This window comes from Streptomyces sp. x-19 (assembly GCF_046549115.1).
GTDB lineage: Bacteria > Actinomycetota > Actinomycetes > Streptomycetales > Streptomycetaceae > Streptomyces > Streptomyces albulus_C.
This window is the reverse complement of sequence record NZ_JAJPWK010000004.1, coordinates 451,989-506,929: the sequence shown is the minus strand read 5'-3', so window position 1 is coordinate 506,929 and position 54,941 is coordinate 451,989. Positions and strand designations below refer to the sequence as shown.

Annotated in this window: 52 protein-coding genes and 3 pseudogenes (2 of these 55 cut by a window edge); 25 read left to right on the top strand and 30 right to left on the bottom strand. The window is 71.6% G+C overall.

The window, feature by feature from the left end; all coding sequences use genetic code 11:
• Positions 1-443 carry the end of a hypothetical protein gene (locus tag ACLJT4_RS14825; RefSeq protein ID WP_411122770.1) on the top strand. Its footprint begins 988 nt before the window's first position, so 443 of the gene's 1,431 nt are visible here — the last part of the coding sequence; its start codon lies beyond the left edge, outside the window; it ends in the stop codon at positions 441-443.
• A gap of 176 nt (positions 444-619) precedes the next feature.
• Here ACLJT4_RS14825 and ACLJT4_RS14820 read toward each other — a convergent pair whose 3' ends face one another.
• Both ACLJT4_RS14820 and ACLJT4_RS14815 read right to left on the bottom strand, forming a co-directional pair.
• Positions 620-2,287 (bottom strand): APC family permease, encoded by a 1,668-nt coding sequence (locus ACLJT4_RS14820; protein WP_411122769.1) that lies wholly within the window; start codon positions 2,285-2,287, stop codon positions 620-622.
• 494 nt (positions 2,288-2,781) lie between these two features.
• Entirely contained in the window at positions 2,782-3,882 is a 1,101-nt protein-coding gene (locus ACLJT4_RS14815) for a hypothetical protein (RefSeq protein ID WP_411122768.1), read from the bottom strand.
• 417 nt (positions 3,883-4,299) lie between these two features.
• On the opposite strand from ACLJT4_RS14815, the gene crcB (ACLJT4_RS14810) reads away from it, so the two are divergent.
• The 4 genes from crcB (ACLJT4_RS14810) (at position 4,300) to ACLJT4_RS14795 (ending at position 6,361) form a co-directional block, all read left to right on the top strand.
• Entirely contained in the window at positions 4,300-4,791 is a 492-nt protein-coding gene (gene crcB, locus ACLJT4_RS14810) for a fluoride efflux transporter CrcB (RefSeq protein ID WP_411122767.1), read from the top strand.
• Complete coding sequence (locus tag ACLJT4_RS14805) at positions 4,788-5,138, top strand: DUF190 domain-containing protein (RefSeq protein ID WP_411122766.1); 351 nt, start codon at positions 4,788-4,790, stop codon at positions 5,136-5,138. The genes crcB (ACLJT4_RS14810) and ACLJT4_RS14805 overlap by 4 nt, the downstream gene beginning before the upstream one ends.
• Positions 5,135-5,509, top strand: a complete 375-nt coding sequence (gene crcB / locus ACLJT4_RS14800) for a fluoride efflux transporter CrcB (protein WP_411122765.1) — start codon at positions 5,135-5,137, stop codon at positions 5,507-5,509. The genes ACLJT4_RS14805 and crcB (ACLJT4_RS14800) overlap by 4 nt, the downstream gene beginning before the upstream one ends.
• Before the next feature lie 75 nt (positions 5,510-5,584).
• Positions 5,585-6,361: a class I SAM-dependent methyltransferase gene (locus ACLJT4_RS14795; protein ID WP_411122764.1), complete on the top strand. Its 777-nt coding sequence runs from the start codon at positions 5,585-5,587 to the stop codon at positions 6,359-6,361.
• Here the strand turns inward: ACLJT4_RS14795 and ACLJT4_RS14790 are convergent.
• Positions 6,342-6,914 (bottom strand): GNAT family N-acetyltransferase, encoded by a 573-nt coding sequence (locus ACLJT4_RS14790; RefSeq protein WP_411122763.1) that lies wholly within the window; start codon positions 6,912-6,914, stop codon positions 6,342-6,344. The two genes, ACLJT4_RS14795 and ACLJT4_RS14790, sit on opposite strands and share 20 nt — an antisense overlap.
• A gap of 872 nt (positions 6,915-7,786) precedes the next feature.
• On the opposite strand from ACLJT4_RS14790, the gene ACLJT4_RS14785 reads away from it, so the two are divergent.
• From ACLJT4_RS14785 to ACLJT4_RS14775, 3 genes are all read left to right on the top strand, one after another.
• Entirely contained in the window at positions 7,787-9,220 is a 1,434-nt protein-coding gene (locus ACLJT4_RS14785) for an AMP-binding protein (RefSeq protein WP_411122816.1), read from the top strand.
• An 85-nt stretch (positions 9,221-9,305) separates the two neighbouring features.
• Positions 9,306-9,929, top strand: a complete 624-nt coding sequence (locus tag ACLJT4_RS14780) for a molybdopterin-dependent oxidoreductase (RefSeq protein ID WP_411122762.1) — start codon at positions 9,306-9,308, stop codon at positions 9,927-9,929.
• A gap of 116 nt (positions 9,930-10,045) precedes the next feature.
• Positions 10,046-10,738, top strand: a complete 693-nt coding sequence (locus ACLJT4_RS14775; protein ID WP_016576185.1) for a M24 family metallopeptidase — start codon at positions 10,046-10,048, stop codon at positions 10,736-10,738.
• Positions 10,739-10,793: 55 nt separating this feature from the next.
• Here the strand turns inward: ACLJT4_RS14775 and ACLJT4_RS14770 are convergent, their stop codons facing one another.
• Positions 10,794-11,033 (bottom strand): hypothetical protein, encoded by a 240-nt coding sequence (locus ACLJT4_RS14770; protein WP_037634704.1) that lies wholly within the window; start codon positions 11,031-11,033, stop codon positions 10,794-10,796.
• Positions 11,030-11,341: a hypothetical protein gene (locus ACLJT4_RS14765; RefSeq protein WP_275466649.1), complete on the bottom strand. Its 312-nt coding sequence runs from the start codon at positions 11,339-11,341 to the stop codon at positions 11,030-11,032. The genes ACLJT4_RS14770 and ACLJT4_RS14765 overlap by 4 nt, the downstream gene beginning before the upstream one ends.
• Positions 11,342-11,600: 259 nt before the next feature.
• On the opposite strand from ACLJT4_RS14765, the pseudogene ACLJT4_RS14760 reads away from it, so the two are divergent.
• Together ACLJT4_RS14760 and ACLJT4_RS14755 are read left to right on the top strand one after the other, a co-directional pair.
• Positions 11,601-12,012, top strand: a pseudogene (locus ACLJT4_RS14760) (hypothetical protein); the annotation flags it as partial.
• A gap of 76 nt (positions 12,013-12,088) precedes the next feature.
• Complete coding sequence (locus ACLJT4_RS14755) at positions 12,089-12,658, top strand: DUF664 domain-containing protein (RefSeq protein ID WP_411122761.1); 570 nt, start codon at positions 12,089-12,091, stop codon at positions 12,656-12,658.
• Positions 12,659-12,744: 86 nt separating this feature from the next.
• On the opposite strand, the gene ACLJT4_RS14750 is transcribed toward ACLJT4_RS14755, so the two are convergent.
• Positions 12,745-13,452, bottom strand: coding sequence for a maleylpyruvate isomerase family mycothiol-dependent enzyme (locus ACLJT4_RS14750; RefSeq protein ID WP_411122760.1), 708 nt, complete (start codon positions 13,450-13,452; stop codon positions 12,745-12,747).
• A gap of 452 nt (positions 13,453-13,904) precedes the next feature.
• Between ACLJT4_RS14750 and ACLJT4_RS14745 the strand changes: the two genes are divergently transcribed.
• Complete coding sequence (locus tag ACLJT4_RS14745; protein ID WP_411122759.1) at positions 13,905-14,642, top strand: L,D-transpeptidase family protein; 738 nt, start codon at positions 13,905-13,907, stop codon at positions 14,640-14,642.
• Between the two features lie 111 nt (positions 14,643-14,753).
• Here the strand turns inward: ACLJT4_RS14745 and ACLJT4_RS14740 are convergent, their stop codons facing one another.
• Positions 14,754-15,257, bottom strand: a complete 504-nt coding sequence (locus ACLJT4_RS14740; RefSeq protein ID WP_411122758.1) for a hypothetical protein — start codon at positions 15,255-15,257, stop codon at positions 14,754-14,756.
• 214 nt (positions 15,258-15,471) lie between these two features.
• Between ACLJT4_RS14740 and ACLJT4_RS14735 the strand changes: the two genes are divergently transcribed.
• Positions 15,472-16,272, top strand: coding sequence for an SDR family oxidoreductase (locus ACLJT4_RS14735; protein WP_411122757.1), 801 nt, complete (start codon positions 15,472-15,474; stop codon positions 16,270-16,272).
• A gap of 22 nt (positions 16,273-16,294) precedes the next feature.
• On the opposite strand, the gene ACLJT4_RS14730 is transcribed toward ACLJT4_RS14735, so the two are convergent.
• From ACLJT4_RS14730 to ACLJT4_RS14715, 4 genes are all read right to left on the bottom strand, one after another.
• Positions 16,295-16,807, bottom strand: a complete 513-nt coding sequence (locus ACLJT4_RS14730; RefSeq protein WP_411122756.1) for a mycothiol transferase — start codon at positions 16,805-16,807, stop codon at positions 16,295-16,297.
• Between the two features lie 176 nt (positions 16,808-16,983).
• Positions 16,984-17,478, bottom strand: a complete 495-nt coding sequence (locus tag ACLJT4_RS14725) for a hypothetical protein (protein WP_411122755.1) — start codon at positions 17,476-17,478, stop codon at positions 16,984-16,986.
• A 269-nt stretch (positions 17,479-17,747) separates the two neighbouring features.
• Positions 17,748-18,500, bottom strand: a complete 753-nt coding sequence (locus ACLJT4_RS14720) for a class I SAM-dependent methyltransferase (protein ID WP_411122754.1) — start codon at positions 18,498-18,500, stop codon at positions 17,748-17,750.
• Positions 18,501-18,527: 27 nt separating this feature from the next.
• Positions 18,528-19,337 (bottom strand): serine protease, encoded by an 810-nt coding sequence (locus ACLJT4_RS14715; protein ID WP_411122753.1) that lies wholly within the window; start codon positions 19,335-19,337, stop codon positions 18,528-18,530.
• Positions 19,338-19,650: 313 nt separating this feature from the next.
• Here ACLJT4_RS14715 and ACLJT4_RS14710 point away from each other — a divergent pair, with 313 nt between their 5' ends.
• The gene (locus tag ACLJT4_RS14710) at positions 19,651-21,612 is read left to right on the top strand and encodes an amino acid transporter (RefSeq protein ID WP_411122752.1); all 1,962 of its coding nucleotides are present in this window, start codon (positions 19,651-19,653) and stop codon (positions 21,610-21,612) included.
• 371 nt (positions 21,613-21,983) lie between these two features.
• Positions 21,984-22,627: pseudogene (locus ACLJT4_RS14705) on the top strand (IS5 family transposase); the annotation flags it as partial.
• Here ACLJT4_RS14705 and ACLJT4_RS14700 read toward each other — a convergent pair.
• The gene (locus ACLJT4_RS14700; protein ID WP_411122751.1) at positions 22,555-23,346 is read right to left on the bottom strand and encodes a class I SAM-dependent methyltransferase; all 792 of its coding nucleotides are present in this window, start codon (positions 23,344-23,346) and stop codon (positions 22,555-22,557) included. The pseudogene ACLJT4_RS14705 and the gene ACLJT4_RS14700 sit on opposite strands and share 73 nt — an antisense overlap.
• Before the next feature lie 39 nt (positions 23,347-23,385).
• Complete coding sequence (locus ACLJT4_RS14695; protein WP_411122750.1) at positions 23,386-23,949, bottom strand: hypothetical protein; 564 nt, start codon at positions 23,947-23,949, stop codon at positions 23,386-23,388.
• A 141-nt stretch (positions 23,950-24,090) separates the two neighbouring features.
• On the opposite strand from ACLJT4_RS14695, the pseudogene ACLJT4_RS14690 reads away from it, so the two are divergent.
• Both ACLJT4_RS14690 and ACLJT4_RS14685 read left to right on the top strand, forming a co-directional pair.
• Positions 24,091-24,980: pseudogene (locus tag ACLJT4_RS14690) on the top strand (transposase).
• A gap of 207 nt (positions 24,981-25,187) precedes the next feature.
• Positions 25,188-26,180: an aldo/keto reductase gene (locus ACLJT4_RS14685; RefSeq protein WP_411122749.1), complete on the top strand. Its 993-nt coding sequence runs from the start codon at positions 25,188-25,190 to the stop codon at positions 26,178-26,180.
• A 286-nt stretch (positions 26,181-26,466) separates the two neighbouring features.
• Here the strand turns inward: ACLJT4_RS14685 and kdpB are convergent, their stop codons facing one another.
• On the bottom strand, positions 26,467-28,758 hold the full coding sequence (kdpB, locus tag ACLJT4_RS14680) for a potassium-transporting ATPase subunit KdpB (protein WP_411122748.1): 2,292 nt from the start codon (positions 28,756-28,758) through the stop codon (positions 26,467-26,469).
• Positions 28,759-29,140: 382 nt separating this feature from the next.
• Between kdpB and ACLJT4_RS14675 the strand changes: the two genes are divergently transcribed.
• Positions 29,141-31,003, top strand: coding sequence for a glycoside hydrolase family 15 protein (locus tag ACLJT4_RS14675; protein ID WP_411122747.1), 1,863 nt, complete (start codon positions 29,141-29,143; stop codon positions 31,001-31,003).
• Between the two features lie 298 nt (positions 31,004-31,301).
• On the opposite strand, the gene ACLJT4_RS14670 is transcribed toward ACLJT4_RS14675, so the two are convergent.
• The 3 genes from ACLJT4_RS14670 to ACLJT4_RS14660 form a co-directional block, all read right to left on the bottom strand.
• A complete protein-coding gene (locus ACLJT4_RS14670) occupies positions 31,302-32,036 on the bottom strand; it encodes a hypothetical protein (protein WP_411122746.1) in 735 nt (244 codons plus the stop codon).
• A 175-nt stretch (positions 32,037-32,211) separates the two neighbouring features.
• A complete protein-coding gene (locus ACLJT4_RS14665; protein WP_411122745.1) occupies positions 32,212-32,421 on the bottom strand; it encodes a hypothetical protein in 210 nt (69 codons plus the stop codon).
• 116 nt (positions 32,422-32,537) lie between these two features.
• A complete protein-coding gene (locus ACLJT4_RS14660; protein ID WP_411122744.1) occupies positions 32,538-33,449 on the bottom strand; it encodes an alpha/beta fold hydrolase in 912 nt (303 codons plus the stop codon).
• A gap of 202 nt (positions 33,450-33,651) precedes the next feature.
• On the opposite strand from ACLJT4_RS14660, the gene ACLJT4_RS14655 reads away from it, so the two are divergent.
• Entirely contained in the window at positions 33,652-34,389 is a 738-nt protein-coding gene (locus ACLJT4_RS14655; protein WP_411122743.1) for a TetR/AcrR family transcriptional regulator, read from the top strand.
• A 50-nt stretch (positions 34,390-34,439) separates the two neighbouring features.
• On the opposite strand, the gene ACLJT4_RS14650 is transcribed toward ACLJT4_RS14655, so the two are convergent.
• The 5 genes from ACLJT4_RS14650 to ACLJT4_RS14630 all read right to left on the bottom strand — a co-directional run bounded on the left by ACLJT4_RS14650 (position 34,440) and on the right by ACLJT4_RS14630 (position 39,091).
• Positions 34,440-35,312: a polysaccharide deacetylase family protein gene (locus tag ACLJT4_RS14650; protein WP_411122742.1), complete on the bottom strand. Its 873-nt coding sequence runs from the start codon at positions 35,310-35,312 to the stop codon at positions 34,440-34,442.
• Between the two features lie 130 nt (positions 35,313-35,442).
• The gene (locus tag ACLJT4_RS14645; protein ID WP_411122741.1) at positions 35,443-36,075 is read right to left on the bottom strand and encodes a GNAT family N-acetyltransferase; all 633 of its coding nucleotides are present in this window, start codon (positions 36,073-36,075) and stop codon (positions 35,443-35,445) included.
• 143 nt (positions 36,076-36,218) lie between these two features.
• Positions 36,219-37,448, bottom strand: coding sequence for a cytochrome P450 (locus ACLJT4_RS14640; protein WP_411122740.1), 1,230 nt, complete (start codon positions 37,446-37,448; stop codon positions 36,219-36,221).
• Between the two features lie 64 nt (positions 37,449-37,512).
• On the bottom strand, positions 37,513-38,880 hold the full coding sequence (locus ACLJT4_RS14635) for an NAD(P)/FAD-dependent oxidoreductase (RefSeq protein WP_411122739.1): 1,368 nt from the start codon (positions 38,878-38,880) through the stop codon (positions 37,513-37,515).
• Positions 38,870-39,091 (bottom strand): ferredoxin, encoded by a 222-nt coding sequence (locus ACLJT4_RS14630; RefSeq protein WP_411122738.1) that lies wholly within the window; start codon positions 39,089-39,091, stop codon positions 38,870-38,872. The genes ACLJT4_RS14635 and ACLJT4_RS14630 overlap by 11 nt, the downstream gene beginning before the upstream one ends.
• A gap of 591 nt (positions 39,092-39,682) precedes the next feature.
• Between ACLJT4_RS14630 and ACLJT4_RS14625 the strand changes: the two genes are divergently transcribed.
• Together ACLJT4_RS14625 and ACLJT4_RS14620 are read left to right on the top strand one after the other, a co-directional pair.
• Positions 39,683-40,888: an acyltransferase family protein gene (locus ACLJT4_RS14625; protein ID WP_411122737.1), complete on the top strand. Its 1,206-nt coding sequence runs from the start codon at positions 39,683-39,685 to the stop codon at positions 40,886-40,888.
• Between the two features lie 145 nt (positions 40,889-41,033).
• Positions 41,034-41,306: a hypothetical protein gene (locus ACLJT4_RS14620; RefSeq protein ID WP_016575710.1), complete on the top strand. Its 273-nt coding sequence runs from the start codon at positions 41,034-41,036 to the stop codon at positions 41,304-41,306.
• 55 nt (positions 41,307-41,361) lie between these two features.
• Here ACLJT4_RS14620 and ACLJT4_RS14615 read toward each other — a convergent pair whose 3' ends face one another.
• Positions 41,362-42,594 (bottom strand): FAD-dependent oxidoreductase, encoded by a 1,233-nt coding sequence (locus ACLJT4_RS14615; protein ID WP_411122736.1) that lies wholly within the window; start codon positions 42,592-42,594, stop codon positions 41,362-41,364.
• Positions 42,595-42,674: 80 nt separating this feature from the next.
• The gene (locus ACLJT4_RS14610; protein ID WP_411122735.1) at positions 42,675-43,940 is read right to left on the bottom strand and encodes a serine hydrolase domain-containing protein; all 1,266 of its coding nucleotides are present in this window, start codon (positions 43,938-43,940) and stop codon (positions 42,675-42,677) included.
• Between the two features lie 184 nt (positions 43,941-44,124).
• Between ACLJT4_RS14610 and ACLJT4_RS14605 the strand changes: the two genes are divergently transcribed.
• Positions 44,125-44,583: a hypothetical protein gene (locus ACLJT4_RS14605; RefSeq protein WP_411122734.1), complete on the top strand. Its 459-nt coding sequence runs from the start codon at positions 44,125-44,127 to the stop codon at positions 44,581-44,583.
• A gap of 167 nt (positions 44,584-44,750) precedes the next feature.
• Here the strand turns inward: ACLJT4_RS14605 and ACLJT4_RS14600 are convergent, their stop codons facing one another.
• The 4 genes from ACLJT4_RS14600 to ACLJT4_RS14585 all read right to left on the bottom strand — a co-directional run bounded on the left by ACLJT4_RS14600 (position 44,751) and on the right by ACLJT4_RS14585 (position 50,063).
• Complete coding sequence (locus tag ACLJT4_RS14600; protein ID WP_411122733.1) at positions 44,751-45,971, bottom strand: hypothetical protein; 1,221 nt, start codon at positions 45,969-45,971, stop codon at positions 44,751-44,753.
• Between the two features lie 350 nt (positions 45,972-46,321).
• Complete coding sequence (locus ACLJT4_RS14595) at positions 46,322-48,481, bottom strand: xanthine dehydrogenase family protein molybdopterin-binding subunit (protein WP_411122732.1); 2,160 nt, start codon at positions 48,479-48,481, stop codon at positions 46,322-46,324.
• The gene (locus ACLJT4_RS14590; protein ID WP_411122731.1) at positions 48,478-49,488 is read right to left on the bottom strand and encodes an FAD binding domain-containing protein; all 1,011 of its coding nucleotides are present in this window, start codon (positions 49,486-49,488) and stop codon (positions 48,478-48,480) included. The genes ACLJT4_RS14595 and ACLJT4_RS14590 overlap by 4 nt, the downstream gene beginning before the upstream one ends.
• Positions 49,485-50,063 (bottom strand): (2Fe-2S)-binding protein, encoded by a 579-nt coding sequence (locus ACLJT4_RS14585; protein ID WP_411122730.1) that lies wholly within the window; start codon positions 50,061-50,063, stop codon positions 49,485-49,487. The genes ACLJT4_RS14590 and ACLJT4_RS14585 overlap by 4 nt, the downstream gene beginning before the upstream one ends.
• Positions 50,064-50,434: 371 nt before the next feature.
• On the opposite strand from ACLJT4_RS14585, the gene ACLJT4_RS14580 reads away from it, so the two are divergent.
• The 3 genes from ACLJT4_RS14580 to ACLJT4_RS14570 all read left to right on the top strand — a co-directional run bounded on the left by ACLJT4_RS14580 (position 50,435) and on the right by ACLJT4_RS14570 (position 52,660).
• Positions 50,435-51,013 carry a TetR/AcrR family transcriptional regulator gene (locus ACLJT4_RS14580; protein WP_411122729.1) on the top strand — a complete coding sequence of 193 codons (579 nt, stop codon included), beginning with the start codon at positions 50,435-50,437 and terminating at the stop codon, positions 51,011-51,013.
• A 142-nt stretch (positions 51,014-51,155) separates the two neighbouring features.
• Positions 51,156-51,629, top strand: a complete 474-nt coding sequence (locus ACLJT4_RS14575) for a carboxymuconolactone decarboxylase family protein (protein ID WP_411122728.1) — start codon at positions 51,156-51,158, stop codon at positions 51,627-51,629.
• Positions 51,630-51,733: 104 nt separating this feature from the next.
• Positions 51,734-52,660, top strand: coding sequence for an RNA polymerase sigma-70 factor (locus ACLJT4_RS14570; RefSeq protein ID WP_411122727.1), 927 nt, complete (start codon positions 51,734-51,736; stop codon positions 52,658-52,660).
• Here ACLJT4_RS14570 and ACLJT4_RS14565 read toward each other — a convergent pair.
• The gene (locus ACLJT4_RS14565; protein ID WP_411122726.1) at positions 52,657-53,139 is read right to left on the bottom strand and encodes a pyridoxamine 5'-phosphate oxidase family protein; all 483 of its coding nucleotides are present in this window, start codon (positions 53,137-53,139) and stop codon (positions 52,657-52,659) included. The genes ACLJT4_RS14570 and ACLJT4_RS14565 overlap by 4 nt on opposite strands.
• A gap of 129 nt (positions 53,140-53,268) precedes the next feature.
• Positions 53,269-54,681 carry a globin domain-containing protein gene (locus ACLJT4_RS14560; RefSeq protein ID WP_411122725.1) on the bottom strand — a complete coding sequence of 471 codons (1,413 nt, stop codon included), beginning with the start codon at positions 54,679-54,681 and terminating at the stop codon, positions 53,269-53,271.
• Positions 54,682-54,852: 171 nt separating this feature from the next.
• Between ACLJT4_RS14560 and ACLJT4_RS14555 the strand changes: the two genes are divergently transcribed.
• Positions 54,853-54,941 carry the start of a response regulator gene (locus ACLJT4_RS14555; RefSeq protein ID WP_411122724.1) on the top strand. It continues 637 nt past the right edge of the window, so 89 of the gene's 726 nt are visible here — the first part of the coding sequence; the start codon lies at positions 54,853-54,855; its stop codon lies beyond the right edge, outside the window.

The window sequence follows — 54,941 nt, the reverse complement described above, 5'->3', positions numbered from 1 at the left end:
GGGAAGGCGCCGAGGTCGCCCTGGAGTACGCCGTCATCGAGCGCGGCGCGTACCAGGGGGCGGAGCACACGTACGCCGGCGTCATGGTTGCCCCGCTGCTGCCGCGGCGCAGTCACGACCTCGGTCCGTGGCAGCCTGCCGACGGCGCGGCCCGGGACGCCGCCAGGCGCGAGAGGGTCCGCAAGGAGGAGCAGGCGCAGCGTGAGCGGGACGCGCGGTGGGCAGCGCGACTGAAGGAGAAGGAACGGGGCTACGGGGGGCGGGGAACGGTTCGGCGCCCCGGTAGCGGGACGCGCGGTCAGCGGCGCGGCGGGTCCAACCACGGGGGCGGCGGGGGCGGTTGCGGAAGCGGCCCCGGCTGCGGAGGGCACGCCTCTGGCGGGCACGGCTGTGGAGGCGGTGGCGGCCATGGTTGCGGGGGGCACGGCTGCGGGGGCGATTGAGCGCGAGGACCTTTGGTAACTGCCGGCCTGATGCATAGGGCCGCGTGCACGTCTCCGTGACTCGCGTTTACGTCTCCGTGAGCCGCGTCTACGTCTCCGTGAGACGTGCTCCGGCGGCGGAGCACGCTTCACGGACCGTGTGTGCCGGCTCCGGCGGCCGTTTGAAGGGGTGTGTCTCAGGAGGGCACGGGCTCGTGCTCCGGGGAGCGTTGGCCGGGCATGACGGGGGCTTCCGGATCGGGCTCGTGGGTTGGGGCGGGCGCGGGGTCCGGGTCCGTCAGCCCTTCCCGGTGTGCCTGGACGCCGGCGCGTACCGCCCAGAAGTAGAAGGCCAGGGCGGAGACGCCGACCAGTGCGACGTCCACGCCACCCGGCAGGACGCCGTGGCCGCCGAACTCCGTGCTGCCCAGGGCAGACAGCACCGACAGCCACAGCAGGAACCCGATCATCCACCAGGCGGCGGCGAACTGTCGGGCCAGGTTCCGTTCGCCCCGGCGGCGCAGCACCAGCGCCGCGATCGGCACGGAGACCATCACGAGGAGGGTCACCTTGCCGGTGTTGGGCCACTTCGACCAGTACAGGGCGCACGCGGCGAAGGCGAAGGTGAGCGGGCAGAGCACGGAGGCCGCGGGCAGGCGGAACGGGCGCGGCAGGTCCGGCTTGGTGCGGCGCAGGACGCCCACCGCGATGGGGCCGATCAGGTACGAGACGACCATGGCGGCCGAGATGACGCTGGCCAGGGCCTCCCAGCTGTGGCCGATGGTGAGCAGCAGGAGCACGGAGAAGCCGAGGTTGAGCCACATCGCGGGGCGGGCGGTGCCGTAGCGGGGGTGCACCTCGGCGATCTTCCTGGGGAAGAAGCCGGTCTCGGCGAGGTTCTGCGCCAGGTACGAGGCGGAGGCGACGTTGCCGATGTTGGCGCCGCACGGCGAGATGAAGGCGCCGAACTGGAGCAGGGTGACGACCCAGTGCAGCATCAGGAGCTTGGCCAGGTCGGCGAAGGGGGAGGCGAAGTTGATTCCGTGCCAGCCGCCGGCCTCGGCGAGCTTCTCGGGCGGGACCGAGCCGAGGAACGCGACTTGCAGGGCGAGGTAGATCACCAGGCCGAGGGTGAGTGCGCCGACGAGCGCGAGCGGGATGGCCCGGCCGGCGTTCCGGGCGGCGCCGCCGAGGTTGACGACGGCCTGGAATCCGTTGAAGGCGAAGACGACGCCCGAGGTGGTGACGGCCGTCAGCACGGCGGACCAGCCGTTGGGGGCGAAGCCGCCGTGGGCGGTGAAGTTGTCCGGGTGGAAGCCGGAAGCGATGAGCGCGGCGACGGCCAACACCGGGATGGCGAATTTGACGAGGGTGAGGATCGTGTTCGCCCGGGCCAGCAGGGCGACCGACCAGTAGCAGGCGAACCACAGCGCGAAGGTGAGGAACAGGGCCATCGCCATGCCGGAGGCGGTGAGGCTGCCGTCGGAGACGAGCCCCTGGGCCCAGCCGAAGTTCCAGGAGGACATGTACTGGGTGCCCGCGATGGACTCGATCGGGATCAGGGAGGCGATGGCGATCCACACCGCCCAGCCGCTGACGAAGCCGAGCACCGGCCCGTGGGTGATCGAACCGAACCGGGCCATGGCGCCGGGCAGGGGGTAGGCGGCCCCGACCTCCGCGTATGACATGGCGATCATGCCGATGAAGACGGCCCCGATCACCCAGGCGACCAGGGCCGCGGGGCCTGCGACCTGTGCGGCCTGACCGGCGCCGAAGAGCCAGCCGGAGCCGAAGATGGAGCCCAGTCCGATCATGATCAGAGCGAAGAGGCTGAGGTTCTTGCTGCCGGCCGCGCTCATGTCCATGCCGGGCTACGTCCGTTCTGCCGTGCGAAAAGATCGAGACACACTTTAATTGAACTTTTCGGCATTTCCGCCATGCGTTGAGGGTTCTCGAATTATCGATAATCGATCAAAATGTGGGAGGCGCTTTCGCGCCGCCGGCTCTCCGGTGAGCGGGCGGCCTGCCGCGTGAGACGTCGGCCGGGCGGCGACCGCTTCGGGCGTCATGGGAACTCGTGGGTCAGGTGGCCGGCACGAGGGCGCGGCGTCGGGTGCGGGTGCGCGGGGTCAGCAGGGCACAGGCCGTGAACACCCCGCTGACCATGGAGTTGGACAGCGGCATCGCGTGCGAGGCCAACGCGATGGGAGCGAGTGTGCGGTGCCGGGTGACCCCGCGCCATGCCGAGCGGACTGTACCCACGGGGGGCAAAACGACGCACGAGTGCGGCACGCGGCCGGCGTTGGCGCCGTCACGGCGGTGGCGCGGCCCGCCGTCACGGGACGCGCCACCGACGCCGTCACCCGGCGGAACCGCCGGTGGCGTCCCGGGCGCCGCCCAGACGCAGTGTCACCAGGCCCGCCACCCCCGCCAGGGTGCCGAAGACCAGGGCGGCCGGCACGCCTTCGCCGAGCCCGGAGAACAGCGACAACGGCCCCCAGACGGATGCCGTGCCGCTCATCATCGCCTGGACCATCTGCCGCGCCAACAGCCCCAGCACGGTGGCGCAGATCGTGCCGACGGTCATCGTCAGCAGGGAGATGCGGGTCAGCCTGCGGGGCAACAGTCGCAGCGCCCACCACACCACGACCAGCATCAGCACGTCGCCGGCCCGGTGCAGCAACCACTCGCCGAACGGTGTCCGCCCCGGGGCCGACCAACCACCCAGCAGCAACCACTGGCGCAGCAGGTCACCGGGCTCGGACAGCAGCCCGCTACCAACGAACGACGTCTGGATCCAGGCCGCCACCGCCTCGTACGACAGGACCACCAGGGACAGCGCGATCACCGCGGTCCCCATGCTCGCGGCCAGGCGGGCGGCTCGCGGCGGCACCTCACCCCGGGGCGCCGCGTCCGCGTCCTTGATGGTGATCCGCGCCACGACGACCGTGGCCAGCGAGCTGACCAACGCGGCGAACACCACGGTCGGGCCGCTCGACGCGCTCATGCTCGCCAACTGCGGCAGGAGCCGGAAGCTGCCGCGGCCCGAGGAGGCGATCAGCCACGGCGCGGAGGCGATGCCGGCCAGCGTGCCGGCCACCGGGCCCCAGGCCCACAGCGCGAGCAGCGTGGCCGGTGTGCGGCCCGGCGTCGGCGGAATCCTCCGGACGAGGTGCAGCGCGCCGGCCAGGTAGGCCACGAAGACCGCCACGAACCTGATCTGCATCGCGGTGCGGTGGAGTGTGGCGTACTGGGCGCCGTCGCCCGGTAACAGCGTCGCCGGGGTGTCGTACGCCCACGGGGTGAGCCATCTTCGGAGTTCGTTCATCGACTGGATGTCCAACAGGTTCGTGGTGCCGCGCAGTTCGAGTGCCTGCGCGCTCGCTCCCGCCCACCACAGCAATAACGTCAGCGACAGGGCTCCGACCAGGGCCGGTATCGCTGCGCGTCGATAAGTCATCTGTCTTCCCCCGCCTCGGCGCAGTGGCCGTTGATGGTGCGAACGGACCGCAGCGTACGGGGTGGTGTCCGGGTGCGGCATGTGTGCGTCGACATGCCGGGTCGCCCCAGTCGTCCGTAGGGATCCGCAGACATCCGCAGGCATCCACAGACATGTGCAGGCGTTCGCAGACATCCGCAGACATCCGCAGGCATCAGTAGACGTCTCCAGGCGTTCGTCGTCGGCCGGGAAGGCGGTGCCGGCCGGGTTGGAGCTCCATCGGTCAGCGGCTACGCTGGGATGCCACGGCAGCCTTTTGAGCTGCCGTACGGCGGTGGGGCCCGCCGTACCAGAACCGCAGCACAGTCGCCGCCAACGGTCCCTACTTGCGAACGAGTGCACCCTTTTCCGGGTGCCTGGCGAGTAGGAGACGTGCGCGTGGAACCCCTTCACCCCGGGGCCGTACAGGAGCCCCTCGACCCCGACGTTGGGTTCCTCGACAGCGTGTGCCGGCCGTGGCGCGGGCAGCGCACGGCCCAGTGGCCGGTGCTCGGTGCGATCTCCGTCGGGGGTGCACTGGGCGCTGTCGCCCGGTACGGAGCGTCGCTGGCCTGGCCCGTCGCCGCCGGCGCCTTCCCCTGGACGACCTTGGTCATCAACGTGCTGGGATGCGCGGTGATCGGCACCTTCATGGTCGTGATCACCGACCTGTGGAGCGCACACCGACTGGTGCGACCCTTCTTCGGTACCGGCGTCCTCGGCGGCTTCACCACGTTCTCCACCTACGTGGTGGACGTTCAGCGCCTGGTCGAGCGCGGCCGGGCCGGCATGGCGCTGAGTTACCTGGCGCTGACCGTCCTCTCCGCGTCGGCGGCCGTGTGGGCCGCCGCGGCGGTGACCCGTCGCCTGATCGAACGGAGGACGCGATGACCACGGTGCACGGCCCCGCGCTGCGGCTCACGGTGGTCGTCGGGGAGAACGACGCCTGGCACCACCGGCCGCTGTTCACCGGGATCGTCCACCGGGCCCACGCCGCCGGCCTCGCCGGCGCCAGCGTCTTCCGCGGCGTCGAGGGCTTCGGCGCCTCGTCGATGGTCCACACCATGCGGCTGCCGTCCCTGAGCGAGGAACTGCCGGTGGCGATCGTGATCGTCGACGACGAGGAACCCGTCCGTGCCTTCCTCCCGCAACTCGACGCGCTCATCGACAACGGCCTCGTCATCCTCGACGAGGCCGAAGCCATCCGCACCACCAGCAAGCAGGAGAACCCCGCATGACCTGGGCCCTCGTCGTCATCGGCGCGATGGTCGGCGCACCGCTGCGCTACCTCACCGACCGCAGCGTGCAGCGCCGCCACGACACCGTCTTCCCCTGGGGGACCTTCACCGTCAACGTCGCCGGAAGCCTGGTCCTCGGGCTGCTGACCGGTGCGGTGGCCGCCGGGGCCGCCTCGCCGCATGTGCAACTGCTCGTCGGAACCGGCCTGTGCGGGGCCCTGACCACGTACTCCACGTTCTCCTACGAGACGCTGCGCCTGTCCCAGGACGGGGCGGGATTCCTCGCCGCGGCCAACGTCGTGGGCAGCATCGTGGCCGGCCTCGGCGCGGCCTTCGTGGGGGCAGCCCTGGCCCAAGCCATCTGGGCGTAGTCCGGACCGCGCCGGAACCGGGGCGGGATCTGAGCAACGACCGTGGCCTGCCGGGCTGTTGGATAGCCTGACGTCATGCCTGAGGCTTCAGAGGTGGCGCGCTTCTACGATCAGCTCGCGGCCGACTACCACCGCGTCTATGCCGATTGGGACGCCAGCATGGCACGGCAGGGGCGGGCCCTGGACGCCGTCATCCAAGCGGAGCTCGAAATGCGGGGCGGCGCCTCGGTGCTGGACTGCTCGTGCGGCATCGGTACTCAGGCGATCGGGCTGGGTCTGTGCGGTCACCGGGTGACCGGCACGGACATCAGCGCGTCGGCCGTCAGCCGCGCGGTCCGCGAAGCGGCTCAGCGCGGTGTCCCGCTGCCGGCCGCGGCCGCGGACATGCGCCGTCTGCCCTTTCCCGACGGCGGGTTCGACGTGGTGGTGAGCGCCGACAACTCCCTGCCCCACTTGCTCACCGCGCACGACGTGCGCACGGCCCTGACGGAAATGCGACGGGTGCTGCGCGGCGGGGGGCTGTTGGTGGTCAGCACGCGCCCCTACGACGAGATCCGGCGGGCGCGGCCCGCGACGACCCCGCCGCAACTCGCCACGTCGCCGCACGGCAGGAGCGTCTCGTTCCAGCTGTGGGACTGGCATCCGGACGGTGAGCGCTACGACCTGGAGCACTTCCAACTCGTCCCGGACGGAGGGGACTGGAGCGTGCGCGTGCGACGGACCACCTACTGGGCCCTCACCCAGGGGCAGTTGACGCGCCTCGCGGTCGAGGCGGGGTTCACCGAGGTGACGTGGCGGACCCCCGAGCGCAGCGGGTTCTTCCAGCCCGTCCTCACCGCGCGCGTCGACTGAACCGCTCCCAGGCGGCCCGGGTGACCTCGTACTCGACCTCACCGTGTTCGGACCCTGCGATCGCCTCCGGCCAGTCGCCGGTGAAGCTCCGTAGGATCACCAGCCCTGCCTTTTCCCTCACCCGTCGGGAACGGACGTTGACCGCCATGGTGTTCGCGGTGATCCGTTCGACGCCGAGGTCGGTGAACCCCTTGCTGATCAGTGCCCGGGATCCCTCCGTGGCGTACCCCTTGCCCCAGGCGGCCCGGTTCAGCCGGTAGCCGAGTTCGACCACGGCCGCATCGTGCTCGTCCAGGGGACGGAACTCGAACCAACCGAGGAACTCGCCGCTGGCCCGCTCCTCGGCGGCCCAGTAGCCGGGGGTGCCGAGGCAGGGGTGGTGGTGGCGAAGCCGTGGCAGGGTCCGTGCCTGGATCGTTTCGTGGCTGGCCGGCTTGCCGCCGTTGATGAACCGCATGACTTCGGGGTCGTCGTCCAGGGCGAAGAGGCACTCGGCGTCGGCGTCGGTGAACGGCCGCAGTGCGAGCCGTTCGGTTTCCAGGAAGAAGGGCATGCCGTGACCCTCACCGTCGCAGGCCGGGCCCGCCACCGGATATCGCGGCGGAGGGGACCGCCACCATGCCTGCCACACGTTCTCCAGCGCCGTGCGCTCCGACGCGGGCCAGGTGCGCCAGCCGGCGGCGATGAACTGCGAGGCGACCGCATCGGACAGGAGCTGGTCGTCTTCGCGAGCGACGGCCCGGCCCGTCCAGGCACCGCACCCGGTGCCTGGCCGGGAGTGGGTGTCTGGGCTGAAGTCCGACGCGTGCGATGGGTGCGCCGGAGCGGTGACTGGCGTCAATCCCGTTGGGAAACGCCGTGATTCAGACATCGTGTGGCTGGTGAGGTGATCATTCCGCGCCAGTGTGGCTGGCCCCGCCATTGAGGGTTGTGTCGGCCGCCGAGGACGACGGAAAGGATGAGGCCACTCGTGCGAGCAGGATATTGATTATGGCCGCGCATCAGCGCACAGTCTCTTAGGACCAAACGTCGATGCTGTGTCTGCGGGACGACGCAGTTCGTCTACGACTGATGCCGTGGAACGACCTCCAGCGTCGAGGGGGATGGTCCGCCAGAGCGCGGAGGGCTCCGTCCCGCTGCGCCCTCCGCCGCCCCGGTGGCGGATCCAACTGCTCCTCGCCACGGCCTCGTTGAACAGCGCCTGCACCACCTCGCGGCCCTGTCCCGGGCATGAAGCGTGAGGTGGCCCGGAACCGGACGTCGCGCACCTTCGACTTTGGCTCGTAGGGGGATTCCGAGAACGCCCGCACGGTTCAGCCTTCCCCTCGCCGGCCGACCCCCTGGAGCAGTGGCCGTACGACGTGACGGGCGCCCCCGCTCACCTACGCCGAACTCGATGCGCAGCGTGCGCGATTAGCGGACCGTCTGCGGGCCCGCGGGGTCGGCCCGGAGACGGTCGTCGCGGGCTCGCTGACCGATCGGGCCGACGGCTTGGTGGCGCTGCTCGCCGTCCTGAGCGCGGGTGGTGTCTACTTGCCGCTAGACACCGCGGCGCCCGCCGAACACCGCCGGGACGTCTTGACGGACAGCGGCGCCCGGGTGGAACTGCGCGACGGTCCGCAGCCCGGCGCCGAGCCCCCGCTGACGGGACGGGTCGATCCTCCGAGGGCCGGGGTCGAGCCCACGGACGCCGACACCGCGTACCTCCTGTACACGTCGGGCACCACGGGGCGCCCCAAAGGCGTGTGCGTCACCCGTGGGGCTCTGGCCGCGCACGTGGACGACATGGCCGAGCGGCTGGAACTGGTGCCGGAGGACCGCGTCCTGTGGTTCGCCGCCCCGCACGTCGACGTCGCGTGGGAACAGGCGCTGACGCCCCTGCGGGTGGGTGCCACCGTGGTGACCCGCGGGCCCGGCGTGCCGACCTTCGGGGAACTGGCCGACCTCGTCGAGCGCCACGTGGTGACCGTCGCCAACCTGCCGGGCGGGTACTGGAACGCGTGGGCCCTCGCCCTGACGGAGCAGCAGCGCACCCAGTGCCGCGCGCTGCGGTTGATGATCTCGGGCAGTGAACGCATGTCCGCCCGTGCGGCCGTCAACTGGCAGCGGATCCTCCCCGACGTGCCGCTGCTCAACGCCTGCGGGCCGACCGAAGCCGTCATCACCTCGACCCTCTTCCGGGTGCCCGCCGGCCTGGCCGCGCGGGACGAGATCCCCATCGGGACGGTCTGTGGAAGCCGACAAGGCCGAGTGCTGGGTGCGGAGTTGTCGCCAGTGGCCCGCGGGCAGGTCGGTGAGCTGCACATCGGTGGCGGGCCACTGGCCCGGGAGTACCTGGGGCGTCCGTCGATGACGGCCGCGCGCTTCGTGCCCGATCCGTACGCGGACTCCCGCGGTGCCGTGATGTACCGCACCGGTGACCTGGTCCGGGAGAACGCGGACGGGGACCTGGAATTCGTCGGTCGGGTCGACGACCAGGTGAAGGCCAGGGGGTTCCGGGTGGAGCCGGCGGAGGTGCGACTCGCGCACGGACACCGAACTCGCCGGGCGGCGCGTGCGCGCGGGGGAGTGCGTGGTGGTCTGGACGGCCGCCGCCAACCGCGACGAGACGGAGTTCGAGGAGCCCGACCGACTCCGGCTCGACCGCACTCCGAGCCGACACCTGGCCCTCGGCTGGGGCCCCACTACTGCATCGGCGCCCCGCTGGCCCGGGTGGAGCTGGCCGCGCTCTTCGGTGTGCTGTCCGAGGCGGCCGAACGGGTCGAGGTACTGCGGCCGCCGGTCCCCAACCGCTCCCTCATCAACTTCGGGCTCGACTCCCTCGACGTGCGGCTGCACCCCCGCGCGGGGCGCGGCTGACGCGCCCGTGCCCGGCAGGGGGCTGCCCGCCGGCACACCCGGGCAGCCCCCTGCCGGGTCTCAGATGCGGCGGTGAACTACGCTCATGCCTTGCATCTGTGGCCATCGGCAAGGGGGTCTCGTGGGTGAAGGCATGCTTCCGCCGGGGCAGCGTCTGGTGAAGGGCTGGCCCGTCTCGCACTACGGGCCCGTTCCCCGCTTCCGCCCGGAACGGTGGACCCTCCGCGTCTTCGGCGCCACCGCGAGCGGGCAGCCGCACGCCTGGACCTTCGGCGAGGTCGTCGCCCTGCCGGGGGTGACGATCGTGGCGGACCTGCACTGCGCGTCCGGCACCAGCACCATCGGCCACGAGTTCTACGGGGTGCCGGCCGCCGCGCTGCTGGACCTCGCCCCGCCCGCCCCGGACGTCACGCACGTCATGGCCTGGGCCGAGTACGGCTACAGCGCCAACCTCCGCCTGTCCGACGTCACCGCGGACACCACCGTGATGGCCACCCACCACGACGGGGAGCCGCTCACCGCCGAACACGGCGCGCCCCTGCGCCTGGTCGTCCCGCACCTCTACGGCTACAAGGGACCGAAGTGGCTGCGCGGCATCGAGTACATGACCCGGGACCGGCGCGGCTTCTGGGAGGAACGCGGCTACCACAACACCGCCGACCCCTGGACCGGGAAGCGCCACTCCTACGAAGAGGACGACGCCCCCTAGCGGCACGGCCCCGAACTCCCGCGCCCGACAAGCACCGACGGGCACATCCGAATCACCAGCCAACTACCGGTACGAAAGCGCCACTTGACGGGCGCCGATGACGAGGAGGGATCGGCATGACGGACACCGAAGAGGCACGGATCGCGGGTCTGGTCGCCGCGCAGGAGAAGGCCATCGCGCTGTTCGCCGAGGTGGAGGCGCGCGGGATCGTGGCGCCCGGACGCGGGGAGCGGGAGGTCAGCGACCACGTCCGCGACCTGGCGAACGAGATGTTCGGCACCACCAAGCACTGGCACAAGCGGATCATCCGCTCCGGCCCCAACACGCTGGCGCCCTACCGCGACAACCCACCGGACCGCGTCATCGGCGAGGAAGACGTCGCCTTCGCCGACTTCGGTCCGATCTTCGAGGAGTACGAAGCCGACTTCGGCCGCACCTACGTCTTCGGTCAGGACCCCGACAAGCACCGCCTCCTGACCGACCTGCCCCGCATCTTCGACGCCGGCCGCGCCGCCTTCCAGGCCGACGACACCATGACCGGCGCCCGCCTGTACCGGACCGTCGAGGAACTGGCCGCCGAGGCCGGATGGGAGATCGGCATCTGGCACACCGGCCACCTGGTCGGCGAGTTCCCCCACGAGACCAACGACGGCGCCAAGTCCGAGTCCTACATCACCCCGGACAACACCTCACCGTTGCGCCGCACCGACCGGGCCGGACGGGCCTGCCACTGGATCCTCGAACTCCACTTCGTCGACCGCGCACGGCAGTTCGGCGGCTTCTACGAGCAACTCCTGGACCTGGCCTGACGGCGGCGCGCGGGCGGCGCGGACCAGCCCGTCAGCCCGTCGCCACGCCGGTCCCTCAGCCCGCGTAGGTGAGTTGGACGAGCGTGATCTCGGTGTCGCCGATGAGGATGACGCCGGCGACGTGGCTGCGGGCGATGGTCCGCATCACCCCGTCGTCGGTCCCGTAGGGCTCGGAGTACGAGGGCGGGTCGACCAGCGCGTCCAGTAGGAGCACCGAAAGGTCCTGACGTGCCTCGTCCGGGAGGGACTTGTAGGTGGCGTGGAGGGCGGGGTCGAGGTGGAGCCGGTAGGTCACGCGGCGCCCCACCCGTGCGCACCGCTCTCGCCGGCGGCGGAACGCAACTCCTCGGCGCTCACGTCGATCAGCCCCGCACGGTAGGTGGAGGGGAGGTTCCCGGCCCCGCAGAACGACGTGCGCAGGTGCTCGACCCGCTCGCGGTCGGCTTCGAAGGTCTCGATGAACTTCACCCAACGGTTCAGGACGGCCGGTAGCTCGCGGACGTCGGTGAAGCCGATCTCCCGCATGAACGTCGCCCGCAACTCGGAGTGCGGCAGGGCGTGGGAGATGCCGTCGACCGTCCACGACCGACCGGAACTGCTCATCGGATCCTCCACCTGACCTGCGGGCGCGGAGGAATGCATCCGCGCCGTCCGCCCCACCACGGTAGCAATCCTCCCGCGTGGGCGGCGACGCCTTCGCCGCGGATCGTCGATGACCTCGGCATTACCTCTCCGGTAATCGATCCGGTGCGCCGTGGCCGGCAGGCTTGCCGTCGCAGGTGCGTGACCCAGTTCAGACGACGAGGGCCACCACAACCGCGCATTCCGGCCACAGACGGATAGTTCACCAAGGAGTGATGTCATGACCTCGGTCAAGCTCGCCGCGACGCAGGGCGCCCCCACGACGACCGGTCCCGCCACCTGGCTGCGCCGCTTCCTGGCGCTCGACGCGGTCGTCACCGGGGCCAACGGGTTGGCCTACCTCCTCGCCCCCCGGTCCGGTGGGCCGCCTGATCGGTGTGGATCCGGGCCTGCTGGCCGGGCTCGGAGCGTTCCTGACGGCGTACGGGGTGGCGGTGGGAGTGCTCTCGGTGTGGGCGCGGCAACCCGCCCTCGCCGTGCGGCTGGTGGTGCTGGTCAACGTGGTCTGGGCCGTGTCGAGCCTCGTCGCGCCGGCCCTCTGGTTCGACGCCAGCACCGCGGGCACGGTGTGGATTCCGTTGCAGGGCGTCGTGGTGGGCGGCTTCGCCGCGCTCCAGTACGGCGCGTTCCGCCGGTGTGCGGCCTGCCGGTGCCGACGCCGCCTCGGCACGAGAACTCGGTGGCCAACCCGGGCCGCCCCGGGCCACCATGCCGTGCATGACCGACCAACCCGCACGATGGACCCAGGCGGCCGTGTACCCGGACATGTGGGCCGACCCCGACGACGATCCCCGCGACAACGGCGGCCCCGTCCCGGACGGCGAACTCGCCACCCTCCAGGACTTCCTGACGAACTATCGGATGACCCTTCGGATGAAGTGCGAGGGCCTGGACCCGGAGCAACTGGCCCGGCGTTCGGTCCCGCCGTCGACGCTGTCGCTGCTCGGCCTGGTCCGCCACCTCGCCGAGGTGGAACGGGACTGGCGCGGTTGGCTCGGCGAGGGCGACCCGCTGCCGAAGCTGTACGGCGTGCGCGACGGGGACTTCGACGGGGCCGTCGGCGAACCGGGCGTGGTCGACGCCGCCTACGTCGACCTGGAGCGCGAGCAGGCCGCGACCGACGCGGCGCTGGCCGCGCACCCGGACCTGGGCGAGCGGGTGGGGAAGGACAAGTTCGCGATCCGCGAGCTGCTGGTCCACCGGATCGAGGAGTACGCCCGGCACTGCGGCCAGGCCGACCTGCTGCGCGAATGCATCGACGGCCGGGTGGGCCAGTGACGGGCGCCCGGGCGCATCCCCTCTCCCCCTGTCACCGGCAGCCACGCCGGCGGGGCGGCGCCCGCCGGTGACGTCGACGGCGGCGGTCAGATCCAGTACGGCGCCCGGGGGACCGGGCCGGGCTCGGACGACGACAGGCCGGCGCCGGTGGTGCGGCCGGTCAGCCAGCCGAGGAGCTCGACCTGAGGGCCCGTCACGGTCGGTCCGCCGACGCCCAGTTCCAGGGCCAGGTCACTGTCGGACGCCGCGATCCGCAGGGGCGCGATGCCGGTGCGTCGCCGCTGTGCCGCGAAGAGGTCGTCGATGATCCAGCGGGCGGCCTCCGGCGGCACGTCGGCGAAGGCGTAGCCGGCGGCCAAGTCGACGTGGTGCACTTCGAGTTCGCGCAGTCGGGTGGGCAGGAGGGCGGCCGGTGTGCGCAGTTCACCGGTGCGCATGCGGACCTCGTAGCCCCAGGCCGCGTCGGGCAGGACCCGTACGGCGTGGTCGAAGCGCTCGGCGCTCGCCAGGAGGTCGGCGACCAGTTCGCGGACCGGGCGCCGGGCGCCGGCCTCGATCTCCGCGGCCCGGGCGTCCATGCTCGCGTACTGCGGGGTCTCCACTCCGGTACGGGCCCAGGTGAGCAGCCGGCAGAGGCTGTCGGTGGCACGCGCCACATGGGTGATCACATGGCCGCGGGTCCACGGCGGCACCAGCGTCGTGCCACCGACGTCCGCGTCGGCGAGTGCCGCGACGGTCTCCACGAAGCGGTCCGTGGCCGCCGAAATAGGACCCATCGCCTCGGCCTCGTGCATCTCGCCCCTCACTTCCGCCGCCGGTCGAACGGGTGCGAAACGCGCGCCTCCCACGAGGTGTTCCACATGGTGGAACGCTCGTATCGCATCCTGGTGATCGTGCGGACTCTAGGCGGCACGCTTCCGCGGCGTCAACGAACCCTTGCACGGGCACCGTTCCGGAGATCAGCCCCGTATCCCCATGACTGGCGCGACTCGGGAGGAAACACGGCACTTCACCTGGTCCACCGCGAAGGGTGCCAGTCACCCGTTTCTCCGATCCGGCGCGCCACGGCACGTTCCGGACCTCGAACGGCGTTGGATATCGGTCATCAACTCCCCGCACCGCGACGGACGAAGCCGCACCGTGAGTGGAATCCCCGGCTCCCGACCCACCGGATTCCTTGGCGCGTAAGGTGCTGCCGCCCGCCCCCGACCGCAACCACCGTGCGGAGTCGGGAGTCCTACCGGACATGAAGCGACGCATACCCTTCCGACTCAGCAGACCCGCGGCCGGCGCCCTCGGCCGGCGAGCGGGCGCAGCGCTCGCCCTGACCTCCCTCACCCTCCCGCTGACGGTCGCCCTGAGCTCGCCCGCCCAAGCCGCCGGCTCGGGCTGCTACGGACTCCGCGGCCCCTACCAGAGCCAGGCCGAGCGGTTCCTCGGACTCAAGGTCGACGGTCGGCAGTCGACGTCCGACTGCCGCGCCATCCGGGCCTTCCAGAACAGCCACGGCATCACCCCGAACTACGGCTACGCCGGCCCGGTCACCTGGAGCGTGATGCAGGTGGTGGCCAAGCAGCGGGCCGCCGGCCGCAACCCGAACAGCGCCCACAAGTGCCCCACCAACAAGGGCCGGATCGCCTGCGTCGACCTGACCCGGCAGATCAGCTGGATCCAGGACGGCCGGCGGCTGGTGTACGGCCCGGTACCCGTCCGCACCGGCCGCAAGGGCGGCGCGACCCGCACCGGCCTCAAGCGCGTGTACTGGCGGCACCTGAACCACGTGTCGACGATTTACCACACGCCCATGCCGTACAGCCAGTTCTTCGACGGCGGTGAGGCGTTCCACGCCATCAGCGGCAGCGTCTGGTCCGCCCCCGGCTCGCACGGCTGCGTCAACATGCGCACCAACGACGCGAAGAAGTACTGGTCGCTGCTGCACAACGGCGACGACGTCTACGTCTACGGGCGCAAGCCCGGCACCTGAGCGGTCCCGCGGGCGTGCCGCCGCTCCGGCCGGCACGCCCGCACCCCGCAGGGCGACGGCACCGCACGACCCCGGCCGTCACCGCGCGCCGGGCCGCCCGTGCCGCCCGCCTCAGCTGGCCAGCAGGGTGTACAGGGCCATCGGCGTCACGTAGCCGGGCCAGCGGCCGTCCGCGAAGAGGTGGACGCCCGCGTCCTGGTAGCACTGGTCGACGAGCTGGGAGCAGATCATGTGCCGGGTGCTGGCCACGTAGCGGCGCAAGCCCGGAACGGGCAGGTGGAAGCGGTGGGTTGCGATCGCCGCGTAGTCGAGGAAGCTGTACGGCACGCCCACGTACCGGTCGGCGGCCGCGCAGACGCCCTCGCGCTGCTGCTCGGTGAGCCGCTCCGGGCACACGTACAGCACGTCGGAACCGTCGTAGTCGGTGAGCTGCCGGATGCGGGCGCCGCCCGGCTCGGCCTCCAACAACCGGTCACCGGGCAGTACCAGGAAAGCGTGTTCGTAGTCGGCGAAGCCGTCTCCGTTGATCCACTGGCCGAAGCGGATCAACCGGCCGGTGACACCGGATATCTGGGTGAGCCCGATGTCACCGGGCAGGGGATGGGTGTGCTTCATGAGCGGCTCCTGAGAGCGTGAGAAGCGGATTCCCCCGGGTGATACCCGCTGTTCGGGCACCCGCACCGTGCCACGGCCAGTCTTCGGGCCGCCGATCCGACAGGCCCGCGACGCTGCGGAACGCGAGGGAACGGTGATGCTTCCGAGGCCCTGAGGGGTAAACGTTCCGCGACCGACACGGGGCAGCACCGACGACGAGGAGCGCGAGACCATCATGGCCACGGGCAGCACCGACACTCCGACGACCGCGGATCACGGCACCAGCACGGCGCTCACCGGCAGCGTCGCCCTGGTGACCGGCGCCTCCAGCGGCATCGGCGCCGCCACCGCACTGGCACTGGCCCGCGAGGGCTGCTCCCTCGCCCTGATCGCCCGTCGGGCCGACCGCCTGCACGCGTTGACGGAGACGATCGCCGCGCAGGGCGGCGGCCCGGCCGTCGCCCTGGCCGCCGACCTCAGCGACGGGGAACAGACCCGGCAGGCCGTCGAACGGACCGTGGAACGCCTCGGTCGCCTGGACGTACTGGTCAACAACGCCGGCTACGGCGCCCGCGCCGCCGTCGAGGACGGCGACCCCGACGACTGGGACCGGATGGTCGACCTCAACCTCAGGGCCGTCCTACGGATGTCGCACGCCGCGCTCCCGCACCTGCTGCGCGCGGCCGGGTCCGGCCCGCGCGGGGTCGCCGACCTGGTCACCGTCAGCTCCGTCGCCGGCCGAGTGCCCCGCAAGGACAACAGCGTCTACTCCGCCACCAAGCACGCGGTGTGCTCCTTCAGCGAGTCCCTGCGCCAGGAGGTGACCGGTCGCGGCGTCCGCGTCGGACTGGTCGAACCCGGCATGACCACCACCGAGATGACCCTCGGCGGTCAGGCCGCGTCGGCCCACGGCCTGCCCCGGGACGCCTGGCTGCACGCCGACGACGTCGCCCGCGCCATCGCCTTCATGGTCACCCAACCGGCCCGGGTGGCCGTCAACGAAATCATGGTCCGGCCCACCGCCCAGGAGCGCTGACCCGTGCCGCTGGGCCTCCTGGTCACCTCCGACCCAACAGGCCCCGCACGTAGGCGGCCTGACCCGCGTGCTGCAGGTCGTCCGAGATCACGCTGACCAGCCGGACGCCCAAGGTGACCGGCGGCGACCAACCCCGGTCGACGACCCGGCCGAGGTCCTTCACGGCGAGCGTGGCGAGGAACCGCGCGGTGCTCTCGTACACGGCGGCGTGATAGCCCGTCAGCAGCTCGGCGCTCAGGCCCCGGACCTTCGCGACGTCCTTCCGGGAGTGCCCGTAGCCGATGTCGGCATCGGGGAACGGCAGCCCGAACGCCTCGTACCACTCGTCGGCGGTCCAGATCTGTTCGGTGCCGGCCACCCCGGCGACGTGGTCGTCCTGGACCCGGGTGAGGTGCCAGACCAGCCAGGCGATGGAATTGGCCCGTCCGTCGGGGCGGCTGTCGAGTTCCTCGGGGCCGAGGCCGTCCACCACCTCCTCGACGACCTCACGGATCCGGCCGAAGGCGTCGACGAGCAGATCGGTGCTGGCGGACATGGCGGCTCCGTGCGGTGGGGGACGTCCGGTGACCGGCGGATTCCCATCGTCGCAAGCCGGGCCGGGGCGTGCCGCCCGGCGCACCGGCGCGGTCGGTTGGTCCGCCGCATGGCGCAGGTCGGCGGTGTGCCCGCGCGGCGCGTTCAGCACAGGCGCGGCGCGGTCGACGCGGTGCGTCAGGACCGGGCGGACCGTACGGCGAGGGTGTCGAGCAGCGCCTGGACCGGCCGTAGCGCGCGGTCTCCGGGGCCCACGACGGCGAGGACGCGGGGGAGCGGCTCCACCACCCGGACCAGCCGGCCGGCCCGGAGGTAGGGGTTGGGGTCGCCCAACGCGGCCTCCAGCGCCGCCCGCGTCCAGTACGTGCGGGCCAGGCCCAGCGCCCAGCGGTGTTCGTCCTCGTAGGGCAGCCAGCGACCCGCGGTGTACGCGTCCGTCAGGTCGTGGGCCCGACGGGACATCGCCTGCCAGCTGAAGTCCTCCTCGATCAGCTCGCGACGCCGTCGGCCGGGGCGGTCCTCACCGCACGGTGCGCACAACCGCACCTGACGCCGTTGCGGACCGGCCGGCTGGCGCACCGCCACGGGGGGCGCGTCGGTGGCGGGACGGCGGTAATGGCACAGGTCACAGGTGGCCGCGCCGGTGAACGAGGGGTCCGGATATGAGCTCACGAAGGACTCAACGACACAAACGTGACCAGGTGGCGTGGCGCATGATCGGCGACCTCCGGCAACGGTGCGACGTCGTTCTGCGACATGCGAACAACCCTACCCAGCCCAGGAGTTGACCAAAGGTTACCCACGCAACAGTCACAATTGAGTATGTACACGTTTCCTTCATGCCGCCGCCCGCCGCCCGCCGCCCGCCGCCCGCAGCGTGGACGTCCCCTGCGGCCGGCCACCGGCGCGCCCAGTCGGGCACGGAGGGGCCCCGCCACCGCTCAGTCGGCCGGTGCATCCACCCGCGTCGCCACCACCAGGCGGCACCGGGGACTGCCGTCCGGCCGGCGGCCCAGTTCCGGCAGCGCCCGCAACTCCACCGCGAACCCGGCCCGCACCAACTCGGCCCGCACCTCGGCCAGGCGGAAGCCTCGGTAGTACATGACGAACGGCGGCCGCCACAGCGCGTTGCGGACCCGCATCGCCGCGTCGAAACCCCACAGCGCCCAGTACAGCGGCGAGCCCGGCCGGGCGGGCGCCAGCACCGGGAACACGAACCGGCCGCCGGGCCGCAGCACCGAGCCGACCTGGGCGAACAACCCCGGTCGCGCCCGCGGCAGGAAGTGCCCGAACGCCCCGAAGCTCACCACGAGGTCGAAGGCCGGGCCGAACGGCAGCGCCCGCGCGTCCGCCCGCACCCACTCCAGGCGCGGTCCCGTCCCGTCCCGTTCCGCCTCCGGCGCGCGCGCCCGTCCGACCGCGAGCATGCCCGCACTGATGTCGACGCCGGTCACCCGCTCCCGGCACACCCGCCGCAGGACCTCCATCCCCGCGCCCGTACCGCAGCACAGGTCCAGTCCGCCGGCGAACGGGCCCAACTCGCGCAACTCCCGGACCACCGGCTCCAGCACCACCTCCGGCGTCCGGAACGGCGTCCGGTCGAACTTCGGGGCGAGCAGGTCGTAGCCCCGCTCGACGGACGACAGTGCCTGGACGGCGAGCTCACGGAACGTGGGGCCTTCGGGTGCGAACACCGCGTCAGCATAGGCGCCGGGGCCGCGCTACGACTGCGTGATGTAGTCGTGGATCGCCGGATCGCTGACCTTGGTGTAGACCCCCGGGTGCCCCGGCGCGGCGCACCCCGAGCCCCACGACGCGATGCCCGCCAGGCGCCCGTCCACCACCAGCGGCCCTCCGCTGTCGCCCTGGCAGGCGTCCTTGCGGCCCTCCTGGTAGCCGTAGCACGTCATCCGCGGGGTGATCGAGGACGGTCCGTAGGCGCCCTTGCAGTAGGCGTCGCTGAGCTTGGGCACGTCGACCCGCCGCAGCCGCTCCGGCAACGCGCCGCCGTCCCGGGTCGCGCCCCAACCGGTGACCGTCGCCGGGGTGCCCGCCGAGGGCTCGCTGCCCGCCGGCACCAACGGGACCGCCCGCACCCCGTCACCGAACCGGAGCGGGGACGCCAGGACCAGCACCGCCACGTCATAGTCGATCGTGGCGGCGTCGTACTTCGGGTGCCGCAACACCCGTGCCACCCGGACCACCTGCCCGCCCGAACCACGGGCGGCGCTGCCCGCCCGGACGCTCAGTGACCCCGGTGGCGCCCCCACGGTGCAGTGGGCCGCGGTCACCACCGCATCGGAGCGGACGATCGAACCGCCGCAGATGTGGCCCCCGCGGTTGCGCAGCGACACCTGCCACGGCACGTCCCGCACGTCCGCGTTCCCCCCGCCGACGATGCGGGTGTCCGGCACCGGCCGGCCCGCCATCGCCGTCGCCGTCGTCGACGGAACGGCGGCCAGCACCGCCCCGCACACCGCCCCGCACACCGCGGCCGCCGCCGCCCCGCCCCGCAGCCATGACCCTGCCATTCCGCCTCCCGCATCCCTTTCGGCCAGGACCCCTCCTCGTCCCGCGATCCTCCAAGGACTCCGCGGCGGACCGGGGCGAAGAGCGAGTCGGTTCCATCGAATTGGTGGTCTTCGGGTCGTCGGCGTTTGAGCGGGTGCCGTGCGTCCGGAACGTTGCGGCGGTCCGGTGCCGACACGACCGTGGACACCGGGCCACCGGAGACACGAGCCCACCGAGACCGCGAGCGCCGCGGCCCGGGGCACGGAAGTGCGTACGCTGAATCCGCCGCCGCAACACTGGCCGGATCCTTTCGGTGTACGACAGGAGCTCACGATGGCCGCCCCCACCCCCACCGGTGCTGGCTCCGGGCCCAGGGCGAGGCACCGCCTGCGCGCCTGGATGCTGCAAGGGGTCGCCGACATGGGCAAGCACCAGCGCGCCACACAGGAGACCGGCCACCACGGACAACGCTGGTGGCGGGTGATGTGCCTGACCGGCGTCGACTACTTCTCCACCCTCGGCTACCAGCCCGGCATCGCCGCCCTCGCCGCCGGTCTGCTCTCACCCGTGGCGACCCTCGTCCTCGTCCTGGTCACCCTCGCCGGCGCCCTGCCCGTGTACCGCCGCGTCGCCACGGAGAGCCCGCACGGGCAGGGTTCGATCGCGATGCTGGAACGGCTGCTGTCCTTCTGGAAGGGCAAGCTGTTCGTCCTCACCCTGCTCGGCTTCGCCGCCACCGACTTCCTGATCACCATCACCCTGTCCGCCGCCGACGCCGCCACCCACCTCGTCGAGAACCCGCACGTCCACAGCGCGCTCCAGGGCCGCCAGATGGTCGTCACGTTGATCCTGGTCGCGCTGCTCGGTGCCGTCTTCCTCAAGGGGTTCCTCGAAGCGATCGGGGTGGCCTTCGTCCTCGTCGGCGTCTACCTGGCCCTCAACGCGGTCGTCGCGGCCGTCGCGATCTGGCACGTGGTCACCACCGGGCACGTGGTCACCGACTGGACGCGGGCCTTGACCGTCCAACACGGCAGCATTCCGGCCATGATCGCGGTGGCTCTCGTCGTCTTCCCGAAACTCGCCCTCGGCCTCTCCGGATTCGAGACCGGCGTCGCGGTCATGCCCCACATCGAGGGCGACCCCGACGACACGGAAGAACGCCCCACCGGACGGATCCGGGGCGCCAAGAAGCTGCTCACCACCGCCGCCGTCATCATGAGCGTCTTCCTGATCATCACCAGCTTCGTGACCACCCTCCTCATCCCCGCCGCCGCGTTCCAACCCGGCGGACCCGCCAACGGCCGGGCCCTCGCGTACCTCGCGCACCAATATCTCGGCTCCGCCTTCGGCACCGTCTACGACGTCTCGACCATCGCCATCCTCTGGTTCGCCGGCGCCTCCGCCATGGCCGGCCTGCTGAACCTGATGCCGCAGTACCTCCCGCGCTACGGCATGGCGCCGCACTGGGCCCGCGCGGTCCGGCCGATGGTGCTGGTCTTCACGGCCGTCGCCTTCCTGGTCACCTGGATCTTCGACGCCAACGTCGACGCGCAGGGCAGCGCCTACGCCACCGGCGTCCTCGTCCTCATCAGCTCCGCGGCGATCGCGGTGACGATCGCCGCCCGGCGCGCCGAGCAGCATGCCTGGACCATCGGATTCGCGGTGATCGCGGTGGTCTTCCTCTACACCACGGTCACCAACGTCATCGAGCGGCCGGACGGGGTGAAGATCGGTGCCTGTTTCATCGCCGGCATCATCCTGATCTCGTTCGGTTCACGGCTCGCCCGCGCCTTCGAACTGCGCGTCAGCGAAGTGATCCTCGACGACACCGCCGCCCGCTTCGTCCGCGACATCGCCCAGCGCCGCATCCGCTTCATCGCCAACGAACCCGACCGGCGCGACTACGCCGAATACCGGGACAAGGCCCAGCAGATCCGCGCCGACAACGACATCCCGCCGGAGGACGACCTGGTGTTCGTCGAGGTCACCATCAAGGACCCGTCCGAATTCGAAAGCGAACTCCACGTGCGCGGCTACGTCATGCACGACCGCTACCGCGTGCTCTGCCTGGAGAGCGCCGCCGTCTCCAACGCCCTGGCCGCCCTGCTGCTGCACGTCCGCGACACCACCAAACAGCGCCCGCACATCTACTTCGAGTGGACCGAGGGCAACCCCTTCGCGCAGTTCCTGCGCTTCTTCCTCTTCGGCCAGGGGGAGGTCGCCCCCGTCACCCGAGAAGTGCTCCGCGAGGCCGAACCAGACCGCAGCCGCCGACCCCGGGTCCATGTCGGCTGAGTGCCTGTCTTCGATCGCGGGTTTTGAGCAGCAACCTGCCTCCCGCGAGGCCCACCGCGACTTCTCCACTCGGCACTGACGGTCAGCAGCGCCACTCAGAGATCACCGGGCCGTCAAGCTTGCCCACTTCTCGCCCCACCACGACGGCTGGCCGTGCGCGTGACCAGTACAGCGCCTGTCTGTGAGTCAGCGACGGCAGCACCCGGTCGTGTCGGGGGAGTGGTATCGCCGAGTTGTGACACCCCCTGGGTGCTTGCGGTGGGAGTGTCGAAGTACTCGGGCGCTGCGAGGGGGCGTGGAGGCCCCACGTGGACGTAGCGAGGGCCTGTGCGGCGGATCAGGTGACCGTTGCGGCTCGGGGGCGTTGGCATATGAGCATGGGGCGGGGAGATTCAGCACATGAGGAGTGGGCCCGGCTGAAGCCGCATCTACCGAAGTCCGGTTGGCGCGACGGCTGTTGGGCCGACCACCGCAGGGTCGTCGAGGGAATCCCGTTCCGACTGCGCACGGGGGTGCCGTGGCGGGATCTACCTGCGCGTTTCGGTCCGTGGAGGACGGTGTACGAACGGCACAGACGCTGGTCGGCGGACGGCGCGTGGGACAGGGGCTTGGCGGCAGTCCTGACCGACGCCGATGCGGAAGGCCGGATCGGCCGGTCGATGGTGAGCATGGATTCGGCCTCCTGCCGGGCCCGTCATCACGCCGCCGAGGTCTGTGGGAAGTCGCCACGAGTGCCGGGGAAAGACGTACACCCCCGCAGCACCGCCGCGACGGGGGACTCGGTCGCTCCCGGGGCGGCCTGACCTGCAAGATCCACCTCGCAGGTGAGGGTGGACGCCGTCCCTCGGCGCTGCTGATCACTTCGGGCCAGTGGAGCGACGCCCTGCAGCTCACCCCGGTCATGGCACCGTCACCGTCGCCTCGATCCGGCTCTGACCCCGGTCATGATCCGCCGACCGGCTGCTCGTCCGAGCCCGCAGCCGACAGCGGTACCTCGACGACGAAGAACAGGAAACAGGTTTTGGTCGAAAGGTCATGGAAGGCGTCGGGGAACAGCTCACGGGCGGCCGGGTCGGGCTGCGGCTCGCTGATGGCGGAAAGGCGGAAGCCGGCTGTGGTGAAGGCATCGGTCATCGTGTGCAGTGGCTTGCGCCAGAACTTCATCGGCGCGGACTGCCCGTTGAACGTCCAGTCGAAGGTGTAGCTGGTGTTCGCGAAGTAGTCGGGTCGGGGATCCTGGATCGTGTAAGCCACGAAGGGGTGGTCCACCGACGCGATCAGTCGGCCGCCGGGTTTGAGTACCCGCCGCAACTCGGCCAGCGTCGGCCCCCAGTCCTCCAGGTAGTGCAGCACCAGCGACGCCACCACGTCGTCGAACGCACCGTCGGCAAACGGCAGGCGGTCGCGCAGGTCGACCAAGTGCAGGGCCGCGTCGTCACCCAGCCGCTGCTTTGCCAGCGACAGCATGCCGGCGCTGGCGTCGATACCGGTGACGACGGCACCGCGATCGCGCAGTGCAGCGGACAGGGTGCCCGACCCGCAGCCAGCGTCCAGGATCCGGCGGTCGGCCACGTCGCCGGCGAGGGCTACCATCGCCGGCCGCTCGTAGTACGCGTTCACGAGGTTGTTCTCGTTCTCCGCCGAGTACGCCTCGGCAAAGCTGTCGTAGTCATTCACCTGGGCCGGTGCTGCAGACCGGGCGAGATTCTCGGGCACGTCGGTTACGCGTTCCATCGCCGCAGCCTAGTGACCACGTGATCCGCCGGACAGGCCCTAGCGACGCCGAGTGACCGTGCGCCTGCCTTGCCTGAGTCGCCGTCCGAGGAGGGCTGCCTGCTCGGACTTGAGTCGTGCGAAGTTCTCGCGGGCGTAGGCGCGTATCGCGGTCGCCGGGAACGCGCGGGGTGGGTGCTCGATGGTCAGGTCCCCGGCTTCCCATTTCGCGGCGGACAGTTCGTGCCAGGCTGCGTGCGCGTAGACCTCCAACAGCAGGGGCGGCATGTCGGCCTCGTCCATCAGATCCGCTTTGGTGTTGACGAGGTCGCGGATGGCGCGGTGGGTGGGCAGGAAGACGGTGGTGATCCACAGCCGCCATTCGACCTGCTCGTCCCGGTGGGACAGTGGCTCGCGTCCTTCGGGGCGGGGGTGTTTCTCGCTGAACGCGTGGTAAAGACGGCTGTTGACCTCGACCAGTGCGAGAAGCGGCCCGTAGAACTCGGAGAGTTGGCGGTTCACCCGCGCCAGCCGTTCCTGTCGCTGCGTCAGCCGCAGGTTGTTGAGATAGGTGACGAGGTACCCGGCGAATCCTGCCATGACGGTGACGACCACTGCGCCCATGGGCGGCAACATTAACGTCCGACCGACGGCTTGGGCCATGGCGTTGCCCTTGTGCGCACGTGGCCGGCGGCCCATGCTCGTCACCCCAACCCCTCGGTTCGAATTCTGAGCTGGGTAAACACCGGAACGCCACAGACCGTCATGCCGAGACCAGTCCAGAGACAGTTCCGGACGGAGTTGTACGCGTGTCTGACCGCGAGGTGCGACGCGCTGTTCGCATCATGCGACGCCGTGTTGTGCACGGCCGGGCCGGTGCGGACGCTCGTCGACCTGGTGCTCGCTCCGGAACACCGCCGCGGGCACGGCGCCCTCTACGGCGGCCTCAACCAGGGGCAGATCGACGTCGCCCGGCTGCGTCGCGCTCTGGTGGCGACGCCGTTGCCGAGGGCTTCGGACGGTCGGATCGTGCCCGCAGATGTCTCGCCGTGGCAGCGGCCGGACGCCAGCACCTGCCCTGACCGGGCCTTCTGCCACACATGCGGCCGGGGTGAGGGCAAACACCAGATGGCGCCCGGCTGGCCGTATTCGATTCTGGCTGTGGTGGTCGGGCACCAGGGCCAGTGCGGCTGACGTCGACCACTGCGGGTAGTCCTTCCTCCGGCGTTTCGACCTGGAGCACACGTTTCGGCTGCTCAAGCAGACACTCGGCTGGACCAAGCCCCGGCTTCGCAGTGCGGATGCGGCCGACCGACGGACATGGCTGGTGATCGCCGCCGACGCCGAGCTTCCGGCTCGCTCGGCCACTGGCCACCGACCTCCGCAGGCCCTCGGAGAGACCGACCGAACCGCACAGGCTTTCCCCCGCTCGCGTCCGACGGGGGTTCAGAAACCCGCGCACGAAGACCGACTCTCCAGCCAGGGCACCGAAACCCTCAACGCCCGGACCGGGAAGGCCACTTGGTTCGAAGAACCGCCGTCCGGCCGCCCGTCACGACGTGGGCCGCGTCCTCGCGACCGGCGAGGCATACAGCCGCCCCGCCCATCACAAAGTCGACACGAAACCACGGAGGCCAAGACCGGTCGTTGAATGACAAGAATTCGGGATGAAGCAACGGGAGAAAACGCCTCTTACCTGTTCCGCTTGCTTGGAGTGCACTCTAAGGCCATAGCGTTGAGGGCATGCCTGTATCGCCAGGGTTTCGCCGGCGTCCCGGAAGGCTGTCTAACTTCTACGCCGGATACCGGCTGAACGCGAAATAAGCGGGAGCCAGGCGATCGATATCCCAGGAGCACCTCTAATGCAACAACGCAAACTAGGGCAAGACCTCGAAGTCTCGGCTCTCGGGCTCGGCTGCATGGGCATGAGTTTCTTCTACGGTCAGCCACAAGACACAGCCGAGATGACGAAGCTGCTACGGGCGGCCGTTGACCACGGTGTGACGTTCTTCGACACCGCCGAAGTCTACGGCCCGTTTACCAATGAGGACCTGGTCGGTCAGGCGCTGGCACCGGTCCGCGACCAGGTGGTGATCGCCACCAAGTTTGGAATCAAGCACGGCGAGCATGGGCCGACCCCGATGTCCGGGGTCGACAGCAGACCCGAGCAGATCCGCCGAGTGACCGAGGCCTCGCTCAAGCGTCTTCAAACCGAAAGCATCGACCTGCTCTACCAACACCGCGTCGATCCCAACGTGCCCATTGAAGACGTGGCCGGCACGGTCAAGGAGCTGATCGCCGAAGGCAAGGTAAAGCACTTCGGCTTGTCCGAGGCCGGTGCCGCGACGATTCGTCGCGCCCACGCCGTGCAGCCGGTAACGGCACTGCAAAGCGAGTACTCGCTCTGGATGCGCGAGCACGAAACCGAAATCATTCCGACCTTGGAGGAACTGGGCATCGGTCTGGTGCCCTACAGCCCGCTCGGCAAAGGATTTTTGACCGGCAAGATCGATTCCAGCACGTCGCTGGCCGACAACGACCTCCGCCGCCTGCTTCCGCGCTTCAGCCCTGAAGCACGGCAAGCCAACCGGGTACTGGTCGACCTGCTGCAGCAGATCGCCGACGACAAAGGAGCCACGCCGGCCCAGATCGCTCTCGCCTGGGTGCTGGCGCAGAAGCCGTGGTTCGTGCCGATCCCCGGCACCACCAAGCCGCACCGCCTAGAAGAGAACCTGGGCGCACTCGACGTCGAGCTGACAACCGGCGACCTGCATCGGATCGAAGAGGCCGCGGCCAACATCCGGATCCAGGGCGAACGTCTCCCTGAGCAGTTGCAGTCACGGTTCGGCCGCTGAAAGCCTGTTCTGACTCCTGAGACCGCAGGTCACCGCACCGATGGCGGGTGGGAGGTCCCAACGCTGCCGTTCGTGGAACTGTCTCGGAGCCGGTTCCACGAACGGCAGCGTTCTCTTCCTGGTTGTGGAGGACTCCCGGGAGGACCGGACCAGGAACACCATTGGGCTCGAAGAAGCACCGCCCCACAACCCGCTACGACGTCGGCAAACCGACCAGACGACCGGAGAGCATCACCGAGCGCGACAGCGTCGGAGGTTAGAAGACAAGCCGACCGTCGCGCCGCCGTCACCCCAGTCCCGGGATCCCTGAAATCACCAGATCGATCAGCTTGATGCCGACGAACGGTGCCACCAGTCCGCCCAACCCGAAGAACGCCAGGTTACGGCGCAACAGGTCGTGTGCCGACGCCGGCCGGTAGCGCACCCCGCGCAGCGCCAACGGGATCAGCGCCACGATCACCAGCGCGTTGAAGATGATCGCCGAGGTGATCGCCGACGTCGGACTGTGCAACTCCATCACGTTCAGCGCGGACAGCCCTGGATACACCCCCGTGAACATCGCCGGAATGATCGCGAAGTACTTGGCGACGTCATTGGTGATCGAGAACGTCGTCAACGCCCCGCGGGTGATGAGGAGTTGCTTGCCCACCTCGACGATTTCGATCAGCTTGGTCGGGTTGGAGTCGAGGTCGACCATGTTGCCGGCCTCCTTCGCGGCGGAGGTGCCGGTGTTCATCGCCACCCCGACGTCGGCCTGTGCCAGTGCCGGAGCGTCGTTCGTCCCGTCGCCCGTCATGGCCACCAGCCGGCCGCCCGCCTGCTCGCGGGTGATCAGGCCGAGTTTCTCCTCCGGCGTGGCCTCCGCCAGGTAGTCGTCCACCCCCGCCTCGTGGGCGATCGCGGCGGCCGTCAGTGGGTTGTCGCCCGTGACCATCACCGTTCGGATGCCCATCCGGCGCAGCTCGGCGAACCGCTCCCGGATCCCCTCCTTCACCACGTCCTTCAGGTGTACCACCCCCAACACCCGCGGGCCCCGCCGGTCCTCCACCGCCACCAGCAGCGGCGTCCCGCCGGACGCGCTGATCGCATCGCTGAACAGCCGTGCCTCCGGCGGCACTTCACCGCCCCGCTGCGCCACCCATTCGACGATCTGGGCCGCCGCCCCCTTGCGGAGCACCACCTCGCCCGGATACTCCGACGGTCGTTCGGGCCCGGCCGCAGCACCGGACGGCCCGCCGGCCGCCCGCGTCGATCCGGATCCCGCTGGTCCGGATCCTGCCGCCCCGGACCCGTCCGACCACCGCAGGTCCACCCCGCTCATCCGCGTCCGCGCACTGAACGCCACGTACCGGACGAACGACAGCTCCCCCTCGTCCGGCGCCCGCAGTCCGTACTTCGCCCGGGCCAGGGCCACCACGGAACGTCCCTCCGGGGTCTGGTCCGCCAGCGACGACAACGCGGCGGCATCGGCCAGCGCCAGCTCGTCCAGCCCCGGCAGCGGCACGAACGCCACCGCCTCCCGGTGACCGAGGGTGATGGTCCCGGTCTTGTCGAGCAGCAGCGTGTTGATGTCCCCCGCGGCCTCCACCGCACGACCGGACATCGCCACCACGTTGCGCTGCACCAGGCGGTCCATCCCGGCGATCCCGATCGCCGACAACAACGCCCCGATGGTCGTCGGGATCAGCGTCACCAGCAACGCCACCAGCACCGCCGTCTGCTGGGCGGCGCCCGCGTACGTCGCCATCGGCTGCAGCGTGACGACCACCAGGAGGAAGATGATGGTCAGCGCCGCCAGCAGGATGTGCAGCGCGATCTCGTTCGGCGTGCGCTGCCGCGCCGCCCCCTCCACCAACGCGATCATCCGGTCCAGGAACGAGTGCCCGGCCCGCGAGGTGATCCGGACGACGATCCGGTCCGACAGCACCGTCGTCCCGCCCGTCACACCGGACCGGTCCCCGCCGGCCTCCCGGAGCACCGGCGCCGACTCCCCGGTCACCGCGGACTCGTCGATGCTCGCCACCCCCTCGACGACCTCGCCGTCCGCGGGGACCGTCTCGCCGGCGGCCACCAGCACGAAGTCGAACGGCCGGAGGTCGGACGCCGGCACCGTCTCGGTGACGGCGCTGTCGAGGTGGACGCCGACCCGCCAGTTGTCCCGCAGCCGTCGGGCCGTGAGGTCCGTCCGGGCCCGCCGCAGCGACGCCGCCTGGGCCCGGCCCCGGCCCTCCGCGACCGCCTCCGCGAGCTGTGCGAACAGGACCGTCAGCCACAGCCAGCCACTGATCACCCAGCTGAACACGGACGGCTCCAGAACCGCGGACAGCGTCGTCAGCAGCGAGCCGCACGCCACGACGAAGAGCACCGGATTCGCGGCCAGGGCCCGCGGATGCAGCTTGCGCAGGGCCTCCGGCAGGGCCGTCAGCAGCACCCGCGGATCGAACAGTCCGGCCGACGCCCGCCGTCGCCGCCCCCTGCGGCCGCCGCCCCCGTGCCCGGCCCGGGCGGGGTCCGCGCCCGGGCCGGGCACCGGCTCGGGCTGCGGGATGGTGGGAACACGGGACGGGGCAGCAGGCATGCGAGTGCTTTCTGGACGACGGGCACGGGGAGGAGGCCGCAAAGACGCCGGACGGGGAGCTGTGCATGCGCCATCAGACGGCCCTTGACCTGCGCGTCCGCCGTCCGTGACCGTCTCCTGGCCGGCACCGAATCTAGGGCCTCGGCCAGCGGCGCAGGGCGGGCCGCGAACGGAATTTGCGGCTCTCTTACGGCCTTGGCCAGGGCTCGGCCGCCGTGGCCCCCGGGCCGGCCCCCCGGACCTGCTTCCGGGCCGGTCCGCGGCCCGGCCCGGGCACCGGCCGCTGCCGGACGGGCTGACGGGCGGACGGGCGGTGCGTGGTGCCCCGGAGGTAGCCTGAATCCACTTGCTCCTGCTCGTCCCCCAGCGCAGGGGAGGATCGATGACGACGTCCACGGGACCCACGGCGGCACCCACTGAGAGCCTCCGCCCCAGCAGGGCCGACGCCCCCCGCTACGTCCCGATCGCCGAACACGGTCTGATCGGCGACATGCGCACCGCCGCCCTCGTCGGTACCAACGGCACCATCGACTGGTACTGCTGCACCCGCTTCGACGCCCCGAGCGTCTTCGCCGCGATCCTCGACGCCGAGCGCGGCGGGGCCTTCGAACTCGCCCCGGACGTGCCGGCCCGCACCAAGCAGTTCTACTTCCCCGACACCAACATCCTCATCACCCGGTTCTTCGCGGACCACGGCGTCGGCGAGGTCCAGGACTTCATGCCGATCGTCGGCGACTCCCGCGAGGCCGACCGGCACCGGCTGATCCGCCGGGTGCTGTGCGTCCGAGGCTCCCTCCCCTTCTCCGTCCGGGTGGCCCCCCGCTTCGACTACGGCCGGCAGGACCACACCGTCCACACCCACCACAACGGCGTGACGGTCTTCGAGTCCCGTGACCTCTCCCTGGCCCTGACCGCCAGCGTGCCCGTCGTACCGGACGGACCCGACGCCCGCGCCTCCTTCACACTCGCCGAGGGCGAGGCCGCCGTCTTCGCACTCGACCGGATCGGCGACGGCGTCGAGCCCCGCTTCTGCGCCGTGCGGGAGGCCGAGCAACTCTTCGGCGCCACCGTGCGCTACTGGCGCAGCTGGCTCGCCCACTCCCGCTACCGCGGACGCTGGCGGGAGATGGTGCACCGCTCGGCGCTCACCCTCAAACTGCTCACCTACGCACCGACCGGTGCCATCGTCGCCGCGCCCACCACCAGCCTGCCCGAGCAGATCGGCGGCGAGCGCAACTGGGACTACCGCTACGCCTGGGTCCGGGACGCCGCCTTCTGCATCTACGCCCTGCTCCGCCTCGGCTTCACCGACGAGGCGAAGTCCTTCGTGCACTTCCTGTCCACGAAGATCTGCCTGCAGGACTGCGCGCGCGGCCCGCTCCAGATCATGTACGGCATCGACGGCCGCAGCGAACTCCCCGAGGCCGAACTCCCGCACCTTGAGGGCCATTTGGGATCGGCTCCGGTGCGCATCGGCAACGCCGCCGTCGACCAGCTCCAACTCGACATCTACGGTGCACTCATCGACTCCCTCTACCTCTACGACAAATGGGGACAACCGCTCTCCAGCGACCACTGGGACACCGTCTGCGGCCTGGTGGACTGGGTGTGCAACAACTGGGACCAGCCCGACGAAGGCATCTGGGAGACGCGCGGCAAGATCCAGAACTTCCTGTACTCCCAGCTGATGTGCTGGGTGGCCATCGAACGAGCCATGCGGATCGCCCACCACCGCGGGCTGCCGGCGGACATGCTCCGCTGGTCCGGCGCCCGCGACGCGATCTACCAGCGCATCATGCAGCGCGGTTGGTCCACCGAGCGGCAGGCGTTCGTCCAACACGAGGGCGCCGACGTGCTGGACGCCTCGGTACTGATGATGCCGCTGGCCAAATTCATCTCGCCGACCGATCCGAAGTGGCTGTCCACCCTGGACGCGCTCGGCGATGAACTCGTCTCCGACTCCCTCGTCTACCGCTACGACCCCCGGCACAGCCCCGACGGGCTCCGCGGCGAAGAGGGCACCTTCTCGATCTGCTCGTTCTGGTATGTGGAGGCGCTCTCCCGGGCCGGCCGGGTCGACGAGGCCCGGCTCGCGTTCGAGAAGATGCTCACCTACGCCAACCACCTCGGTCTGTTCGCCGAGGAAATCGGCCACACCGGGGAGCAGATCGGCAACTTCCCCCAGGCGTTCACCCATCTCGCCCTGATCAGCGCGGCGTTCAACCTCGACCGGGCCCTCGGCTGACCCCCGCGACTCCGACGCCGGGGCCGGGACCGGCCCTCGGCGCCCTCCGCCCTCGCCGGGACAGGCGTACGCGGAGCGAGAGTGAGAGTGAGAGTGAGAGTGAGAGTGAGAGATGGTCTGTCATGTCGGGCTCCCCGTGAGTCGGTGCTGAGGGGGCGGCGGAAGGCCCGCCGCCGTCGCTGTCACCTCCTCATTGCAGCACCGCGCGCGGGCACCGGCATCGGAGCGTAGGGGGAACGTTCGTGTCCACCCGTGGGTTGATCGGCGCGGAAGGTCACCCCGAGGTGTGCGCGGCCCGTCAGGCGTCGCCGGGCAGCAGGTGCTGGTTGACCTGATGGAACGCCCAGGTCCCGGCGGTGTGGGTGAAGACCCACACCAGGTCGAAGCGGTCGGGCCAGGCGTGGGGGACGCCGCTGTCGGACGCGCCCAGCGCGGAGACGATGTCGGGGATGCGGCTGTGCTCCCAGCAGATCAGGACCGGCCCGGTGGCGCCGAGCGCGGCCTTCGCGAGGTTGCCCTCCTCGGACTCGGCGAAGTCGAGGTCGAGCGGCAGGCCCATGTGGTGGGCGAGCGGGGTGACGGTCTGACGCATTCGGTGCGCGCCGGCGTTGGGCCCCTGGTCGGTCGCGGCGTAGATCGTGCGCGGACGTTGGAGGCCGGCCGGGAGCGGCTTTCCCGCGGGCGGGTCGAAGAGCTTGGGCAGCGCATCGGCCCGGTCCCAGCCGCGCCGGGTGAGCGACTTGTGGTCCTCGTGGCCGTGTTCGTCGATGCCGGGGTGGTGCTTGTCGGGCTTCTCTCCGTGTCGAATGATCATGATCATCGTGGAGTTCCCGGGGGTGGGCTTCCCGGCGCCGTGCGTGCCGAGGGAGGCGGCGGCACTCTTGCGGCTGCCGCAGGCCGCGAGCACGGCCGGGGCCGCCGCGGCGAGGCCCGCCAGTACCCACCGGCGGCCCACCAGCGAGCGGTCGGCGGCGGGCGGCGCGGCGTTCGCGGGAGCGGGTGACGTGCCGTCGGATGTCGGGGAGTGCGACATGAACACGGTCTCCTTCGTGCAACGGAAGGGCAGGGGTGGTGCTGCGGCAGTAGAGCACGCTGCCGTGAGGATGCCCGTCCAACGGTTGCGTCAAGGTGCAAGTGGGACCGCGCGGTGAGGGCGCCCGGGGGAGCGCGGGGGAGCACAACGGGCCGCCGACCGCCGCGCTCCGCCATCAACGGTTCGGGTCGGGAGCCGGCCAGTCCCGCATCGCGGTGCGGACGTCGTCGGGGAGCGGGACCGAGCGGTCGGAGTCGAGCGAGGTGCACACCAGCAGGGCCGTGATGCGCACCCGGACGTCCGACGGGTCCGGGCCGGTGCCGACCAGGCGGAGGTGGCACGAACTCGTGCCGGTCCGGTCCACCGACAGCGCCGGGCGCAGCACCCAGCCCCAACGGCGGTCGTCGCGTGCGCGCGGTCAAACGCACGCTGCCGCGTTCGGCGTCCGGGCGCGGTGCACGGGCGCCGAACGCGTCGGAGGACGGGCGGGGCCGGTCGGCGTCAGCCGTCGGCGAGGCGGCGCACCTGGCGGGCGACGTCGCCCCAGACCGGTTCCGGCAGGTCATGGCCCACACCGGGGAGGAGGACGAAGCGTGCGCCCGGGATGCGGGCGGCGACCGCCCGGCCCGCCGACGGCTTGACGAGGGGATCGTCCAGACCGTGCAGGACCAACGTCGGCACCGTGATGCGCTCGATGCCGGGTCCGCTCCACTGGGCGCCGATCTGCCGGCTCTGGCTGTGGGCGTCCCGGAAGCCCGGGTCGGGGGTGGCGGCCAGCATGGTCCTGATCGCCCGCTCGTCGAGCGGGTGGGCGGGGGAGTGGAGGAGGCGGGCGAGTGCCACCCCGGATTCCACGTGCCGTTCGGGGGCGAGGGCGCGGCCCATGCGGGCGAGCCGGGCGAGGGTGCGGAGTCGGATGTGGCGCAGGGTGGCCGGGCCGGCGCTGTCGCCGGGGACGGCCGAGACGGAGGTGAGGGTGCGGACGCGCCCGGGGTGGCGCAGGGCGATGCGCTGCGCGACCGCGCCGCCCAGCGACTGGCCGAAGAGGTGCGCGGAGTCCCAGCCGAGGGCGTCCAGTACGGCCACGGCGTCGTCGGCCATGTCCTCGGCGGTGTAGGCATCGCCGCGCTTGCGCAGCAGCGCGGCGATCGGACCGGCGCTGGCGGTCGGCGGCAGGTGCGTCGACTCGCCCCCGTCCCGTTGGTCGTAGCGGGCGACCGCGAACCCTCGGGCGGCCAGTGCACGGGCCAACCCGGTGGGCCACCAGTGTCGGGCGACGCCCAGGCCGGTCACCAACAGGAGCGGTTCGCCACTCGTGTCCTCGGGTGTCAACCGGTCGTATCCGAGCCGGACTTCACCGTTGGACGCCCACCGGGTCGGGCTCCATGCGGGCGACGTCGCGTGGCGGCTCATCGCCTTCCCTCCTTCGGTCGCGGGCTCCTCGGCCCTCTTGGCCGCGGCAACCGCTCGTCGTGCGGTGGTGTCGTGCGGGGTCACGGTCCCTCCGTCCTCGATCGCGTGGTGCAAGGACACTGATACTGGGAACACTGTTCGCAGTTATGGGGTGATAATTATCAGCGCAGGACCGGGTTACGGAAGGGGCAGGTGAGGTTCGGTGGCCGACAAGGCGGATCGGGCGACGGAGGCCGTGGTGGTCTGGGAACGTCCCGAACGTGGCGCCCGTGGGCCGGCGCCGGAGCGGAGCCGCCAGCAGCTCACCGCGGCCGCGATCGGGCTGGCGGACGCCGGCGGGCTGGCCGCGGTCTCCGTCCGGCAGGTGGCCCGGGAACTGGGCACCGGACCCGCTTCGCTCTACCGGTACGTGGCCGGACGCGACGACCTGGTGGACCTCATGGTGGACGCCGCCACCGCGGAGGTCGACCTCGACGTCGAGCTGACGGGAGATCCGGTGGCGGACCTGGTCGGGTTGGCCGCCCGGACGCAGCAGGTCCACCTGCGGCATCCGTGGCTGTTGGAGGTGGCACCGGAAGCCCTGCGGACGGGGCCGCGGGGGGTGGACTACCTGGAGTACGCGCTGCGCGCGTTGGAACCGGTGGCGGCGCTGACCGGGCCCGGCAAACTGGAGGCGGTGGCCGTGTTGAACGCCCTGGTCGCCATGTTGTCCGCGGTCGAAATCCGCGCCCGCCGGTCCCCCACGGGCCGCCAGTCGGCCCAGTCCGCCTACCTGGACGCCGTGGTCGCACGAGGCGGACATCCGCTGCTGGCCGGGGCGTTGGCGGGAGGAGCGGCGGGCGCCGGCCGGCCCGGCACCGAAAGCCCGGCCGGGAACCCCTTCGAACGGGTGGTCCGACGGGTGCTCGTCGGCCTGCTCGCGCCCGAACCGCCGGTCTAGTTCCCGCTCCTCAGGGCGCTACCGCGACCGGCGGCCCGGTGCCGAGGCGATCAGGCCGATCCCCCGGTGGTGGTCCGGGCGTAGTGCTCGGCGATCTCGTCGCTGGTCGTCAGCCACACCCCGGGGTGCTGGGCGACGTACTCCAGCGCCTGGTCCAGGTACTTGTGGCGGAACGGCTGGTTGATGACGAACGGGTGCAGCACCAACGACATCACCCGGCCGCTGCCCGCCGCGTCCTCGTGGAGCTGGTCCAACTGGTCCTTGACGATCTGCACGAAGTCCGGGCCGCTCAGGCTCTTGCCGACGAACAGGCTGATGTCGTTCACCTCGATCGAGTACGGGACGCTGAGCATGCCCGGGACGTTGAGGCGGTAGGGCTGGTCGTCGTTGCTCCAGTCCAGGACGTAGTCCAGGCCCAGTTCGGCGAGGAGTTCCGGGGTCCGGAACGTCTCGGTGAGGGCGGGGCCGAGCCAGCCGCGGGGGCGGTGGCCGGTGGTCCGCTCGATGGTGCCGACGACCTCGGCCAGGTAGGCGCGCTCCTCGTCGGGCGACATGTCGGCCTGGAAGAGGGAGTTGTTCTTCCCGTGGGCGATCCAGGCCCAGTTCCGGGCCCGGCCGGCCTCGACGATCTGCGGGTAGCGGTCGCCGACGTCGGAGTTGAGCATCACGCTGGCGCGGATCCCGTGCCGGTCGAGGCTCTCGATCAGCCGCCAGATGCCCACCCGAGGACCGTAGTCGCGCCAGCCGTAGTTGAGCGGATCCGGGGCGAGTCCGGCGGTGCCGGGGAAGATGCTCGTGGACGGGCGGTCGACCTGGTAGTGCTCGACGTTCAGCCCGACGTAGAAGGCGATCCGGGCGCCGCCGGGCCAGGCGATCGGGTCCCGTTCGGTGATCGGGCTGTAGTCGTAGAGCTGGTTGTCCATGGGAGTCACCTCGTGCCCGTAGGGGTGCGGTACTTCCGCAGCCGCATCCGCATCGTCGAACCCTCACATTGATGTGAAGGTCAAGTGCGGTCCGGAAGCGAGCCCGGACACGGGTGGCACGGGGCGCGGGCTAGGGGCGGTGGACGCAGGCCGCGAGCCCCGCGCGTCGCTGCCAGCCGAGCGCTTCGTACAGGGCGCGGCCCTCGTCGGTCGCGCCCAGGACGCCGAGCGTCGCCCCCTGGGCCACGGCGCGGTCGGCGAGCGTGCGCATCACGAAGCCGCCCAAGCCGCGCCGGCGGTGCGCCTCCTGGGTCTGCACCCGGTCGACGACGGTGGCCGGGCCGAGGACGGCCATCTGTCCCTGCGCGGCGAACTCGCCGTGCGCGTCGTGCACCCGGACGTACGTCACGCCGTCCGCGGTCTCCACGGTCGCGCGGTACCCGTCGGGTGCCGCCGGGCGCGTGGTCCGCAGGTCCGTGGCCATCAGGTGGCCCGTCTCCTCCCTGTCCACCATCCAGCCCGCCGGAAGCCACGGCTCCGCGGTCTCGGTCTCCACGGGGAGCTTCAGCCAGGTGTACGGGGCGGTCGCCGACGCGGTGGCGGCCCGCACCGCGCCCTCGTCGGGATCAGGCAGGACGTGGCGGCCCGTCTGCTCCGGAAGTCCGACGTCGATGTAGAGCCCCCAGGGGTGTTCGACCGCCCGGGGGCGCTGACGTGAGACGACCCAACCGGCCGCCCAGATCCTGACGAGTTCCGGAACCATCGAACCCTCCCCGAGTAAGTGCTGCGCAACGGCAGTGCACATTACATCGTCGAGATGAGTGCGGCACCCGTATATGGCGGTGACAGGGGGAGGTGCGTGCCGGACCTCCTGGAGCCCCGCGGGCCCGGGCCTCCTGGCGGGCCCTACGCGCCCGCGCCGGCCGCGACGTCGCCGGTGACCAGCAGGTGCCGCGGCCCGCGCAGGATGGGGCTGTGCCGGTAGGGGGGCGGGTCCGCCACCAGACGCGGGGCGTCCAGGCCGTGCAGCAACGCGGTCAGCGCGACCTGCGTTTCGAGACGGGCCAGCGGGGCGCCGAAGCAGTTGTGGACGCCACTGCCGAAGCCGAAGTGCTGGTTGTCCCGGCGGGCGGGGTCGAAGTGGTCGGCGTCCTCGAACCGCAGCGGATCCCGGTTGCCGGACGCCAGGACGAGGAACAGCGGCGCGCCCTGAGGGATGGTCACCCCGCCCACCTCGACGTCGGTCAGCGGCGTGCGCTGCGGCAGCATCTGCACCGGCGGCTCGTACCGCAACAGTTCCTCCACGGCCGACGGCATCAGCTCCGACTCCCGGCGCAACCGCTCCAGCGCCTCCGGACGGCGCAACAGGGTGAGCATGCCGTTCGTGATGAGATTGACCGTCGTCTCGTGCCCCGCGATCGTCAGCAGGGTCAGCGCCGTCATCAACTCCGGGTCGGTGAGGCGGCCTTCGGGCCCGTCGTCGTGCACCAGCGCCGAGATCATGTCGTCGGTCGGACGCTCGCGCCGGCGCTGGGCCAGCGCGCCCAGGTACCCGGCCATCGCGACCCGGGCCTGCGCGGCCGCGCGGAGCCTGCCGTCCGGATCGTCGTCGGGGGAGCGGTCCAGGGAGGCGATGATGGTGTTGGTCCAGCCGCGGATCTCGGGCATGTCCTCCCCGGGGACGCCCAGCAGCCGACAGATCACGGTGACCGGCAACGGGTAGGCGAAGTCGTCCACCAGGTCGATCCGGTCCCGGCCCCGGAGACCGTCGACCAGTTCCCGGGCGACGTCCACGATGTCGTCGTGCAGCGCGTCGATCCGGCCGGGGGAGTGGGGCGGGCCGAAGGGGCGCATCGCCAACCGGCGGAGCCGGTCGTGTTCGGGGTCGTCGACGGCGATGAAGGACGGCGGCAGGTCCTCGGGCCGGTCCCGCAGGTCGGGGTGGGTGCGGTGGCGTACGTCCGAGCTGATCCGCGGATCGTGCAGCAGCGCGGCGATCTCGTGGTACGTGCCGACCAGGTAGCTGCCGTCGTCCTGCCGGGCCACACCGTGCTCGCGGAGCTCGGCGTAGAGGGGATAGGGGTCGGGGCGGCTGGCGTAGGCGTTGATCCGCTCCAGCAGGGTCTCCGTGGACATCAGCGCGGCTCTCCTCGTCGAGGGCGGGGGCGAAGCGGCGGGCGGACCGGGCCCGGAACGGCGGTCAGGCCATCGGACGCACCACGGCCAGGCGGCGGTCCGGCAGATGACCGGTGAGGGCGACGGTCGGGCCGTGCGAGAGCACCCTGGGGTCCGGGACGTCGGACGGGACGACCTTCGGCGCCGCGGGCCGGTCGGCGGCGCCCGGCGCGGGCGGGAACGGCGCCGCGGTCTCGATCAGATGCCGATAGTGCTCCAGCCACTTGGCGCGGTTGACGCTTACCGCGGCGGTGATCCGGCCGCGGTAGCCGTAGACCACGACCAGCCGGCCCTCCTCGACCGAGCCCTGGGCGACGGTCACCTGGTCGGAGAAGGTGGGGACGCCGATGGACTTGATGTTCAGCCCGAACTGGCTGGACCAGAAGGCCGGCACCGCCAGGTGCGGGCGGCGCCGCGGCCCCGGGTTGACCATGTTGTGCGCCGCCACCTCGGCCTGCGCCACGGCGTTGCCCCAGTGCTCCAGCGCGAGCATCTGGTACTCGAAGAGCGGATGCGGAAAGCGGGCCACGTCGCCGGCGACGAACACGTCGTCGGTGACGATCCCGTACATGTCGAAGGCCCGGCATCCGGCGTCACAGGCCACGCCCCGCGGACCCGCGGCGAGGCCGGTGTCGGCAAGCCACTCGGTGTTGCGGACGGCGCCCAGGGCGACCACCGCGACGTCGGCGTCGATCCGGCTGCCGTCGGACAGTTCGGCGCCGGTGAGTCGTCCGCCGTCGCCGGTGAGCGAGGTGACCGTCACCCCGCAGCGCAGATCGACGCCGTGCGCGCGTTGCAACCGTGCGGCGAACGCCCCCAGTGTGCCCCCGAGCGCCCCGACCAGTGGCGCCGGTCCGCGCTCGGCGACCGTCACCGCCAGACCGCGTTCCCGGCAGGCGGAGGCGATCTCCGAGCCGGTGAACCCGGCCCCGATGACCAGGACGCGGCGCGGTCCGGCGTCCAGGCGCTCGGCGAGCCGGTGTGCGTCGTCGAGGGTCCGTACCGTCAGCACCCCGTCCAGGCGGGCCTCTTCGGGGTGCGGCCAGGGGCGGGCCCGGGTTCCCGTGGCGATCAGCAGGCGGTCGAACGGGAGCCGTTCGCCGTTCCTCAGCAGCACTTCCTTGGTGGCCGGATCGAGACCGCTGGCCCGTACGCCCAGCTTCCACCGGGCGTCGACCGGGCGACGGGCCGGCAGTCCGACGTCCGCCGCGGGCACCCGGCCCAGCAGCACCTGCTTCGACAGCGGCGGGCGGTCGTACGGCGGATGCGGTTCGTCGCCGACCAGGGTCAGATCTCCGGTGAACCCCTCGTCCCGCAGAGTCTCGGCCGCGCGCAGCCCGGCCAGGGACGCGCCGACGATGACGATCCGTCCGCTCTTGAGGTCATCGGACATCGGCGCCCGCCCCCGCTCCGGCCCGTTCGCCGACGAGGATGGCCTGCACCGGGCAGGCCGCCGCCGCCCGCAGCACGCGTTCCGCCTGGTCGTCCGGGGGAGTCGGGGCGTACAGCAGGGCCTCCTCGCCGTGCAGCTCGAACACCCGTGGTGCGAGGAACACGCACTGTGCGTACCCCTGACACCGGTTGAGGTCGACCACGATCTGCATGTCCGCACCGTTCCTCCGCGCGAGCCGTTCCCTCCGTCCTACTTGCCCGCGGCGGGCGGCGCGGGCGGTGCTGGGCCGGAGGGGTGTGCACGGGGAGTGAACGGTGGTGGGGCCGGGACGCCCGGTGGTGCGGGGCGCGCCGCGGCCGGTCCGGGGGCCCGTCGGGGGCTCCGTCGCCGGTCCCGTCGGAATCGCCGGCCGCCGCGGCGGGATTTCGTGCGCCCTGTCATATGTGCGGCGAACCCTTATGGCGCAGCATGGGAATACGGGACGGTGGGAAGGTTTCCGAAGAGCGAAGTATCGGCGAACGGTAGTGCCGGGGCGGGTGCACGGCGGCGGAGCTGTGAGTTCCGGATAGCGTTCCCCGGCGTTCTGGCCGGGCGAGGCGGGTGGTCGGCGAGTATCGGGTATCCGAATTGACCCGTATTCGCCCGTGACATCCTGCATCGGTCGAAACGTCATTCCTGAGGCGCTCGATGTACGACGTGGACAAAAACTTTGCGATCATTTCAATCGAACTTGCCTCCCCCGTCCCGGGTGTGAGATGGGATGGGGTGGAACGCTGCCCTACGAACTGTGAGGAAACACGGGATGCCCTTCGCTCTGCCTGGAACTCTGGCCGCACCAGGGAAGGGGCAAGGGCAATCCAGACTCTATGTCCTGGACGGACTGCGCCTCGTTGCGGCGCTGATGGTCCTGGCGTATCACTACATCACCCTCCGTGATGGCTGGGGTAATGATCCGCATGCGATCTCGCCGACGATCTACCACCTCTCGCAATTCGGCTGGCTCGGCGTCGAAGTCTTCTTCCTGATCAGTGGATTCGTCATCTGCATGAGCGCCTGGGGGCGTTCGCTCGGCGACTTCGTGAAATCCCGCGTCTCCCGTCTGTATCCGGCGTACTGGGTCGGCGTCCTGCTCACCGCGGCCGTGTTGATGATCTGGCCACGGGTCCGCAGTGCGGACAATCTGGAAACTGTCCTGACAAACCTCACCATGCTCCAACAGGGCGTGGGGGTTTCCGACCTCGACGACGTCTACTGGTCGCTCTTCGTCGAGCTGAAGTTCTACCTGCTCTTCGCCCTCGTCGTGTACCGCGGTGTCACCTATCGCCGGTGCGTGCTCTTCTGCGGATTGTGGACGGTGGCCGGAGTCGTCGCCCTCAAGGCCAACAGCAACTTCCTTTCGGTGTGGGCGATCGCTCCCTACTCGCCGTACTTCATCGCGGGCATCGCCTTCTACCTGATGTACCGATTCAAGCCCACGCTGCTCCTCTGGGCAATCGTCGCGGTCGAATTCCTGCTGGCCCAGCACTACGTCCGCGGACGCCTGGTGATGAACGTCGGAGCCAAGGCGGACATGGCGCACGGCTGGCCGGCCCGGGTGGGCGTCATCCTGGCCTTCGCCGTCATGGCGGCCATCGCCCTCGGGGTATTCAACAAGGTGCAGTGGCGCTGGCTGGCGACCGCCGGCTCATTGACGTACCCGCTGTACCTCCTGCACATGTACATCGGATTCACCCTCATCGACCTGCTGCGCAACAAGATGCCGGCGCCCGTCCTGCTGCTCTCCATCGTCGCGTTCATGCTGATCGTTTCCTACTTCGTTCACCGGCTGGTGGAAAGGCCCCTGAGTAAATGGCTGCGCAACGGCATCCAAAAGGGCCTCCAGGAAATGCGTAGGAATTCCAAGAGTCAGGTCGCCTCGGAAGCCGATACCGGCGGAACGGGGCCGGCCGCCCGACAGAATTCCGTCGCCGACAATTGTCGCGTGGGAACGCAGCGACCGTCCCCGTGATGACGGAACGGCGCGGCCGGTCGGCGTGACGGATGCCTCATCCGGCATGCGCGCACCTGCCGCCCCGTTCGGCAGCCGGCCCGCGCCACCCTGCCCCGTATCCCGCTGATTGCCAGCCCAGTGGGATGCGGGGCACTCTTACGTCATGTCATACGTACGACTCGAAGCGTGGATCGGCGGGGAATGGCTGGAGGTGGACGCGGTGAGCGTCACCGTGGAGGAGTCCGCGCTGACCTTGTCCTTCGAGCGCCAGCGGACCGAAGCCGGATACCGGAGCATGATCTGGGAGCCGCTGGAGCACTTCCTGCGGGAGTACCGCGAGGAGCCGATCGTGGTCGTCCCGCTCGGCCGCAGCCTGCCCGTGATGTACGCGCCCGGAGCGGCCGGCCCCTTCCGGCTGGCCGAGGTGACGGAATGAGAGAACGGTCCGTGTGCGGCAGGAGTGGCGGGGCGTGCGCCGTCCCGCCACCGCCTCACCGCACCGATTCGGCCGGCGGACGCTCGCGCACCGCACCGTAGGCCAGGAAGTACGCCGGGACCCTGCTCAGCCACCGGGACGTGGTGAGCCGCTCGGCCACCCACCGGGCCCGCCGCGGGTCGTCGAACGGTGCTCGGCCCGCCAGCACCGGGGCGATCACCCGGGAGTGCGCGAACCGCTGCAGGGCCTGCGTCAACGCCGCGGTCGGCCAGCGGCGGCGCTGCACGGCACGGACGTCCGCCAGGCCGACCGCGCCGGCCCGCAGCGGACCGACCAGGTGCCGGGCGGCCGCCACCGCGTCCTCCACCGCGAGGTTGATGCCGATCCCGAAGACCGGCGACATCGCGTGCGCCGCGTCGCCGATGCACAGCAGCCCCGGGCGGTGCCAGCGCCGCAGCCGGTCCAGCCGCACGTCGAGCAGTTTCACCTCGTCCCAGGAGCCCAGCGCCCGGATCCGGTCGCCGAGCCAGGGGGCGGCCGAGGCGTAGTTCAGCATGAACGCCTCCAGGCCCGCGGCCCGTCGTGCCCGGTCCGTGCCCTTGGGGATCAGCGCGGCGCACTGCCAGTACTCCCCGCGGTCGATCAGCGCGGCGAGCAGCCGGTCGCCGACGCCGCCCACCAGCCCGTGCGGGTCGCCGTCGTGCCGCGGCAGCCGGAACCACCAGGCGTCCATCGGGCAGCGGAAGGCTCGCAGCCCGAGTTCGGGCAGGGACCGGGCCAGCGAACCCCGGCCGTCGCAGGCCACGGTGAGCGTGGCGCGCAGTTCGCCCCTCCGGCCGTCGGCCGTGCGGTACCGGACCCCCGCCACCCGACCGCGCTCCTCGACGAACGACGTCACCTCGGTGCTCATCCGCACGGAGAACGACGGTTCGCGCCGCGCCTCGTCCGCCAGGAGGTCGAGCAGGTCCCACTGCGGCACCATCGCGACGTAGTTGAACCGGCCGCCCAGTGCGGCGATGTTCCCCACGGTCGTCAGCGAGCCGTCCGGGCCGAGCGGCAGCTGAACGGCCGTCACCCGCCGCTGCGGCAACTGGGCGAAGCGGTCGCTCAGCCCCAACTCGTCCAGCAGCGCCAGCGTGGAGGGGTGCACGGTGTCCCCTCGGAAGTCGCGCAGGAAGTCCCCGTGTTTCTCCAGGACCGTCACGGCCACCCCGGCCCGCGCCAGCAGCAGGCCGAGCACCATGCCCGCCGGTCCGCCGCCCACCACACAGCACGTCGTCCGTTCCACCACAACAGCTCCCTTCCCAGGCGGCCCGGGCCCGGCGCTCGCGCCGCCACCGGCACGAATACCCCGGATCGCACCGGGAGTCAGCCCCGCACCGCCCCGTTTGCCGTGTCCCGTGCGTCGCACAGGGCGTGGTCGATCAGCCCGGTCGTCGCCCGGATCTGGCGGTCGGCGGTGTCGGGGTCGCCGGGACGGCTGTGCAGGGAGACGGTGACGGTGGTGCGGCCGTCGGCGGTGGTGGCGGGCCACACCATGGAGCCGTACCCGTCGCCGCCATGGCCCCAGTAGCCGCCGCCGCAGGTCAGCGGGGTCCAGGAGAGGCCGAGCCCGTAACGGCTGCCCGGTGGTGTGCCCGGGTCGCCGGGCACCGCCACCGCCCGGCGCATCTCGGCGAGCTGGGCCGGGGCGAGCAGCCGGCCCCGGCCCAGCGCCGCGAAGAACGCGGTGGTGTCCGCGGTCGAGCTGATCAGCGCACCGTCGGCGTCCCCGTCGAACGGCAGGTACGCCACGGTGGTGTCGATCAGCGGGGCGCCGGGGGCGAACTGCTGGTAGTCGTTGGCGTGCGGGCGCGGGAGGTACGGGTCGTCGCCCGGTGCGACGGTGTGCGCGAGGCGCAGCGGGAGCAGGATGCGGCTGCGCACCTCCTGCTCCCAGGAGTGGCCGGTGACCGCCCGGATGACCATGCCGGCCAGGACGTAGTTGGTGTTGGAGTACTGCCAGCGGGTCCCGGGTGCGAAGGCGGGCGGGTGGCGCAGCGCGAGCGCGACGCGTCGTGCTGAGGAGTACGGCGTCCAGCGGTTGCGGTGGTACTCGGCGGCGCTGGGGTGCGGGGCGACCTCACCGATGTAGTCGGGCAGCCCGCTGGTGTGCTGGAGCAGCTGGCGCACCGTGATGCGCCGCCCGTCGTTGCCGTGACCGCGCACCACACCAGGCAGCCACCTGTCGAGGGTGTCGTCGAGCGACAGCCGTCCCTCGCCCACGAGTTGGAGGACCACCGTCGCCACGAACGTCTTGGTGTTGCTGCCGATGCGGATGTAGCCGTCCCGCGGAACGGGCCGCCCGGTGGACAGGTCGCCGGTGCCGCTGCGGACGGTGCGCGTGCCGCGGTCCGTGGTCAGCCGGACCTGGACGCCGGTGACACCGGCGTCACGCACCGCGTCGGCGTCCCGTTGGAGCTGGGAGGGGGACGGGGTGCGCTGCGGGGCGCCCGCCCGGGCGGCGGGGGCGAACCCGGCCAGGAGGGCGGTGGCGGTGAGGAGCGCGGCGGTCGCCCGGCCGGGCAGGCGCCGTCCGGCCGCCCGTGGGCCACGCCGGGAGCTGGATTCCGGGACGTGCACGGTCATCGGCATGGGGCCACCGTAGGGACGATCGGGGCTGGTGGGACATGCTGCTGGCCGGTGGGGTCGGGGTGGGGCTGTCCCCAGGCGGACGGGGCGCAGGGGATCCACCGCTGTCGCCCGGGAACGTAACCCCCAATATCCGCCTCTTGTGTGGTGGGTCGTCACAACGACCTTTGAACAAGGGGAGGAAAGAATGACCGAGCAAGTGCAGAAGAGCGGGCGCGCGGCGCGGGGGATCTTCGGGCGTCGTGGCGTCGGCCGCTTCGCCACGGTGGGCGCCATGGGCGCAGCCGTGGCCGTACTGGCCGTGACCCCGGCGTTCGCCAAGGGGAGCGCCACCCTCAACGTGTCACCCGGCACCGTCAAGGTTGGCCAGAGCGTGCACCTTACGGGGCACGGCGACAGCGACGGGCTCCGGTACGGCGAGTTCTGTGCCCAGCAGCGCGTCGGCACCAGCGGTGCCTGGCACACCGTCAAGTGCGGCAAGGTCGTGTCGATGGACGGCGGCGAGGCAACGGTCGACGCGAAGGCCAAGGCCACGCACCGCGGAGTCCTGCAGTTCCGCGGCGTGCTGTTCGGCGTCGACGGACCGCACGGCGGCCACCCGCAGGCGGATTTCCACACCGCCGTGCGTACCGTCCACGTGCGCTGACCCGGCGCTGAACGGGCCCCCGGTGGTCGGCGCCGGCCACCGGGTGCGCACGACGAAGGACGGCGGACCCGGTCCGCTGAAGGCGGTCGCCGCCCCGTGCGGGAGCGGCGACCGCCCGTTGTCCGGCTCGACCCTTGGCGGGCGGGCCCGAAGGTCGCGTTCCGCGCTTACGTGGAGGTCTTGCCCAGGCGTACCGGACGGTGGTCCACCGAACGCTGCAAGGCCCGGAAGTCGTCGAACACCGGGTAGTTGTGCGGAAGTTCACCGGAACCGGAGTGCTGGACGGTGCGGTTGGCGTACAGGCTGTTCAGGAGCCACGGCTGCTTCTCGGGCCCCAGGTCCCGCACCATCGCCGCCGCCTGGGCGACGCCGTACGTGGCGACGGCCAGTCGACCGGTGCTGCGGAACCTGTCCACCTGGTTCCGCAGGAAGTGCTGGTGGCTCTCGTACCAGGGGCTCATCGTGAGGAAGTCCCGCCACTGCTGCGCGGGGACCGGGTGCGCGACCGCCTGCTTCAGCAACTGCCACACCTTCAGGTCCGCGGGCAGGCCGTACCGGCGGGCGAACGGCGCGGGGACGGTACTGCCCATGTGCTTCTCCCAGAGCAGCACCAGGGAGAACTCGGTGACGAGGAACCGCTGGTCGGCGCGGAGCCGGGGGAGCACGTAGTCGACGTACTTCTGGGCGCCTTCCGCCGAGTCCACGTGCGGATGGATGTCCACCCCCTCGATCTCGCGGGTCTTCTTGACGAAGGCCATCCAGCGTTCGGTGGCGGCCGTCTGCCCGCCCGGCCGGTCGAGGTGGTTCAGCGCGCCCATGTACAGGCGCGTGGTGCAACCGGAGGGGAACTTCTTCCGACGGTAGGCGATCACGTGCTCCGCGGCCTTCTCGTAGAAGGCGTTGAGCCGTGCGTTCCGGTCCGCCTCCCTGGTTTCGAGGAACGGCTCGTTGCCGATGGTGAGGATGTTCACCTTTCCCATCACGACGTCCAACAGCCGTTCCAGCCGCGCCAGTTCATCGCCCATCGCCTGGCTTCCCGGCGACGGTATGGGGCGGTGCACGTTCTGGAACTTCATCGACAGGACCGTTCCGTACCCCTTCGCCTGCGCTGCCAGGAGGGTCCGGACGGCCGGTTGGGCGGACACCGCGCCGTCGACGTCGGACATCGGGACGAACCCGCGCAGCCAGCTGGCGGAGAGCGCTTCCAGTGCGGGGAACGTCACGTCGGAGGGGTCTTCGTTGAAGTTCGCGCCCAGGACGCCCGCGGGGCCGTCCGCAACGCTGTCGCGGCCCTTCCCGCCCGGCCCGTCCTGCGGCCCGGCGGCGCCGCCGGGCTCCTTCCCGCTGCAACTCGCGATCAGCGGTGCCCCGGCCAGAACGGTCAGCATCCAGCGGCGTGAGCGAGGGGTGGGCACTGCCGGCGCACGCGTCCCGGTAGTCAGCCGTTGCCTCATCGTTGTGCTCCTGGTTCTGTGCTTGCGGTTCTTGCTGCCTCCCGGAGGACGGAACGACGGCGGGGCCCCTCCCGCACCCGATCGGCCCGTCCCTCCGGACCAGTGACCGTACCTCCCGGCGCGCCCCACGGGCACGCCGACGAGGAGCACGAACACGCACCAACCACCCAAATAAGCACGCGGTCTGACGGACAATCGGCTGACCGCCGTCGCCCGTCAGACCGCGTTCCGCCGCGTCGCCGTCCCCTTCCGGACGGGACGGGGACGGCGACGGGGGAGGGTACCTAGTCGCGGTCCTCGGACGGCCGCGGCAGGGCGTCGTCCCAGGGCTTGAGCACCCGGTCCGGGCGGATGGGCAGATGCCGGTGGCGGACGCCGGTGGCGTGCCAGACCGCGTTGGCGATCGCCGCCGAGGCGCCCACGATGCCGACCTCGCCGATGCCCTTGATGCCCACCGGGTCCTCGTCGTCCGGATCGTCCACCCAGTCGGCTTCGATGAGCGGCACGTCGGCGTTGGCGGCGACGTGGTAGCCGGCGAGGTCGGGGGCGACGTGGGTGCCGGTGGCCCCGTCCCGTACCGCCTCCTCGTGCAGGGCCATCGACAGGCCCCAGATCATGCCGCCGACGAACTGGTTGCGCGCGGTGAGCGGGTTGACGATCCGGCCGGCGGCGAAGACGCCGAGCATCCGCCGGACCCTGACCTCGCCGGTGGTGACGTCCACCGCCACCTCGGCGAACTGCGCGCCGTACGCGTGCCGTTCACGGGGCGGCAGGGCGCCGAGGGCCGCCGTGGTGTCCGAGCGGGCGGTGATCCCCTCCGGCGGGACGTGGCCGCCCAGTGCCAGCTGTTCGCGCAGGTCGTGGGCGGCCAGGGTGATGGCCCACGACCACGAACGGGTGCCCGCCGAGCCGCCGGCGAGCATCGCCTGGCCGAAGTCGCTGTCGCCGATCCGCACCGTCACCCGGTCCGGCGACACCTCCAGGGCGTCCGCGGCGACCAGCGTCAGCGCGGTCCGCGCCCCGGTGCCGATGTCCGCGGCGGTGATCCGCACCGTGAAGGTGCCGTCCGCCTCGGCCGTGACCGCGGCCGTGGACGGCCCGGCCAGGGTGGGGAAGGAGGCGGCCGCGGTGCCGGTCCCGAGCAGCCAGCGGCCGTCGCGGCGCAGCCGGGGGCGCGGGTCGCGCTCGGCCCAGCCGAACCTGCCGGCGCCCACCTCGAAGCAGTCGAGCAGCTTGCGACTGCTGTAGGGCAGCCCGGAGACCGGGCCCACCGCGGGTTCGTTGCGGGCGCGCAGGACGATCGGGTCGACGCCGCACCGCTCGGCGAGTTCGTCGAGCGCGCACTCCAGCGCGAACGAGCCCGGCGCCTCGCCCGGTGCGCGCATGTAGGTGGGCGACGGCACGTCGAGTCGGACCACGCGGTTGACGGTGTGGTGGGCGTCGGCGTCGTACATCGCCCGGGCCACGTCGGCGCTCCGCTCGACGAACTCGTACACCGTGGAGGTCTGGTTGAGCCCCTGGTGGTGCAGTGCCCGCAGCCGTCCGTCGGCATCGGCGCCGAGCCGCACCCGCTGTGCGGTGGGGCTGCGGTAGCCGATCAGGGAGAACATCTGACGTCGGGTCAGCACGACCCGGACCGGGCGGTGCAACACCGTCGCCGCCATGGCCGCAGCGACCTGGTGCGCGCGGGTGCCCTTGGCGCCGAAGCCGCCGCCGACGTGCTCGGAGCGCACCCGGACCGCGGACGCGTCCAGCGAGAACAACTGCGCGAGCTCCTGCGCGACGTAGATGCTGCCCTGGTTGGAGTCGACGACTTCGAGTCGGCCGCTGTCCCAGTACGCGGTCGCCGCGTGCGGCTCCATGGGGTGGTGGTGCTCTTCCGGAGTGGTGTACTCCGCGTCCACCACGACCGCGGACGCGTCGAGTTCGGCCGCCAGGTCGCCCTTCGACCGCTCCGCCGCGGCCCGCGGCGTGCTCTCCGGGACGTAGGTCCCCGGGTGCCCGTCGGCGAACGCCACGTCGTGCGGTTCGAGGTCGTACTCGACCACCAGCGACTCGGCGGCCTCCCTGGCCTGTTCGGAGGTCTCGGCGACCACCAGCGCCACCGGCCACCCGGCGTGCGGCACCCGGTCGTGCTGGAAGATCTGCAGCGTCGGGTCGGGGGTGCCCATCGGGCCGGTGTACTGCGACTCCAGCGGCTGGGCGTTGCCGTGGTGCAGGACGGTCAGCACGCCCGGCATGGCCAGGACGGGCGCCGCGTCGATCGAGCGGATCCGCCCGCGGGTGACGGTGGACACCACCAGCCAGCCGTGGGCGAGTTCGGCGAACGGGATCTCGGCGGCGTAGCGGGCCGCGCCGGTGACCTTGTCGCGGCCCTCCACGCGGGTGTGCGCGGTGCCGACGGCCCCGATGGCCGAGGTGGTTGGAGTGGTGGCAGTGGTCATCGGGTGGCCTCCTCGGTCCGCCGGCACTCCGCGGCCAGCTCGGTCAGCTCGGCGACGACGAGATTGCGGATCAGCGTCACCTTGTAGGCGTTGCCGGGCAGCGGCTCGGCGGCGGCGAGTTCGGCGTCCGCGGCGGCGGCGAACGCCTCGGCGGTCGCCGGTCCGCCGATCAGCGCCCGCTCGGCCGCGTGCGCCCGCCACGGCCGGGACGCGACCGCCCCGAACGCCAGCCGCGCGGCGCGGACCGTGCCGTCCCGGACGTCGAGGGCGGCGGCCACCGACCCGATGGCGAAGGCGTACGACGCGCGCTCGCGGACCTTGCGGTAGCAGGACGCGGCGGCGACGGGGGTGGGCGGCAGGGTGATGCCGGTGATCAGCGCGCCGGCCGGCAGGGCGGTCTCGCGGTGCGGGGTGGCGCCGACCGGGAGGTAGAACTCCGCGAGCGGCACCTCGTGCGGCCCCTCCGCCGTGACGTAGTGGACCACGGCGTCGAAGGCGGTCAGCGCGACCCCCATGTCCGAGGGGTGGACGGCCACGCAGTGCGGGGAGGCGCCCAGGATCGCGTGGTTGTGGTGCTCGCCCGCGACGGCCGGGCAACCGCTGCCGGGCACCCGCTTGTTGCAGGGCTTGCTGACGTCGGTGAAGTACGCGCAGCGCGTCCGCTGGAGGAGGTTGCCGCCCACGGTGGCCATGTTGCGCAGCTGTCCCGAGGCGCCGGCCAGCACCGCCTGCGTCAAGGCCGGGTAGCGTCGGCGGACTTCGGGGTGGGCGGCCAGGTCGCTGTTGGTGACCGTCGCCCCGACGTGCAGTCCGCCGTCGTCGGTGACCTCGATCCGGTCGAGCGGCAACTCCCGCACGTCGACGAGGAGTGCGGGCCGCTCGACCCCGCTCTTCATCAGGTCGACGAGGTTGGTGCCGCCGCCGAGGTAGCGCGCCTCGGGTTCGGCGCCGAGCAGCGCGACCGCGCCCGGCACGTCGGACGCCCGCCGGTAGTCGAATTCCCTCATGCCGCACCCGCCACGTTCATCTCGTCCGCCCCACTGGTGCCCTGTGCGGTCTCCTCCGCCGCGCGGGCGACCGCCTGCACGATCGACACGTAGGCACCGCAGCGGCAGAGGTTGCCGCTCATCCGCTCCCGGATCTCCTCCGGGGTCAGCGGCGCCACGCCCGCTTCCGGTCGGACGTCGGTGGTGACCGCGCTGGGCCAGCCGGCGGCGTGCTCCTCGATCGCCGCGATGGCCGAACATATCTGCCCGGGCGTGCAGTACCCGCACTGGTAGCCGTCGAGGTCGAGGAACGCCTGCTGCACCGGGTGCAGCCGGTCCCCGTCCGCGACGCCCTCGATGGTGGTGACCTCCCGGCCCTCGGCGGCGACCGCCAGTTGGAGACAGGACACCACCCGGCGCCCCTCCAGCAGCACCGTGCAGGCACCGCACTGCCCCTGGTCGCAGCCCTTCTTGGTGCCGGTCAGGCCGAGCCGTTCGCGCAGCGCGTCCAGCAGGGTGGTGCGGTTGTCGACGGGCAGCGTGTGCTTCTCGCCGTTGATGGTCAAGGTGATGGCGCCGGCCGTCGATGGGGCCATGGGCTCAGCCTTCTTTCAGGTCTCACACGTAGAGAGGCTCGGTGGTGTCCCGGTCGAGGTCGCCGGCCGGCAACGGCCGGGCGGAGTCGGGAGGTCCGGGCGGTGGGTGGTGCGGTCCGTCGCGGCGTCGGAAGAGGTGGTCGAGCAGTGCGGGAGGTCCGGGTGCGGTGGGGTCCGGTCGCGGTGGCCGTCGGACGCTCCGTGCCGGTCCCGTCCCCCGCTCGTCGGCCGCTATGGTGGTCCTCAAGCGGACAGCTGTCCGCTACCGTTGAAACTTAATGGACAGCTGTCCGCTTAGCAAGGCCGTTTGTTCGCCATGCGAGACCCGTCGGACGGGTCCAACTCATCGGCGCAGTGCGGGAGGAGGACGCGTGCCAGGCCCCGAGGACGCGCCCCTGCGCTCCGACGCACGACGCAATCGCGACCGCATCCTGGAAGTGGCACTGGTCGAGCTGACGCGCGCCGCCGACGTCCCGCTGAGCGCGATCGCCAAGAAGGCCGGCGTCGGCCAGGGCACCTTCTACCGCAACTTCCCCAACCGCGAGGCCCTCGTGCTGGAGGTCTACCGGCACGAGGTCCAACAGGTCTGCGACGCCGCAGCCCACCTCCTCGCCGTCGAACCGCCCGACCGGGCGCTGCGCGGCTGGATGGACCGCCTCGCCCGGTACGCCATGACCAAGGCCGGACTGTCCGCGGCGCTGTGCAAGGCCACCACCACCCCCGGCACCCTCGTCGGCGTGTCCCGCGGCCCGCTCACCGCCGCCGTCACCCTCCTGCTGACGGCGAACGAGGAGGCCGGCACCATCCGGCCCGACGTCGTCGCCGAGGACTTCCTCCTCGCCATCGCCGGCCTCTGGCAACTCGACCCGCACGCCGACGGGCCCGCCCGCGCCGGACGCCTCCTCGACCTGGTGATGGACGGCTTGCGCGCGGGGGCCACGGGGCGGTGAGGGGCGCTCGCCCCGGGAGGGCGGCAGGCCGCCCGCTGCGGACCGGCGGCCGGGAGACGCAGGTCACACCCGACCGTGTCACGGGGGGCCGGGCTGTCTCGTCTCGGGAGCGCAAGCACCGGACACCACGGAGGAACACACCATGGACGCGCGACTGGACTACTTCGCCAGCCCGACCGCCGGCAAGGCACTCAAGCACTTCATGTCGGCCGGCCGGACGCTGAAGGAATCGGCGCTGCCGGCCGCGACGCAGGAACTGGTGGCGCTGCGCGTGAGCCAGATCAACGGCTGCGCCGCCTGCATCGACATGCACACCAAGGAGGCCGCGGCGGCCGGCGAGACCCCGGTGCGGCTGAACCTGGTGGTGGCCTGGCGGGAGGCCACGGTCTTCACCGGCGCCGAGCGTGCCGCACTGGCCTTGGCGGAGGAGGCCACCCGGCTCGCCGACGCCGGCCACGGGGTCGGCGACGAGGTGTGGGCGCACGCCGCCGAGCACTACGACGAGGACCAGCTCACCGCCCTGGTGGTCCTGGTCTCCTTCATGAACGCGGTGAACCGGCTGAACGTCGTCACCCGCCAGCCGGCCGGCAGCTACGAGGTCGGACGGGCCCACTGACGGGCGGCGGAGCGAACACGCCCGACGAGAAGGCGACTTCGTCAACCGCGCACCGCGGATCGGTCCCGCACCGCCGGGCCGACGTCACGGGAAGGGAGCCCGGCGTGAGCAAGGTCGAGGAGTTCGAGGAACTGCGACCGCTGCTGTTCTCGATCGCCTACCGGGTACTGGGCAGCGTGGGGGAGGCCGAGGACGCCGTGCAGGAGACGTGGCTGCGCTTCGACGGCTCCTCGACCCGGCCCGCGTCGACCAAGTCCTACCTGTCCGCCACGGTGACCCGGATCGCCATCGACGTGCTGCGGTCCGCGCGGGTGCGACGCGAGGCGTACGTGGGCCCGTGGTTTCCGGAGCCGCTGCTGAGCGATCCGTACCAGGACCCGGCCCGGGCGGCGGAGTTGGCCGACTCGGTGTCGATGGCGGCCCTGCTGTTGCTGGAGCGGCTCAGTCCGCTGGAACGGGCGGTGTTCGTGCTGCGGGAGGTGTTCGGCTTCGGGTTCGACGAGGTCGCCGCCGCGGTGGGGCGCTCGGAGGCGGCGTGCCGGCAACTACTGGTGCGGGCGCGCCGGCACGTGCGGGCCGACCGCCCGCGATTCGTGGCGGACCGGCAGGAGCGGCAGGAACTGGCCACGCGGTTCTTCGACGCACTGCGCAGCGGCGACGTCGACGCACTGCGGGAGCTGCTGGCCGCCGACGTGCAACTGCTCGGCGACGGCGGTGGCAAGGCCCCGCAGTTGGCGAACGCCGTCACGGGCGCGGAGAACGTGGCCCGCGTGCTGGGCACGGTCTTCCCCCTGATGGGCCGGATCGCCATCACCTTCGAGCCGCACGAGGTCAACGGTCAACCCGGCGCGCTCTTCCGCGACCGGGACGGCAAGGTGCTGCACATCCTGGCCCTCGACGTGCTCGACGGGCAGGTCCAGGCGGTCCGCGCGGTGATCAACCCCGACAAGCTCGGTCACCTCGGCCCGGTCGCGGACGCGTGGGCCGTCGACCGCGAGGTGAAGCGGGCCCGCCGCCGGCCGGGCCGCTAGTGCGACAGCCGCAACCCGGTGACCAGGTCGGGGCGGATCCGCAGGGCGTGGGCCATCCGGTGGTCGGTCCAGGGGTGCAGCAACGTCTGGTAGTGCGCCAGGTCGTCGGGATCGGTGACCAGGTGGCAGTAGCCGGTGACCACCACGCTCCAGCCGCAGTGCGTGGCCGGGTCGATGGCGTCGGCCTCGTAGGCGACGACCACCCCCTCGTCCTCCGCGTGTTCGGTGAGGGTGGTCAGCGCCGCGCCCTCATGGGTGCGGATGATCACCTCGCCGCGGTGCAGCAGGTGGTTCACCGGGCGGATGGCCGGCAGCGCGTCCTGGGTGAAGACGATCCGGCCCAACGACACGCTGCCCAGTAGCCGGAGGGCCTCGGAGCGGTCCAGTTCGCTGCTGCGGCGGGACGCCTCGCGGTCGGCCCAGTCCACCAGTGGATCGGTGGCGGTGCCGGCGGCGTGCCGGGCCGGGATGTCGTTCACGGCGTGCTCCCTGTCCTGTCGAGGCTGCTGACGCACTGCGCTGCCGGCCAGTAGACGGGCCCCGCGGGTCACCCGCCAGGGCCGTTCGGCCCGCCTGCGGGGAACGCTCCCCGCACGGCCGGACCGGGGTCAGCGGACCGCTCCGGTCACCGGCCCGTCCGCCGGGCACCCCGCCGGGCGGCCGGCCGGCGGAGCGAGCGGGTCCGGCACCGGGTCGTGGCGGATGTGGTCGGCCGACATCCCGGCCGCGGTCAGCCGCGCGACCGTGGCACCGACCATGGCCGCCGGACCACTGACGAAGGCGAGGTGGTCGGACCAGGGCCCGGCCCCGGCCACCGCCTCGGCCAGCGGCCCGTACTCGGTGTGCCGCCGGTCGCCCGCCGCGGTGGAGTCGTCGTCCAGCACCCGTACGACCCGCAGCCGGTCGTGGCGCGCCGCCAACTGGGCCAGCGCCCGCGCGTCGTACAGCTCGTTCCGGCTGCGGGCGCCGATGAAGAGGTGCACCCGGCCGGTGTGGCGCAGCGGCATTCCGCCGGTGCCGCGACGCCGGGCGGTCCACTCCTCCAGCAGCGCCTTGACGGGCGCCCAGCCCGTGCCGCCCGCCACCATCAGCAGGTCACGGGACGGGTCCTCGTCGGGGAGCGTCATCGTGCCGTGCGCGGGACCCAGCCGCAGGGTGTCGCCGACGCCGGTGCCGTGCACCAGCGCCTCGCTGACGCCGCGGGGCCCGGTCTGCCGGACGTGGAAGGTCACCTCGCCCTCGGGCCGCGGCGCGGACGCCAGGGAGTAGTGTCGCCACGCCTGGGGCATCAGCGGCGACTCGACCGCCGCATACTGGCCGGCCCGGTACGGGTACGGCTCGTGCACCCGGACCCGGAGCACCGCGAGGTCGGGGCGGCGGCGCTCGTGGGCGGTCACCGTGCCCTGCCAGCACGGCGGTTCGGCGAGTGCGGCGTCGGCCCCCTCGACCATCGACGCCACCGCGAACCGCAGCATCCGCAGCCACGCCTGCTCCACGGCCTCGGCCCAGCGGGGCCCGGCGGTGCGCCGCAGCGCCGCGCACAGGGCGGCCTCGAACGCCTCGTAGTGCGCCGGGCGCACCCCGAGCTTGCGGTGGTCGTGGCCCAGCTGCCGGAAGTAGGCGGCCACCTCGGCGGGGCGGTGCAGGTTCTCGATCAGGTACCAGAAGGCGCGGGCGAGGTGCGCGCGCTGGAAGTCCATGGACGCGGGGAACAGCGACCGCAGGTAGGGCCAGCGGGCGAACATCTCGTCGTAGAGGTGGGCGATCAGGTCGCCGAACGGCGTGACCAGGTCCAGGTACTGGGTGATCAGCCGCTGGTCCGCGGCGCCGTCGTAGGGTTCCGGCGTTAAGTCCGGCGCCGGGGCCCGGCCCTGGCCCAGGATGCGCCGACGCAGGCGCATGGCGTCGTGCCGGGCGAGCAGGGCGTGGTACTCGCCGCCGACGGTCCCCGCGGCGGACCGTCCGGACGGCAGGGACTGCTCGGGCGACGCGGTCCGCGTGAACTGGCGGGGCTGTTGCATGGGGATCGACCTCCTGACGGGGGCGCCAGTATCGCAACGCGGCCCCGTGCCCGAAGGGCCCCGATCCCCCAGGGTCGTTCGGCCCTTGCGCAGGGCTTTCGGGGCGGCGAACCTCGGGGGCGGGCCCCTCGTGCCCTGGCCGATCCGCGCAGAACCACAGAGCGAGAGTGCATGAACCAGCAGTCCGTCCCCCCTGCCGCCACCCCGTCCGCCGCCGCCCCGGACACGCCGCTGCGCGTCTTCATCCTCGACGACCACGA

Bases quoted from the DNA above. Each gene is read 5' to 3' on its own strand.
- ACLJT4_RS14710 (WP_411122752.1), top strand. From the start codon at position 19,651: ATGGCCGCCCCCACCCCCACCGGTGCTGGCTCCGGGCCCAGGGCGAGG.
- ACLJT4_RS14815 (WP_411122768.1), bottom strand. From the start codon at position 3,882: ATGACTTATCGACGCGCAGCGATACCGGCCCTGGTCGGAGCCCTGTCG.
- ACLJT4_RS14730 (WP_411122756.1), bottom strand. From the start codon at position 16,807: ATGTCCGCCAGCACCGATCTGCTCGTCGACGCCTTCGGCCGGATCCGT.
- ACLJT4_RS14590 (WP_411122731.1), bottom strand. From the start codon at position 49,488: ATGAGGGAATTCGACTACCGGCGGGCGTCCGACGTGCCGGGCGCGGTC.
- ACLJT4_RS14630 (WP_411122738.1), bottom strand. From the start codon at position 39,091: ATGCAGATCGTGGTCGACCTCAACCGGTGTCAGGGGTACGCACAGTGC.
- ACLJT4_RS14695 (WP_411122750.1), bottom strand. From the start codon at position 23,949: ATGGGCGCAGTGGTCGTCACCGTCATGGCAGGATTCGCCGGGTACCTC.
- ACLJT4_RS14735 (WP_411122757.1), top strand. From the start codon at position 15,472: ATGGCCACGGGCAGCACCGACACTCCGACGACCGCGGATCACGGCACC.
- ACLJT4_RS14640 (WP_411122740.1), bottom strand. From the start codon at position 37,448: ATGTCCACGGAGACCCTGCTGGAGCGGATCAACGCCTACGCCAGCCGC.
- ACLJT4_RS14675 (WP_411122747.1), top strand. From the start codon at position 29,141: ATGACGACGTCCACGGGACCCACGGCGGCACCCACTGAGAGCCTCCGC.
- ACLJT4_RS14780 (WP_411122762.1), top strand. From the start codon at position 9,306: ATGCCTTGCATCTGTGGCCATCGGCAAGGGGGTCTCGTGGGTGAAGGC.
- kdpB (WP_411122748.1), bottom strand. From the start codon at position 28,758: ATGCCTGCTGCCCCGTCCCGTGTTCCCACCATCCCGCAGCCCGAGCCG.
- ACLJT4_RS14740 (WP_411122758.1), bottom strand. From the start codon at position 15,257: ATGAAGCACACCCATCCCCTGCCCGGTGACATCGGGCTCACCCAGATA.
- ACLJT4_RS14625 (WP_411122737.1), top strand. From the start codon at position 39,683: ATGCCCTTCGCTCTGCCTGGAACTCTGGCCGCACCAGGGAAGGGGCAA.
- ACLJT4_RS14560 (WP_411122725.1), bottom strand. From the start codon at position 54,681: ATGCAACAGCCCCGCCAGTTCACGCGGACCGCGTCGCCCGAGCAGTCC.
- ACLJT4_RS14645 (WP_411122741.1), bottom strand. From the start codon at position 36,075: ATGGTTCCGGAACTCGTCAGGATCTGGGCGGCCGGTTGGGTCGTCTCA.
- ACLJT4_RS14635 (WP_411122739.1), bottom strand. From the start codon at position 38,880: ATGTCCGATGACCTCAAGAGCGGACGGATCGTCATCGTCGGCGCGTCC.
- ACLJT4_RS14585 (WP_411122730.1), bottom strand. From the start codon at position 50,063: ATGGCCCCATCGACGGCCGGCGCCATCACCTTGACCATCAACGGCGAG.
- ACLJT4_RS14685 (WP_411122749.1), top strand. From the start codon at position 25,188: ATGCAACAACGCAAACTAGGGCAAGACCTCGAAGTCTCGGCTCTCGGG.
- ACLJT4_RS14650 (WP_411122742.1), bottom strand. From the start codon at position 35,312: ATGGACAACCAGCTCTACGACTACAGCCCGATCACCGAACGGGACCCG.
- ACLJT4_RS14765 (WP_275466649.1), bottom strand. From the start codon at position 11,341: ATGAGCAGTTCCGGTCGGTCGTGGACGGTCGACGGCATCTCCCACGCC.
- crcB (WP_411122765.1), top strand. From the start codon at position 5,135: ATGACCTGGGCCCTCGTCGTCATCGGCGCGATGGTCGGCGCACCGCTG.
- ACLJT4_RS14755 (WP_411122761.1), top strand. From the start codon at position 12,089: ATGCCGTGCATGACCGACCAACCCGCACGATGGACCCAGGCGGCCGTG.
- ACLJT4_RS14820 (WP_411122769.1), bottom strand. From the start codon at position 2,287: ATGGACATGAGCGCGGCCGGCAGCAAGAACCTCAGCCTCTTCGCTCTG.
- ACLJT4_RS14610 (WP_411122735.1), bottom strand. From the start codon at position 43,940: ATGCCGATGACCGTGCACGTCCCGGAATCCAGCTCCCGGCGTGGCCCA.
- ACLJT4_RS14750 (WP_411122760.1), bottom strand. From the start codon at position 13,452: ATGCACGAGGCCGAGGCGATGGGTCCTATTTCGGCGGCCACGGACCGC.
- ACLJT4_RS14620 (WP_016575710.1), top strand. From the start codon at position 41,034: ATGTCATACGTACGACTCGAAGCGTGGATCGGCGGGGAATGGCTGGAG.
- ACLJT4_RS14600 (WP_411122733.1), bottom strand. From the start codon at position 45,971: ATGCTGACCGTTCTGGCCGGGGCACCGCTGATCGCGAGTTGCAGCGGG.
- ACLJT4_RS14775 (WP_016576185.1), top strand. From the start codon at position 10,046: ATGACGGACACCGAAGAGGCACGGATCGCGGGTCTGGTCGCCGCGCAG.
- ACLJT4_RS14745 (WP_411122759.1), top strand. From the start codon at position 13,905: ATGAAGCGACGCATACCCTTCCGACTCAGCAGACCCGCGGCCGGCGCC.
- ACLJT4_RS14670 (WP_411122746.1), bottom strand. From the start codon at position 32,036: ATGTCGCACTCCCCGACATCCGACGGCACGTCACCCGCTCCCGCGAAC.
- ACLJT4_RS14660 (WP_411122744.1), bottom strand. From the start codon at position 33,449: ATGAGCCGCCACGCGACGTCGCCCGCATGGAGCCCGACCCGGTGGGCG.
- ACLJT4_RS14795 (WP_411122764.1), top strand. From the start codon at position 5,585: ATGCCTGAGGCTTCAGAGGTGGCGCGCTTCTACGATCAGCTCGCGGCC.
- ACLJT4_RS14575 (WP_411122728.1), top strand. From the start codon at position 51,156: ATGGACGCGCGACTGGACTACTTCGCCAGCCCGACCGCCGGCAAGGCA.
- ACLJT4_RS14595 (WP_411122732.1), bottom strand. From the start codon at position 48,481: ATGACCACTGCCACCACTCCAACCACCTCGGCCATCGGGGCCGTCGGC.
- ACLJT4_RS14715 (WP_411122753.1), bottom strand. From the start codon at position 19,337: ATGGCAGGGTCATGGCTGCGGGGCGGGGCGGCGGCGGCCGCGGTGTGC.
- ACLJT4_RS14790 (WP_411122763.1), bottom strand. From the start codon at position 6,914: ATGCCCTTCTTCCTGGAAACCGAACGGCTCGCACTGCGGCCGTTCACC.
- ACLJT4_RS14805 (WP_411122766.1), top strand. From the start codon at position 4,788: ATGACCACGGTGCACGGCCCCGCGCTGCGGCTCACGGTGGTCGTCGGG.
- ACLJT4_RS14700 (WP_411122751.1), bottom strand. From the start codon at position 23,346: ATGGAACGCGTAACCGACGTGCCCGAGAATCTCGCCCGGTCTGCAGCA.
- ACLJT4_RS14605 (WP_411122734.1), top strand. From the start codon at position 44,125: ATGACCGAGCAAGTGCAGAAGAGCGGGCGCGCGGCGCGGGGGATCTTC.